Source organism: Burkholderia sp. PvR073 (assembly GCF_054055695.1).
This window is the reverse complement of record NZ_JBSRXO010000023.1, coordinates 1-48,323: the sequence shown is the minus strand read 5'-3', so window position 1 is coordinate 48,323 and position 48,323 is coordinate 1. Positions and strand designations below refer to the sequence as shown.

The following is a 48,323-nucleotide window of genomic DNA, read 5'->3' as shown; positions in this document are numbered from 1 at the left end:
ACAGGCGGGGGGGGGCGCGCGGGGCGGGGGCGGCGGCGGGGGGGGGGGCGGGGGGGGGGGGCGGGGGGGGCGGGGGGGGGGCGGGGGGGGGGGGGGGGGGGGGGCGCCCCCCCCCCCCCCCCCCCCGCCGCCGATGGCCCGGCTGCGGCGCTGGCCGTCACGCGCGTTGCGATGCTCGTGCAGCTGCGCGGCCCGAACCTGAAGATCGACGAACGGATCGGCCAGCATCTCGGCGAGCGCGGTTACGCGGTGCGACTGATCGACGAGAGCGCGACGCCCGACGCGGCGCGCGATGCCGACCTCGTCGTGATCTCGTCGACGGTGTCGTCGAAGAACGTGCGGCCCGGCTGGCGCACGCTCGACAAGCCGCTCGTCACGTGGGAGAACGACCTGCTCGACGATCTCGCGATGACGGGCAAGCGCCACGACGTCGACTTCGGCGAAACGGGCAAGGAACGCTATCTGTGGCTCGTCAACGCGCCGCATTCGATCTCGGCCGGATTGCCGGCCGGCGTGGCCGACGTGTATGGCAAGCAGGCGCCGATGAGCTGGGGCAGGCCGGGGCTTGGCGCGATCACGATCGCGACCGTGTACGGGCAGCCGGACAAGGCCGCGATTTTCGCGTACGAGAAGGGGGCGACGATGGACTACGAAGCGCTCGCGCCGGCGCGCCGCGTGATGTTCTTCCTCGCCAACGACACGTTCGCGAACCTGTCGCCGGCCGGGCTCGCGCTGTTCGACGCGGCGCTCGACTGGGCGGCGGGGCGGCGCTGATGCAACGCGGCGCGCCGGCATGTGCCGGGCGGGGCGCGCGCAGCGTCGGCGGCGATCGGCATTGAGTGCGAAAATTCGCCCTTCGGCCGGCGCGCGCCGCGCCGCTCACCAGGGAACCCGCATGGACAGTCACATCGCTCCGGTGGCGCTGCAGAAAGCCTACCGTCTCCTCAACCACGGCCCGACCGTGCTCGTGTCGGCTCGCCACGACGGTGTCGACAACGTGATGGCCGCCGCGTGGGCCTGCGCGCTCGATTTCCTGCCGCCGAAGCTGACGGTCGTGCTCGACAAGTCCGCGAAGACGCGCGAGCTCGTCGAGCGCAGCGGCACGTTCGTGATCCAGGTGCCGACGGCCGCGCAACTGCAGCTCACGCATGCGGTCGGCAGCCACAGTCTCGCCGAGCGGCCCGACAAGCTGCGCGACGCGGGCGTCACGCTGTTCGACGTTCAAGGCCACGACCTGCCGTTCGTCGCCGGCTGCTCCGGCTGGCTCGCGTGCAAGCTGATTCCCGAGCCGCACAACCAGCAGACCTACGACCTGTTCATCGGCGAGGTGGTCGGTGCGTGGTCCGACACGCGCGTGTTCCGCGACGGTCACTGGTATTTCGAATCGGCCGATCCGGCGCTGCGCAGCCTGCATTACATCGCGGGCGGCAACTTCTATGCGATCGGCGAATCGCTGCACGTCGATCCGGGCCAGCCGGACCCGCAGTAAGCCGCCGGCAGGTGGTCGGCCGCAGTTCCTGGCGCGCGCCTCACGCGCGCTTTTTCAACGCCGCCAGCATCGCGTCGGCGAACGCCTGCGTGACGCGCGGCAGCGTGCGCCCGCGCTTCACGACGAGCGCGATCGGCCGCACGAACGCGGGATCGTCGATCGGTTTCGCGACGAGGTCGGGCTCGGCGCGCACCTCGCGCGCGGTCGCCGGCAGGATCGTCACGCCGAGCCCGCCGCGCACCATCGCGACGGCCGTCATCATGTAGGTCGGTTCGCACGCGATGTCGGGCGTGCAGCCGGCCGCGTCCAGTGCGGCATCGACCACGCCGCGCACGCTCGTGCCCCGCGCGGTCAGCACGAGCGGCACGGCGGCGACGTCGGCGGTGCGCACGCGCCGCTTGCGCGCGAGCGGATGATCCTTCGGGCACACGGCGACGAGCCGGTCGGCGCCCACGTACAGCACCTCCAGCGACGCATCGAACGCATCGCCGCCCGTCAGGCCGAGATCGGCTTCCTCGTTGCGCACCAGCGCGGTGACGAGGCTCGCGACACCGTCACGAATCTCGAAGCCCGCACGCGGCACGTCGTGCCGGAACGACTGGATCAACTCCGGCAGCAGGCTCGATGCGAAGGTCGGCAGGCACGCGAGCCGCACCGTGCCGCTCGCGCCTTCGCCGAGCGCACGCGCATCGCGCAGCACGCGCTCCATGTCGTCGAGCGAGCGCTGCAGCAGCGGCAGCAGTTCGCGCCCGGTCTGCGTGAGCGCGACGCTCCGGCTGTTGCGGTCGAACAGCCGCGCGCCGACGATTTCCTCGAGCCGCCGGATCTGCACGGTCAGCGCCGGCTGCGACAGGTGCAGCCGCGCGGCCGCACGCGTGAAGTTGCCGGCGTGGGCGACGGTGACGAACGCGCGAATGTCGCGAAGATTCAGATCCATAACGATTCGTGATTGCTGCGATCAAATCATTTCAATTGTGCTATCGCTGCGCCGACCTTACGCTCGTCTCCAACAAAAGACAAGGTAGGAGACACGGATGCTGCCGTTACTCGGGCTTGGCACGATCGTCGTGCTGCTGGCCGCGATTCTGTCGAAGCGGATGTCGCCGCTCGTCGCGCTGATCCTCGTGCCGATCGCGGCGTCGCTGATCGGCGGCTTCGGGCTGCATACGAGCAAATTCGTGATCGACGGGCTGAAGGGCCTCGCGCCCGTGGTCGGGATGTTCGTCTTCGCGATCCTCTATTTCGGGACGATCACCGACGCCGGCACGCTCGATCCGATCATCGACCGCATCCTGCGCGCGGTCGGCACGCGGCCCACGCGCATCGTGATGGGCACGACGCTGCTCGCGCTGCTGATCCATCTCGACGGCTCGGGCGCCGTCTGCTTTCTCGTGACGATTCCCGCGGTGCTGCCGCTGTACGACCGCCTGAAGATGGACCGGCGCGTGCTGGCCGCGGCCGTGTCGATGGCCGCGGGGATCAACTTCCTGCCGTGGACGGGGCCGATGATCCGCGCGTCGGCGTCGCTGCACCTGCCGGTGTCGGCGCTGTTCAATCCGCTGATTCCGGTGCAGGCGATCGGGCTCGTGTTCGTGTTCGGCGTCGCGTACTGGCTCGGGCGGCGCGAGGAGAAGCGGCTTGGCCTGTCGCGCGACGATGCGTCGATTCCGCTGCCGACACGCGAGCTGACGCCCGACGAGCAGGCGCTGCGCCGGCCGCACCTGTTCTGGTTCAACCTGGTGCTGACGCTCGTCGTGCTCGGCACGATGGTCGTGATGGGCGAGAAGATTCCACCCGCGATCATGTTCATGGTCGGGCTGTGCGTCGCGCTGATGGTGAACTACCCGAACGTCGACATGCAGAGGAAGCGCATCGACGCGCACGCGCGCGCGGCGCTGATGATGGCCGGCATCCTGCTCGCGGCCGGGGTGTTTACCGGGATCATGCAGGGCAGCGGAATGCTGAAGGCGATGGCGCAGGCGGCGGTCGGCTTCGTGCCGCCGTCGATGGCCGGCCACATTCCGGTCGCGCTCGGCCTCGCATCGATGCCGCTCAGCATGCTGTTCGATCCCGATTCGTTCTACTTCGGCGTGCTGCCGGTGATCGCGGAGGTGGCCGGCCAGTTCGGCGTGCCGGCCGTGCATGTCGGGCAGGCCGCGTTGCTCGGCCAGATGACGACCGGCTTCCCGGTCAGCCCGCTGACGCCCGCGACGTTCCTCGTCGTCGGCCTGTGCGGGATCGAGTTGGCCGAGCACCAGAAGTTCACGTTCCCGCTGCTGTTCGGCGCCTCGATCGTGATGACGATCGCGTGCGTCGTGCTGGGCGTTTTTTGATTGTTCCCGGCGCGCGCGCCGGATGACGGTACCGACATGACAGCAAAGCCACCACACGAACGGCGCGTGCGCATCGGCGCGGGCGCCGGCTACTCGGGCGACCGGATCGAGCCGGCGGTCGAACTGGCCGAACACGGGCAGCTCGACTATCTCGTCTTCGAATGCCTGGCCGAGCGCACGATCGCGATCGCGCAGCAGGCGCGGCGCAAGGATCCGTCGCTCGGCTACGATCCGCTGCTCGACGCGCGCATGCAGGCCGTGCTGCCGGTGGCCGCGCACAAGCGCGTGCGGATCGTGTCGAACATGGGCGCGGCCAACCCGCGCGCGGCCGCGCGGCGCACCGCGCAGATCGCGCAGTCGCTCGGCCTCGCGGGGCTGAAGGTCGCGGCGGTCGAAGGCGACGACGTGCTCGACGTCGTGCTGCGCGGCGCGTTCCGGTTCGAGGAGTCGGGCGACGAAGTCGCCGCGTATCGCGAGCGCATCGTATCCGCGAACGCGTATCTCGGCGCCGCGCCGATCGTCGATGCGCTCGCGGCCGGCGCGGACGTCGTGCTGACCGGGCGCGTCGCCGATCCGTCGCTGTTCGCCGCGCCGCTGATCCATGCGTTCGGCTGGCGGATGGACGACTGGGACACGCTGGGGGCCGCGACGGTCGTCGGCCATTTGCTCGAATGCGCGGGGCAGGTGACGGGCGGCTATTTCGCCGACCCCGGCTACAAGGACGTGCCGGATCTCGCGCGGCTCGGATTCCCGATCGGCGAGGTCGCGGCCGACGGCTCGGTCGTGATCACCAAGGTGCCGCACGCCGGCGGCCGCGTGAGCGCGGCGACCTGCAAGGAACAGCTGCTGTACGAGATCCACGATCCGGCGCGCTACCTGCAGCCTGACGTCATCGCGGATTTCACGCGCGTGGCTGTCGCGGAGGAGGCGCCGGACCGCGTGCGGGTGACGGGCGGGCGCGGCACCGCGCGCCCCGAGACCCTGAAGGTGTCGGTCGCGTATGTCGACGGCCATATCGGCGAAGGGCAGATCTCGTACGGCGGCCCAGGGGCGCTGGCGCGCGCGCGGCTCGCGCTCGACATCGTCCGCGAGCGGCTCGCGCTGACCGGCGTGGCCGCGACCGAGTTGCGCTTCGATCTGATCGGCGTCGATGCGCTGTACGGCGACGCGACGCCCGCCGTGCGCGGCGAGCCGGCCGAAGTCCGCGTGCGGGTGGCCGGCCGCGCGGCGAGTGCTGCCGAGGCCGCGCGGATCGGCAACGAAGTCGAGACGCTTTATACGAACGGGCCGGCCGGCGGCGGCGGCGCGTTCAAGTCGACGCGCGAGGTGATCGCGGTGCAGTCGGTGCTGCTGCCGCGCGCGGCCGTGACGCCGTCGTTTTCATTCGTGGAGGCCTGATGCAACTGCGTGAACTCGCGCATGCGCGCACCGGCGACAAGGGCAATACGCTGAACGTGTCGGTCATCTGCCGCGATCCGCGTCACTACGAACACCTGCGTGCGCATCTCGATGCGCGGGCGGTGAAGACGTGGCTCGCGGGCATCGTGCACGGCGACGTCGTGCGCTACGAGCTGCCGGCGCTGGCCGCGTTCAACTTCGTGCTGCGCGATGCGCTCGGCGGCGGCGTCACGCGCTCGCTCGCGCTCGACGCGCACGGCAAGTCAGTCAGTTCGGCACTGCTGGCGATCGAGGTGCCGGAGCCGGTGTGACGATGTGACGGTGTGCGCCGCCGACGGGGCGTGCACTCATGGTCACCGTTCACGGTGACGGAATCGGCCGTTCGCGGCGCCCATCCGCGTGCTCGACGCGTTCGCCCGCGAAGCGCAGGCGCCGATAGGCGCGAGTGTCGTGGGCCGAGCCGGCGCATCCCGGATTTTTTTGCATGGTCTGACCAGTCTAACCTCAAGTTGCGTCGCGGCCGGTCGTTAAACCCGTTTGCGTACTCATTGACTGTTCGATAACAACGCGCAACCGGAGATCGCCGTCACCATGCTGTCATCAATTCGCGCCCGGATCGTGGCGACCTGCGTCGCCATCGTCGTCACGGCGCTCGCCGTCACCGGCGGCCTCGTGTACCAGGTCGTCAAGCGACACAACGACGAAACCATCGACCGGAACCTGCAGTCGGTCCTGGCCGGCCACGCGCTGGCGCTCGACGAGTGGGTCGCCAGCCGCGCGCAGCAGACCCAGGCGCTGGCGGATACGCTGGCGATCGGCGAAGGCGATCCGCTGCCGGCACTGACGCTGCTCGGCAAGTCGGGCGGGTTCCAGGTGCTGACGCTCGGCCTGCCGGACCGCACGGCCTTCTCGAACATCCCGCTCGCGCCCGGTTACGATCCGACCGCGCGCCCGTGGTACAAGCAGGCGGTCGAGGCCGGCCGGCTCGTCGTCACCGCGCTGTATCAGGACGCGTCGACCGGCAAGCCGGCTTTTGCATTCGCGGTGCCGATCATGCGCGGCGGCGCGCTGAAGGGCGTGCTGGCGGCGAGTCTCTACATGGAACGCGCGAGCGCGATCGTCGCGTCGATGCACCCGACGCCGGCGAGTTTCGCGTTTCTCGTCGACCGCGGCGGGCGCCTCATCGCGGGCGCGAAAACCGACCTGATCATGAAACCGGCCGTGCAGCTGTCACCGGAACTGACGACCGAGCGTCTCACGAGCCTGCAGAGCGCGAGCGAGCCGGTGGCGATCGCGGTGGACGGCGTGACCAAGCTGCTGCGCGCGCGACCGATCGCCGGCACCGACTGGTCGCTCGTGATGGCGCTCGACCGGTCGGACGTGACGGCCGGCATGCGGGCCGTCGCGACGACGACGCTGGTGGCCATCGTCATCGTGGCCTGTATCGCGGCCGCGCTCGTCGGTGCGCTGACGAATGCGGCATTCAAGCGCGTGCTGCTGGTGCGCGATGCGCTGACCGACGTCGCCAGCGGCAGCGGCGACCTGACGAAGCGGCTGCGGGCGGACGGCAACGACGAGGCTGCGCAGATCGCGCGCGCGTTCAACCTGTTTGCGGAAAAGATTTCGGCGATCCTGCTGCAGATCCGCGGGTTCAGCGAGTCCGTGAGCGTGGCGAGCGCGGAGATCGCGCAGGGCAACCAGGACCTGTCGGGTCGCACCGAGCATGCGGCGTCGAGCCTCCAGGAAACCGCGGCAGCGCTCGAGGAGATTGCCGGCACGGCGCGTAACTCGGCCGATGCGGCGACCCAGGTGAACCGGCTCGCGGAGTCGGCGTCGGGCGTCGCGATGCGCGGCGGCGAGGTGGTGAGCCAGGTGGTCGCGACGATGGGCGAGATCACGGCGGCCTCGAACGAAATCTCGAACATCATCGGCGTGATCGACGGCATCGCGTTCCAGACCAACATCCTCGCATTGAATGCGGCCGTCGAGGCGGCGCGCGCGAACGAGCACGGGCGAGGCTTCGCGGTCGTCGCGGGCGAGGTGCGCACGCTCGCGCAACGCAGCGCGCAGGCCGCCAAGGAAATCAAGCAGCTGATCCAGGCGTCCGTCGACAAGATCGAGGGCGGGTCGGGGCTCGTGCACACGGCGGGCGCCACGATGGACGAGATCGTCGAGGGCGTGCGCGGCATCACGAGCGTGATCGCGGAAATGACGGTTGCTGCGAACGAGCAGAGCACCGGCCTCGCGCAGGTGAACCAGGCGGTGTCGCAGCTCGATCACTCGACGCAGCAGAACGCGGCGCTCGTCGAGGAGTCCGCCGCGGCCGCGGCGCTGTTGCGCGAGCAGGCGGCGCAGCTCGCGCAAATGGTCGGCGAATTCAAGCTGGCGAAGCCGCAAACGGCCGATACCGCGCCGGTGTGACGCGGCGCGCGCCGGGCCAGTAGTGCTGCGCGCTTGCGATGCCGCGCCGTGCGTGTACGCTACGGCCTCGCGGGCATCGCCCGCGCGTGCGGCAGGGGCCGCGCGCATCGACCGGATCCTGGAATGAAGAACGAGATCGTCACGCCGGCCGGCGTGAAGGGCGCGGTCATGCGCCGTGGCCGGTTCGCGGCGACGCTCGCCGCACTGTCCGCCCTCGCGGCGTTCACCGCGCTCGTCGCAACATCGCCGGCCCATGCCGCCGAGCCGGCGCATCCCGAGCGTCAGCTGCAAAAGTTCATCCACGACACCTACGGCAAGTGGCGCACCGATCGCAAGGGCTGGCAGTCGGACGCGGGTGATTTCATTTACGCGTCGTGCGGATCGCTGCGCGTCGCGACGGCCGACGGCCCGCGCACGCTGCTCGCGATGTGCGGCGAGACCGAGGACGCCGTGCAGAACGGGATGCCGGGGATGGATTCCGATGCGACGCCGGGCACCATCGACCTGTACGTGCTTCGGCCTTCGCAGGACGGGACGACGCTCGAACCGGCGCTGAAGAAGACAGGCATCGCGTCCGGCGGACGCGGCGAGCCGGGCACGGTGAGCATCCAGCGGCTCGGGCCGCACCTGTTCGGTTTCGTCCTCGGCAACAGCGACTCGCGGCAAGGCTATACGCAAAGCATGCGCTCGATCTGGCTGCCGTACGGCGACGCGCTGGTGCCGGCGGCGGCGCGCATCGACGAAGCGCTCGACAATGCGGAATCGACCGAATGCGCGAACGATCCGGCGCGCTGCGAGGAACGCCGTTTCGCGATCGCGCCGGACACGAGCGTCAACGATAGCGTCTATCCGCTGATCGTGACCGAGACCGGCACGCGCGGCAATCGCGCGATTCACGCGCGCCATACGGTGAAGTTCGACGCGGCGCGCGGCCGCTACATCGTGCCGAAGGCCGTGCGCGACGGGTATTGAGCGGTCCGTGTGCGGAACCGCGGATCCGGGCGGCGTCGCGCCGCCCGCCCGTCACACGTACACGTAGCGCACGAGGTGGAAGAACACCGGCGCCGCGAAGCAGATCGAGTCGACGCGATCGAGCATCCCGCCGTGGCCCGCGATCATCGAGCCCCAGTCCTTGGTGCCGAGCGAGCGCTTCACGGCCGACAGCACGAGGCCGCCGACGAAGCCCGCGATCACGATCGCGAGCGAGATCCCGGACGCCGCGCCGAAGCTGAACGGCGTCACGCGATACAGCGACGCGCCGCACAGCGTGGCGAGCAGGCCGCCGCCGATGAAGCCTTCGACCGTCTTCGACGGCGACAGGCGCGGCGCGATCTTGCGTCGCCCGCACAGCTTGCCGACCACGTACTGCAGCACGTCGCTGATCTGCACGACGAACAGGAAGAAGAACAGCAGCAGCGCGTTCTGCCCCGTGTAGCGCGGAATGTCGAGGATCAGCACGGCCGGCGCATGGCTCAGCCCGTACACGCAGACCATCAGCGCCCAGTTGATCTTCGCGTTGCGGCTCAGGAATTCGCGCGTGTCCTGCGTGAGCGCCGACACCAGCGACATCGCGAAGAACAGGTGCACCGGCACGAAGATCGAGTACATCCCGTACCAGTTGATTGCGAGCAGCAGGTACTGCACCGGAATCGCGATGAAGAACGCGATGAAGAGCGTCGTATGGTCGCTAGCGGTGGTCGGCGTGAGCGTGATGAATTCGCGCAGCGTCAGGTACGACAGCAGCGCGAACACCAGATACGTGACGTTGTTGCCGAGGCTAATCGCGATGACCATGATCGCGATCATCGCCCACCACGCACGGATGCGCTGGTTCAGGTTGACGACGGTCGCGCTGGCGCCGCCGCTGCGCGCGCCGAGGATCGCGCCGATCACCGTCGCGAGCAGCAGCACGCCGGTGACGCCCGCGACCAGTTCCCAGAAGAGAGTTCGCATGAAGAGGTCCGGAAAAGGGAGAGGAGGGCGCCGCGATCAGCCGGCCGGCCGCTGCGGCGGCGCGAGCGCGACGATCGCGTCGCGCATGCGGGTGAGGAAGGTTGGCTTGTCTTCACTGGCGCCGAGCGCGTCGTTCGCACCGAAGTGCACCTTGCAGATCAGCGGCACGGGCCAGATCGCGCCCTTCGGCATGATGCGCTGCAGGTTCTCGAGATAGACCGGCACGAGCGCGACGTCCGGAAATTCCGTCGCGAGATGGAACAGGCCGCTCTTGAATGGCTGCGGCAAGACGTCGGCGCCGCGCGTGCCTTCCGGGAAGATGATGATCGAGTGGCCTTGCCGCAGCGCGTCGCGCACCGGATCCAGAGGATTGCCGCTGTTTTCGCGATGACGGTCGATCAGCACGACGTTCAGCAGCTTCTGCGCGATATGGCGCTTCAGGTCGCTGCTGTCCCAGTAGTCGCGCGCGGCGACCGGCCGCACGACCGCGCGCACGTCGCGCGGCAGCGCGGCGAGGATCGCGAGCGTGTCGATGTGGCTCGTGTGGTTCGAGAAGTAGATCTTCTGCGTCGGCGACGGCGGTGCCTGATGCCAGACCGGATACGCGCCGGCGACGAGCCGGACGATCGACAGCAGGAAATCGCGCTGCCAGACGTTCAGGATGTTCATCGGCGCTGCGCCTCCTGCCTGCACGCCCGCGCGGCCGCGCATGCGCGGCAGGCGGAATCCCGGAATGTCGGCGCGGCAGGATGCGCACCGGACGGCCATTGTTTAAGTTTTTTCACATTCGTGGCTGCCTGTCGCAGGGCCGCGATAATCGGACGATGCGCCGGCGGACGTCGCGGCGCGGTCGCCGGTCGGCGGCGTGATAATCGGCTGTTGCACGAGCGCCCGTTTGCAGTTCGAATGGATCTTGCTGCGATCGGGCCAGCGGATTATCGCGAGTTTCCGTCAAAAACGCCAGATTGCCCGGTGCGGCGCCGGCGGCGTGCTGCTTGACGCGTCCGGGCTGCTCGGCGACGATGACGACCACCTGTCGAAAGCCGTCGATGCCGACGGTTGCGCCGCCCGGGGCATGGCGGCTGGAAACGTGTCCGAATGAGCAGAACCAATAAAACGATGAGCCTCTACGCACTCAAACCGAAATTCCAGAACCGTCTGCGTCCGTTCGCGGATTCGCTTGCCGAACGCGGCGTCACCGCCAACCAGGTCACGTTGTTCGCGGCCGGCGGCTCGATCGTCGTCGGCGCGCTCGCGGGGCTCGGCGTGTTCGCCCGCGTGCTGTTCCTGCTGATCCCGATCTGGCTGTTCGCGCGGATGGCGCTCAACGCGATCGACGGCATGCTCGCCCGCGAACACGGGCAGAAGAGCACGCTCGGCGCGTACCTGAACGAGCTCGGCGACGTCGTGTCCGATGTCGCGCTCGTGCTGCCGTTCCTCGCGATTCCCGCGTTTGCTCCGGCAGACGTCTGGCTGTTCGCGCTGACGGCGGTCATCGTCGAATGCGCGGGGCTGATCGGCCCGCTCGCCGGTGCGACGCGCCGCTACGACGGCCCGTTCGGCAAAAGCGACCGCGCGCTCGCGCTCGGCGCGTTCGCGCTGTGGATCGGCTTCGGCCTGCCGGTCGGCAGCGTCGCCGCGTGGCTGTGGCGCGTGCTGATCGTGCTGTCGATCGTGACGGTGGTGCGGCGCGTGCAGGCCGGGGTCGCCGAAGCGGGCGGCTGACGGCCAGGGATGGGCCGGCGCCTGAGGGCGGCGCCGCATGATTCGAACAACGAAACGAGAGAAACGCATGAGCGCACGCACGGCCCGCGAGGCTGACTTCATCACGCACGACGGCGAAACGCTGTTCTATCGACACTGGTCCGCGACGGGCCCGCGCTGCCGCGGCGCGATCGTGCTGCTGCATCGCGGCCACGAACATTCGGCGCGCGTCGCGCACCTCGTCGACGAGCTCGACCTGCCGGACTTCGCGTTCTTCGCATGGGATGCGCGCGGCCACGGCCGCTCACCCGGCGCGCGCGGCTACAGCCCGAGCGCGGCCGCGTCGGTGCGCGACCTGCAGATCTTCGTCGAGCATATCCGCGACACGCACGGCATCGCGATCGAGGACATCGCCGTGGTCGGGCAGAGCGTCGGCGCGGTGCTCGCGGCCACCTGGGTACACGATTACGCGCCGCCGATCCGCTGCCTCGTGGTCGCGTCGCCGGCGTTCCACATCAAGCTCTACGTGCCGTTCGCGCGGCCGGGGCTGCGGCTGATGCACAAGCTGCGCGGGCTGTTCTACGTGAACAGCTACGTGAAACCGAAATTCCTCACGCACGACCCCGAACGGATCGCGAGCTATGCGGCCGATCCCCTGATCACGCGGCCGATCGCCGTCAACATGCTGCTCGACCTGCACGACACCGCGAAGCGGATCGTCGCCGATGCGGCCGCGATCACCGTGCCGACGCAGCTGCTGATCTCGGGCGCCGACTGGGTCGTCCATCGCGGCCCGCAGGACCGCTTCTTCGAGCGGCTCGGCGCCGTGCGCAAGGAGCGCATCGTGCTGCCCGGCTTCTATCACGACACGCTCGGCGAGCGCGACCGCGCGCAGGCGCTCGCGCCGCTGCGCACGTTCGTGCTGCGCGAGTTCGATACGCCGAGCCCGCGCGTGTCGCTGGCCGACGCCGACCGGCGCGGCGCGTTCCACGACGAATACGCGGCGCTCGGCCGGCCGCCCGCGAACCCGTTCGCCCGCGCGTACTGGGCGATCACGCGGGCGGGGCTGAAGGCCGGCGGCGCGCTGTCGGACGGCATCGCGCTCGGGTTGCGGCTCGGCTTCGATTCGGGCTCGACGCTCGACTACGTGTATCGCAACAGCGCGCAGGGCCGGCTCGGCGTGGGCGCGCTGATCGACCGCACCTATCTCGATTCGCCGGGCTGGGTCGGCATCCGTCAGCGCAAGGTGCATCTGCAGGAGCTGATCGGCGCGGCGATCGGCCGGCTGCGCGGCCACGGCGAACCCGTGCGGATCGTCGACATCGCGGCCGGGCACGGACGCTATGTGCTCGACGCGATCGCGACGGCCGCCGAACGCGACGGCGCGGCGCCCGACGACATCACGCTGCGCGACTACAGCCCGCCGAACGTCGAAGCCGGACGCGTGCTGATCGCGCAGCGCGGCCTCGAGCCGATTGCGCGCTTCGAGCGCGGCGACGCGTTCGACGAGGCGTCGCTCGCGACGCTCGAGCCGCGCCCGACGCTCGCGATCGTGTCGGGGCTGTATGAACTGTTCGGCGAGAACGCGCTGATCGAGCGCTCGCTGCGCGGGCTTGCGCAGGCGGTGCCGCCCGGCGGCTATCTCGTCTATACAGGGCAGCCGTGGCATCCGCAGCTCGAATTCATCGCGCGTGCGCTGAACAATCACCGCGGCGACGCGACCTGGGTGATGCGCCGCCGCTCGCAGGCCGAGATGGACGAGCTCGTCGCGCGCGCCGGTTTCCGCAAGCTCGACCAGCGCATCGACGAGATGGGCATCTTCACGGTGAGCCTCGCGCAGCGGGTCGACGCGTCGTGAGCGCGCTCGGCGGCGGCGCGGGCGGCGGTCTGGCCGAGCCGGCGGCCGGCGCGCGCGATGCGTCGTTCGCGCTGCGCGTCGGCTGGCTCGCGGCGATGGGCGCGGTGTTCTTCTCCACCTACGGCTTCGCGAACTGGCTCGCCGCGCGCCGCGCCGAGGTGCCGACCTTCGCGTTCGGCTGGGAGCACGGGATTCCGTTCGTGCCGTGGACCATCGTGCCGTACTGGTCGATCGACCTGCTGTACGCGCTGTCGTTCTTCTTCTGGACCCGCCGCGACGATCTGCTCGATCACGTGAAGCGGCTGTTGACCGTGCAGTTGATCTCGGTCGCATGCTTCATTGCATGGCCGCTGCGCTTCGGCTTCGAGCGGCCCGATGCGGGCGGCGTGGCCGGCGCGCTGTTCACGCTGCTGATGGGGTTCGACAAGCCGTTCAACCAGGCGCCGTCGCTGCACATCGGCCTGCTCGTCGTGTTGTGGGCCGTCTATGCGAAGCATCTGCGCGGCACGGCCGCGCGCATCGTGCTGCACACGTGGTTCGCGGCGATCGGCGTGTCGGTGCTGACGACTTACCAGCATCACTCGATCGACGTGCCGACCGGTGCGGCTGTCGGCTGTCTCGCGCTGTTCCTGTTTCCGTTGCGTGACGCCGCGGGGCGGTTGCCGGGTGCGGCCGCTTCCCCGTCCACCGCCGGCCGCGCGCTGGCGCGCCGCTACGCGCTCGGCGCGGCGCTGGTCGCGCTCGCGGCGCTTTACTGCGTGTCGCGTGCGCCGGGCCTGGCGCTGGCGGCCGGGTGGGGGGCGCTGGCGCTCGCGTGCGTCGCGCGGATCTATTGGCGCGGCGCGCCCGGCGCGTTCCAGAAGGACGACGCGGGCCGCTTGCCGATGTCTGTGCGCTGGCTGCTCGCGCCGACGATCGCCGGGGCGTTCGTCAATTCGCGGTGGTGGACGTTCCGGCAGCCGGCGCCGGTGCGGATCGACGAGCGCGTGTCGATCGGCCGCACGCCGACCACGCGCGAGGTGCGGCGCCACGGCTTCACGGCGCTCGTCGACCTGACGGCCGAGATGCCGCGCTGGGCCGCGGCCGACGCGTCTCTCGCGTATGCGGCGGTGCCGCAACTCGACCTCGTCGCGCCCACGCCCGCGCAGCTCGCGGCGGCCGTCGCGGCACTCGAACGCCTGCATGCCGAAGGGCGCGACGTGCTGGTCTGCTGCGCGCTCGGCTACGGGCGCAGCGTGTTGTGCGCGGCCGCGTGGCTCGCCGCGCGGCGGGGGCTCGGCGATGCGCGCGACGCGCTCGCGGCGGTACGGGCGGTGCGGCCGCGCGCGGTATGGTCGGACGACGGCGTGGCCGTGCTGCAGGACTGGATCGACCGCCGCCGCGTGACGGGAGGGTCATGATGCGCGACCCATCTGCTCCGTTCCGGATCGCTGCCGCGCGCGGTGCGCTCGATGCGGGCGCGTGGGCGATCGCGGCCGCGTTGGCCGCGGCCGGTGCCGGCTGGTGGATCGCGTCGGGCTGGGCGCCGGCGACGATCACGCGCGTGCTGTTGGCCGTGGTCAGCACCGGGTCGGGGATTGCCGCGCTGTGGTACGCGGTGCGCATCGAGATCGACCGGCGGCTGTTCGCCGCGCTGGCGCGGGCGGCGTCGTGCGATGCGTCGGTCGACGACGGGCTCGCCGCGCTCGATCGCGCGCTTGCCGAGCTCGGCTGGATCGATGCAGGGAAGGCCGGACGCGCGCTCGACGAGCGCGTGCGCGGCGCGGTCGGGCTGTGCCGTGCCGCCGTGCTGGTCGCGATCGTGCAGTGGATCCTGGTCGGGCTGGCGATCGCGGTGCCGCAGGTCGGTTAGCCGTGCGTGCGCGGCGGCGGGTGCTACCGAGCGATAGCCATGTATGGACGAGGGTGCGAGTCAGGTAGCGATTGCCGAATCAAAACTAAAATACGAAATATCGGCAATATTTACCCGTCAATGGCTGCATTGAACCGGACGATATTCAAAGACTGTCGGCTAATCGAATTTATTGTGAAAGGTATTTATAATATCGACTCGGCAGAAATCCCGCCTTAATACAATCAAGGGCATGCTGCATGGGCCATACCGCACTTTATAAGACGTTGCGTCTGGGCGACGCGCAATACAATCGGCTTGTCAAACTGGATACGCCACTCGGCGTCGACTGGTTACTGCCTCTGTACGTTAAAGGAACGGCCAGATTAGGACGCGATTATGAATTCGTGATCGACGTCGTGTCGCCGCGCGGTGGCCAGATCGAACTCAAAGCGCTGCTCGCCAAGCCGGTGACGCTCTGGATTCAGCAGGTCGACGGTACGTACATGCCGATTCACGGTTACGTTCACCGCTTCAGCCGGCTGGGATCCGACGGGCCCCTCACGTACTACAAGCTGGCCTTTTCCTCGTGGCTTTACTTCCTGTGCCTGCGTCGCGACATGCGCGACTGGCAGGAGCAGAACGGCGAACAGATTCTCACCGACGTATTCAACGAGCATGCGCAGGCACGCGGAGCGTTCCGCTTCGACCTGCATGGTGCGTTACCGTCGTATTCGAATCGCGTGCAATGGGAATACGATCTGAATTTCGTCCACCGGAGCATGGAAGAGGTGGGTGTATTTCCCTACTTCGAACAAGCGGACGACGGCCGATCCCACACGATGGTCGTGACGGACGACGCCTATTTCGTTCCGGCGCTCAGGCAACCGGTCGTCGAGTTCGGCCGCATGGAAATTGGCGGCGAGCTGGACGGATTCGCTCAATGGAAGGAGCAGCTTCAGATCGAGAGTGCGCAACTGACGTCGCGCTCGTTCGACTACAAGCGGCCCGATCTTCCCCGGCAAGTTCAAGGCGTGACCGACGTCCACGGCAATTTGCCGACGGACGGCGAGGTCTACGACTATCCGGGTGCCTATATGTGGTCCGATCGGGAGCAGGGCGAACGCCTCGCGCGGATTCGCCTCGAAGAGAAGATGTCGCGAATGAAACGCTTTCACGGTGTGGGCGGCTTGCGCTGCGCGATGCCCGGAAGGCGTTTCGAACTTCGCGGTCACCCGGTTCATGATGCGGGCAACCAAGCTGATCGAGAGTTCGTGCTGCTTGGAGTCGACTGGTTGATATGCAACAACGTGCCGGGTCTCGATGGTGTGGAGGCCTTTCCCGACGGGCTGGCTGCCGAGGTTTCCGAGGCGAAGGCCGGAGCGACCGTGCGTCATGCAGACGGCAGCGAAGGCTTCTTTCAGGTGAAGGTCGAGGCACAGCCGCGCAACGTTCCGTTTCGCAGTCCGTTCGAGCACAAGAAGCCGGTCATGCAGTTGCAGAACGCGATCGTTGCCGGGCCGGGTGGTGAAGAGGTGTACACCGACTCGCTGAATCGCGTGAAGGTGTGGTTTCACTGGAACCGCCGCAATGACCAGGACGAACGCGCGTCATGTTGGGTGCGGCCGACTTTTCTCGATGCCGGTGCGAACCGCGGCGGCATCCAGCCACTGCGCAAGGGCGATGAAGTCGTCGTCGGTTTCATGGAAGGCGATTGCGACCGACCCGTCATCATAGCGAGGATGTACGGGGGCGCGACCCAACCGGTGTGGCACTCGAACGGACTGCTGTCGGGCTACCGGTCGCGCGAGTATGGCGGGACGGGCTACAACCAGCTCGTCATGGACGACTCCACGCAGCAGAATCGCGTTCACCTCTATTCCAGCAGCTATCAGTCGCATCTGCATCTCGGCTACCTGATCCAGCATACGGACAATGCACGCGGCGCATTCCTCGGCAATGGCTTCGATCTCAAATCGGACGCGTATGGCGCCATTCGTGCGGGGCAGGGGCTGTTCGTTTCGACGCATTCGGCAACGGCTCAGCAGCCTCTGAACGTGACTGCCGCGACCGAGCAATTGGCGAGTGCGGAGAGCGTGGTGGAACTGACGTCCCAGGCGAGTGCGGCAAATCAGGCCGAGAGCCTGGACGAGGGGCACGACGCACTGAAGCGATTCACCGATGCGACGCAGTACAACGTGGCGGGTGGCGCAGGCAGCGGCGGGCGAACGGGAGGTGGCGGCACGGGTAGCGCAAACGGGTTCTCGACGCCGATCATGCTGATCGCGAGCCCCGCGGGCGTGGGCGTGTCGACGCAGGACTCGGCGCAGCTCACGGCGAACCAGCAAGTCAATATCGTCAGCGGCAGAAGTACCCACGTCGCAGCCGGGAAATCGCTGATCGCGAGTGTGATGGAAAAGATCAGCCTGTTTGCTCAGAACGCGGGGATCAAGCTCTTCGCCTCCAAGGGGAAGGTCGAGATTCAGGCGCAGAGCGATGAGATGAAGCTTGCGGCGCTCAACGACGTGACGATCACGAGTTCGAGCGGGCGTGTCGTGATCTCCGCGGAAAAGGAGATCTGGATCGGTGCCGGCGGCTCCTATATCAAGATCGCGCCCGACCTGATCGAGAACGGAACGAGCGGCCAGATCCTCGAGAAATGTGCATCGTGGGACAAGCCCGGCGCATCATCGATGCGCCTGCCGTCGCCGATTGCGAGCGTACAGAAAGGTTGCGCTTGGAAGACGGCGTCGGCGGCGGCCGACAGTGCGTCGAGCGTCGTGCTGGAGTAATCGTGATGAATACTCCGAACAATCGTGTCGCGGATCGTCCAGGCAGCCTGGATGCATCGAGCGAGAGCGCAGTGATCGATGCAACCGCCAGTGTGCTGCACGCCTATTTCGACAAGCATCCTGAAATGCGATGTCTTCTGGTTGTCGATCCGTCGCAGCGTGACTTGCCGTCCGACGACGGATCGGCATTCAGCGATCTGAAGCGCATGATCGTGACGATCGCGCACGACGGATTTCCGGCTGAACAGCAGCCTTACCTCGTTGAACTGGATTTGCTGTCGCCGGCAGGCGCCATGCTGCTGAAGGAAAGCGTGCGGCTCGCATTCGAAGACCGGCGTCCCGCATCGATGGCGCAGGGCCTCGGACAGCGGATCGGCGGATGGTTGGCGAGTACTGCTTCCGCTGACGAAGTCGCCGGACACTGGTCGACGCAAGTGTTGCAGTACGACGAGCGCGGACGACTGTGTGCGCTGCGCTTTTACGATACGCGCGCGTTGGGTTTGATCTGGCCGCTATTGACCGAGCAACAGCAGCAGGCGCTACTCGGGCCGGTGACTGTCTGGCATGCGCTCGACGTGTGCGCGAAACCGCGAGCGTATGGCCGTGGCGTTGGATCGAGCCGGGCGTGTTCGCTCACGGCGGCGCAATGGCCGGAGGTGCATCGCCACGGCCTCGTCAACCGCGCGCTCGCATTGCACGCGTTGGCGGCAGGCCATCAGCCGACGCCTGCGGAAGTGGAGGCGGCCGTTGCCGCTGCGGCGCGGGCGGAGCAACACGGGCTGCAGGATCGGGACGACCTGATCGCGTTCATCGGACACGCACTTGACTGGCATCCGCAGTTCGACCGGCATCCCGAGATTGAGAAGGTGTTGAAGGAATTTTCGCCCGACGATTTTTATACTGCGGCGATCGGCCACCTTCAGCCTGACGACATCGATGAAATTCGACAAGGGGCGTGGTACGGAGAGGCGGCATCTCTATCCAACCCGCAACGCCGACCGAGCCCCGACACGAGATACGAATAAAAGAAATGGCGACCACTGAACGAGAATGCGCGAATTGCCAGAAGACCGGGCTGCCGATCCTGCCTGTCCGCTATACCGTTTTGCCGAATAAGGTTCCGGCAAAACTGCCGGACGGCATTGGCGGGAAAGGCATCACTGACGTTCCGCTGACGACGCACCGTTACGGGCTGCGCACCCTCCGCGATGGATGGGTGTACCTGTATTACGTCCAGAGTGCCCGAGGCCCCAAGCGGTGGGAGGTGTACAAGGTGACGGCAGACGGGCGCCTGTGGAAACAATCGCGTCCGCTGCCTGACGAACCGTCCACGCATCCTGCGTGCGCCCAGTGCGCGATTGCGGTGCCGATGGACTTGATCGCGATCGAGCGTCCGGAAAAATGCACGGACCGTGTCTACATCGCATTTTCCGAGCACGCATGGGTCGAGGATACGTTCAAGCGATACGAGCAAAATCCGGCATTGCTCGAACAGCGCATGCAATGGATCGAGCCGTCCAAATGGATCAACGGCGGCAACGACCCGAAGAAGCATGCGGTCGTTGCAACCCGCCAGCGTATCGATGATGTCGTCGAGTACATGCCTGCTCTGGACCCCAAACTGCTCGTTCCGCAGGACCAGCGGTTGACCGACGAGACCGGCGCTTATGACCCGAAGCTGATGGGACGGGAGTCGACCCGCTACCCGCTGCATATTCGACAGGCGTCGCCATTGTCGACGAGCGAAGCGCTGGTCAAGCTGATGAACACGATCGGCTCGACCGGGAAGGGGCAATCTCATCCGCCCATGATGCTCGCGTTGTGGGACGGCATCGGCAACGTTCACGAACTGAACGATTTTCGTAACGATGCAGGCAGCATGTTGTCGCTGTACGTGAAAGAGCAGGGCCGGCAAATCGACGCGATGCTCTCGATCGATGCGGCCGAGGTTGCCGTGCGCAACGGTGCGGTTGCGTTCAAGAGCCGCATGCGCTCCGCACTGCGGGCCGGTTGGGAAGGCATGCTGAACAACCCCGGCGCGATGGACGGCATTCCAAGCTATGCCGTCGTCTCGCCCGAGCAGCAGGCGGCATCGGACCGGCGGATCGAGCAAGCGGGCGTGATCAGCCCCGAAGAAGCGAAGACGATCGGCGATGCCGAGTGGCCCAAGTACGAGGGCAAACTGAATCTGCGCAAGCTCGGCGCCTTCCGGCCATGGTTCGCGTCCGTTCAGGATGCGGTCAAGGCAATTCAGGCGCGCCGTACACCCGACGTGAAGGCATGGCTGAAGGCGCCCACGTTCATCGCCGCGCTGCACGACTATCACGAAGAAAACGCGGACGACGGACGGGCGTTCGAGAAAGTCGTGATCGAGGCGATCAACGGATTGCCGTCGGAGGATCGTGGTGCGGCCGTGGTCGAGGAACTGGTCAACAACATGGATCCGACTTTGCCGACCAGTCTCGTGTGGCGTGCGTTCGCCTACAACCAGAAGCAACCGAAGGCCGAGATCAAGCAGTTGCTGGCCCAGGCGATTGCGAACAAGACGACCAAGACCGACACGGTCAGCGACATCGCCGACAAGGTCAGCAAGGTTCTGGAGCAGGTGAAGAACTTCGTCGATTTCCGGGACAAGATGCAGGAGGTACATGAGCATCAGAGTCCGATATCGGTGTCGGAAAAGTATTTGAAAAGCCTTCAGGGCGATGCACTCGTCATCACGATGGGCAATGCACTGTTCAAATGGACGGGGCTTGGCGTTCTCGGCGATTGCGCCGGTACGTTCATGATTCGCGGTGCGCTGATGTTGCGCATCGGCATCAGCAAGGCGGACACGATCGATCTCGTTAGGCAGGCGATCAAGGTCGAACCTGAGTTGCGTATGAGGTTGCAGCAGGGATATCGGACGTTGCGCAGTCAGGGCGTCGCGGCGAAAGACGCGTTCGTCAGGACGATTCAGTCGCTCGCCGAACACGAAGGCGGACAACTCTATCGGGCGAAATGGAATGCGGTCAAGTTGACGCAGGAAGGCAAGGCGGTCAATCTCGGTGTGCGGATCGGCGGCACGCTGGCCGTGATCGAGTTGCTGAGCTTCGGTTGCGCGCTTGCGAAGGCGGACAAGAAGGGCGAAGACTATGCGATGTTGGTGGCGGGGGGATTCTCGTCGATGTCCGCTTGCCTGCAGGCTTCGACGAAGCTGATGACGGGATTGTCGAAGGACGCGGCGCGGACGTTGAGCAATCTGAAGGCGATTACCGGGTATTTTGGCGGGGCGTCTTCGATGATTGGGATGGTGCTGGATCTTGGTAAATTGTATGAAAGCGCCCAACAAAGGAAATACTCGTCGATGTCCATGTATTTTATTAAGGGGACGCTGGGATTTGGTGTGACGGCTGCAAACTTCCTTACCGCATTAACATCGTCGGCTCCATTGATTGTTCGGATTACGGGAGGGCGCGGTGCCGTATTTATTGGGAAAGTGGGTGCCGGCATCGCGGGGGCTACCGCTCGTTCGGGTGCAATGGCCGCGGGTAGGGCGGTAGGCTTGGAGGCGGCTAATGAAATTGGTATGAAAGCAATTGGAACGGTAGCCGGGGAAGCTGGAATTATCGTCACAGAACGGGCAGGACTTTTGGTGGTCGGCCGCGTAGTGCTGTTCCTCGCGGGGTGGGAGGTAGCCGTGGCTTTGGTGGTGTTGCAGCTTTTGATTTCATATTTTTCGGATAACGGATTACAAACGTGGTTCGAGAAGTGTGTGTTCGGTAAAGGGCAGGATAGTCCGCCATGGGCAACGGACAAGCAACATGATGAATTCGAGAAAGCCCTTGCTGATATGGGTTTGAAGTCCGATCGCTAAACTCTATGAATATGGATAAAAGCAAAATGCCTTCTACGGTTCTATTGCGTGGGCGTATTGAGAATCTTCGAAAAACCAGAGGAAATCACGATTTCGTTTTTGGAGATGCGGACCGTGCCAAGATGGGTGCAACGGCAATTGCGGCCGGCTTGGTTGGCTTGGGCGGGGTTGCGGTCGGTTTGGGTGGTATGGCAATGGATACTACTGAGGAGGCGGATTTTCTCGAATTCGATCTCGAAGGGAAATCTGTTAAAGCATGGGTTTGGTGGTCAATATTTTCAGCAGGTGACGAGGTCGAGGTTGTCGCTGAACGTTGGGATAATTCGTGGCAAGCTTTTGGAATCCGTAGAATCTCGGACAAAATTGTTGCCCTTCATCCGCATTGTAGTCGGGGGCGTTATGCGCACTATCGAGCGTCGTTCAAATGGGGAGGCATATTTCTCGCGTCGGCACTGGCCGTGGCATATTTTATAATTGCTTGTTTTGCGATCTTCAAAGGTGGAGCTCCAATCGATAGTTTGCTTATAGGGTGCGCACTGGGGAGCCTGGGAACTGCTGCAATTTTCTCGCTGATCACTTATCGTGTTTCGCGAAAAATGATGGGTTTTGTTCGGTTAGCCGAGGGAATCTTCGAGGGCTTCGGCTGGAAGAATGTTAAAAACATCGATCTCCCGGCCATCACGAAGAAGAATAAGCAACCAGGCGAGCCGGGCGCATTGGGGGTGCTGTATTTCCGCTACTAACTTCATATCACGACCGCAGTCTCAGTTGCTGCGCGGGCGCCTCTGCAACCTTCGCAAGACTCGCTGCAGTCAAGACTTCTTCTTTAGCGATGCGGACCGCGCCAAGATGGGCGCGACCGCGATTGCTGCTGGCGTGGCCGGCCTAGGCACTGTTGCAGTCGGGTTGAGTGGTATGGCGATGGACACTACTGAGGAAGCAGATTTGCTTGAATTTGATCTTAATGGTGATTCGATCAGGGCCTGGGTGTGGTGGTCGATATTTTCGGAAGGTGATGAAGTAGAGGTTGTTGCAGAGCGTTTCGGTGGTACGTGGCAGGCGTTTGGTATACGGCGACTCTCGGATAAAATCGTTGCACTTCATCCGCATTGTAGTAGAGGTCGCTTTGCACATTATCGTGCGTCGTTTAAGTGGGGCGGGATCTTTTTTGTGTCGGCAATGGCTGTACTATATTTTATATCGGCATGTTTTTTGATATTGAGGGGTGGAATGCCGGTTGAAAATCTTCTTATATCGATTTCGCTGGGAACTCTGGTGTCGGCGCTGGGTTATGGGTTCATTACTTATCGCGTTGCCCGTAAGATGATGGGCTTCGTTCGCCTGGCCGAAGGAATCTTTGAAGGATTCTGCTGGAAGGACGTCAAAAATATCGATCTCCCGGCCATCACGAAGAAGGATAAGAAACCCGGCGACCCTGCCGCACTGGGCATCCTGTATTTCCGCTACTGACAAGCACCCGGATCACGTTACGAGCAAGGAATCGAATTCATGATGAACCTCATCCGTGTCGGCGACGACACCGACCACGGCGGCAAGGTAATCACAGGTTCGTCGAAGATGCGCTTCGACGGCCGATTCGTGGCGCGCAAGGGCGACGAAGTGACGTGTCCGCAGCATCCCGAGATCAAACCGAACCTGATCGTTGAGGGCGACGAATCGATGACTGACGATGGCATCCCGATTGCCCGGCACGGCCATCGCGCGACTTGTGGATGTTGTTTGATTTCGAGCCTCGTCTGATCGGCATAGGTGACCGGCGAACGTTCCACGAGACGTGTCGCACCGCGAGGTCAGACGAGCGGCGTCGCTCCCGGTCGCGGCGCACAGCGGCGAATTTCCCTGCCGTTGTTGGCGGACATGACGACAAGCTGCACGAAGTTGGTTGCCGACATATGTGCAGTGAAAAAACGCTCCATCACACCGACGAACGCATTCAGACTCGTTGCGGCGAACGCCTGTTCGTCCACGGTCAGCGTCACCTCCAGGCCGCGTACAAAGCTCGGCATCGGCTCTCCCGACAGCCAGAGTTGCTTGACGCGATGACCCAGGTTCGTCAATCCATCGATCAGGCTCGCGTGCCTGCCCGACTGCAGCGCAAATTGGCGGAGCAGACGTTTCAATTCCGCAAGCCCCGAGCGGGTCAGTTCGATCGAATGCGGCGCGAGTTGTGCGATGAGTCGCCATACGGCGTCGCCTTCTTGCGATAGATGGGCAACCGCGGTGGGCGCGTCGAGCATGTCGATGCGCGACACGATTGCGCCTTGTTCGTTGACGAGATCACCATTCGGCGCACTCGCCCGTATCGTCCGGGGGAGATCGCCGTTCGTGCATGTCATGTTCGCGGTGATCTGCTCGATCCCGGTGTCGGACGCAGGGCGACCATCGAGTCCCACCAGACTGATCGCAGCCTCAACTTTTCCCGAAGAAGACGTCGCCGCGCGTTGGGCGGAAACCCAGTAGGGGCCGGTCGGGCTGCCGACACCGCCATGCATGAGCGACGTGAACGGCGGAATGACAGCCGCCCTCGACACGCCAGTCGTGGCGCGTACCGTGTCGACCGACCAGATCGCAACTTGCGCCGCATCGGTGTTCTGCGACTGCACCGGATACGTGCCGGTCAGCGAGTCTCGTTTGAGCGGCACCGACGTTAGCCGGAACAGATTGATGATCGGGGTGCAGAAGAGCTTCAGGTTTTCTGCCGACAAGGCGCCCAGCCGCTGGGCTTCCCGCGAGTCCGGATGTACGCCGCGGATGGCGAGGTGCAGCGTCAGTTTGTGATCCGGGCCTGTTGCATCGGTCAGCGCACCGAGATCGACGTCAACGAAATCGAACTTCTTCGAGTATGCGAAGTATTCGCCGAGCAATCGCAGGGCCGGCGCTCCGTCGTCCTCCTCGATCAGCCGCTCGGTGTCGTCATAGCCTACCGGTGCAAGCGGCGAAGCGTGCAATGCGGTCCAGCGCTGTTGCGTGTCTTCGACGAACGCTGCCGCGGTCCGCATTGTCATCGAATCGAGGATCGTGGCGACGACTTCGTCAGCACCGTGGATATGGACACGCAGCGGACTCGGGATGGACGCGATACGAAAATCAGGCCGCGTAACCGCGAAAGTGATCGAGAGGAGACCGGATGTGCTCGGTGGCAATACCGCATAAGACGGAACGCTGGTTGCCGGCCCGTACCGCGCGTGCTCGATGCGTATGGGCGCAAGCGTAACGTCGTAGACGGTACGGAAGCGGCAGTCCTCCGCTTTGCTCGAGAGTTCGGTGTTGCGGCGAATCGACGACGGTTCGGTCAGCTTGTCGAACACGTCGCCGATGTCGAACCGGGCAATCGTACATGCCGGGACCGGTCGCAGGTATTGCGGGCACAGCATGCCTGCCAGCGACGTGGTGAATTCGGGATACTCGTCACTGAGCCGAGTGCCGATATTCGCGGCAAGAAGAGCGAATGACTGCAGCATTCGCTCGATATGCGGATCTTCAGAGCGGTCTCCGTTGATCCCGAGACGGACGGCAATTTTGGGATAGCGCGCCGAGAAGGAGGCAATTGATGCGCGCAGCAGGCCAAGCTCTCGTTCGTAGTGCGGAAGCAGATGATCCATTGCGTGAAGTGGCGAACCGATCGAGCGACAAAGGCAAGTACTCCCTGCCTGCTCGGTTGCGCCGAATGATGTCGGGCGTGTCGGTGCTTGGGATCGCAATGATAACCATAAAATTACATATTGCTGTCATCGCATGTCAATTTGCTTTCTGTTCCGTCGGATGCCGAGACGGGCGACGCGACATTCCGCCTTCGCATCACACGTGCGCCGCCCGCCGCGTCCGCGTGCGCTTCACCTCGTACATCTCCTGGTCCGCATGCTCGATCAGCGCGTTCATGTCGGTGCCGTCGTCGGGCAGCATCGCGATGCCGACGCTGACGCCGAGCCGCAGCGGATGCCCGTCGAATTCGAACGGCTCGCCGACCTGCCGCGCGAGCCGTGCGCGTTGCGCGTCGACGTCGTCGCGGCCGCCGACGTTCGGCAGGATCACCGCGAACTCGTCGCCGCCCACCCGCGCAACCGTATCCGAGCGCCGCACGGCGCCGAGCATGCGCGTGGCGATCTCGCGCAGCGCGGCGTCGCCCGCGCGGTGGCCAAGGCCGTCGTTGATCGGCTTGAGCCCGTCCATGTCGATGTTGAGGATGCCGAGCCGGCCGTTCGCGCGCAGCGCCGTGTGCATCGACTGGCGCAGGCGGTCGTAGAACAGCGCGCGGTTCGGCAGGCCGGTGAGCGCGTCGTGCGTCGCGCGCAGGTACAGCTCGTTGGCCTCGTTGCGCGCCGCGTGGAACATCGCGGCGGCGATCAGGTCGGCCATCAGCCGCAGCGTGCCGGCGTCTTCGGCCGAAAAACCGTCGACGTCCGGCGACATCACCTTCAGCACGCCGACCGTCGTGTCCGCATGGGTGAGCGGCATGACCAGCATCGAGCGCAGCCCCACCCGGCGGCACGCGTCACGATCGACGCGCGGGTCGGTTTCCGAATCCGTGCAGCGCAGCAATTCACCGCGCGTCACACACAGGCCGGACAGGCTGCCCGTGCGGCGCAGCCGCAGCCCCAGCATCCCGGCGGCGGAGCCCGACGCGGCGCGGTACACCATGTCGTCGCCTTCGGCGAATTCGACCGCCGCGCCGCCCGCGCCCGTGAGTTGCGGCACCTGCTCGGTCACGTAAGCCATCACGCTGCCGAGATCGAGGCCGAGTTTCGCGATCTCGGTCTGCGCGGCAATGATGCGCAGCAGCGTGTCGGGGGACGGGGTGGCGGTGTCGACAATTTGATCCAAGTCAGTTTTCCATAAAGAAAGCGCGGCGCTCTGTGCGAGCTTGCGGTAGCATACGCGCCGCCCGTGCGGCAGCGCATTCCGGGCGGCCCGCAAGGGGTCGCAACCGGCATCCGGCCGGTAGTCGGGTCTTCGACCACCGGTCCGGCAGCGCCGGCAGTATGCCGGTCGGTCCGGCAGGCAGCAACGGCGTAACTCTTGCCATTCAATCGCGGCGCGCAGCATTTCCGACCGAATTGAGTTGTTTTTCGCGTCGTCAGCGCGAATCACGGTGAGTTTCGCCCTTATTTTGAGATAGTGTGACGAATGTGCGAGCGCCGGTGCCAGGCGCGCGCCGCCGTCTGACGAATCGGCAGCAAAAGCGTTCGTCGCGTCGTTCCGATAATTGCATTCAGGCAGACTTTGAGGGGAAGCAGTGGGGATGTGCACTCGCGGGCATAGCTGCTGTGCGCGCGTCGGTCGCGACGCGCTTGATAACAACCGGATGATCACGACGATGCGGAGCCGCGCATGAAGCCGGCCGTTTCGCTGTTCGTCCTGTCGGTGGCCACGTTCGGCGCGCTCCATGCGGCCGCGCTGTCGGCCGCACCGATGCCGGCGGTGCCTGCCGCCGCTTCGGCGTCCGCCGGCAGTCCGGCCGTGCCGCCGCCCGCCAGCGGCGCGGCCATGCCGAGCGCCGCCAGCGCGGCGTCCGCCGGCCTGCCGACGACGACCGTGCACCTGCCGTTCGCGTCGCTCGGCGCATTCGATCCGGTGCGCCTGCGCGGCGCCGACGACGCGCGCACGATCAACGCGGGCGTGCGGCTCGACCGCGTGGTCACCGGCGCGCGGCTGCGTCTGACCTATGCGTATTCGCCGTCGCTCGTGTTCCCGATGTCGCACCTGAAGGTGTCGATGAACGGCGAGGTGATCGCGACCGTCCCGTTCGACGCGACGCGCGCGGGCCGCACGGTCACGCAGGACATCCCGATCGATCCGCGCTACTTCTCCGATTTCAACCAGATCGGCCTGCGCCTGATCGCGCATTACACGCTCGATCACTGCGAGGACCCGTCGAACTCGGCGCTGTGGGCCGACGTGAGCCCGACGAGCGAGCTGATCCTCGACGAATCGCCGCTGCGCCTGCCGAACGACCTCGCGCTGCTGCCCGCGCCGTTCTTCGACCGGCGCGACAACGGGCTGCTGCTGCTGCCGTTCGTGCTGCCGGCGTCGCCCGATTCGGCGACGCTGCGCAGCGCCGGCGTGCTCGCGTCGTGGTTCGGCGCGCAGGCCGACTACCGGCAGGCACGCTTCCCGGTCGCGGCGACGCTGCCGGCCGACGACCAGGCGGTGGTGGTCGGCACGGCCGCGACCCTGCCTGTCGGCCTCGCGCTGCCGTCGGTCACCGGCCCGCTGCTCGCGGTGGCCGACAACCCGGCCGCGCCGGGCCGCAAGCTGCTGGTCGTGACGGGCCGCACGGCGGCCGAAGTCGACGACGCGGTCGCGGCGCTCGTGCTCGGCCGTGCGGCGCTGTCGGGCCCGGCGGCAACCGTCGCGCACGTCGATCTCGGCGCGCCCCGCAAACCGTACGACGCGCCGCGCTGGCTGCCGGTGAACCGGCCGATCGCGTTCCGCGAGCTCGTGTCGGACCCGCGCGAACTCGAAGTGCGCGGCACGTCGCCCGACGCGATCCGCCTGAACCTGCGCGTGCCGGCCGATCTCCATTCGTGGAACGGCTCGGGCGTGCCGATCACGCTGCGTTACCGCTATACGGCGCCGACCGTGCAGGACGACTCGACGCTCGCCGTCGAGATCAACGAACAGCTCGTGAAGTCGTACCGGCTCGGGCCGGCCCATGCGGAAGACGCGCGCGGGCGCATGCAGCTGCCGCTGCTGGCGGTGCCGGAAGGGCGCGTGACGAGCGATGTCGACATCCCGGCGTTTCGCGTCGGCAGCGGCAATCAGCTGCAGTTCCGCTTCACGCTCGATTCGCAGAAGACGGGGCTCTGCTCGAGCACCGCGACCGAGCCGCAGCGCGCGGCGATCGATCCCGATTCGACGATCGACTTCTCGCACTTCGTCCACTACGCGCAATTGCCGAACCTCGCGTTCTTCGCGAACAGCGGCTTCCCGTTCACGCGCTTCGCCGACCTGTCGCAGACGGCCGTCGTGGTCCCCGACCGGCCGTCGCCGCAGGAGCTCGAAGCCTACCTGACGATGCTCGGCCACATGGGCCAGTGGACCGGCTTCCCGGCGCTGCGCGTGGAGGTTGCGCGGCCCGGCGACGTCGCCGCGCTGGCGGGCCGCAAGGACCTGCTCGTGATCGACGGCTCGCCCGCGTCGGCGCTGCTGTCGCGCTGGCGCGCGGCGCTCCCGCTGACGATCGACCAGCAGGGCGGCACGGGCGCGACGCGCGTTGCCTTCTCGGTGAAGGAACGCTGGCGCAACGGCATCGGCATGGCCGACGGCGGCGCGCATATCGAGCAGACGGGCTCGCTCGCCGCGCTCGCCGGCTTCGAGCTGCCGGGCAGCCACGGCCGCAGCGTCGTCGCGCTGACGGCGACCGACCAGACGCGCCTGGCCGATCTGCTCGACGTATTCGAGAAGCCGGGCCTCGTGTCGCAACTGCAGGGCGACCTCGCGCTGGTGCGGCCGGGTCAGGTCGACAGCCTGCGCGTCGGCGAGCCGTACGTGGTCGGCTTCGTGCCGTGGTATGCGCGCGTCTGGACGCATGCGGCGCGGCACCCGGTCGTGCTCGGCGTGGTCGGCGTCGCCGCGGGGCTGCTGCTCGCGCTCGGCGTGTTCAGCGTGCTGCAGAGAATCGCCGCGCGTCGACGGGGGATGTAACGGATGGCGTGGGCATTCGCAAGGCGACGGGCAACGCGGCCGGCGCGTCGCGTCGGCACGACGCTCGTGCTGGCCGTCGCGGCGGCGTGTGCGGCGACCGGCGCCGCCGGGCGCGCGCAGGCGGCGCAAAGCGGCGCGGCCGATGTGCAATGCGGCGCGGCGTGGCCGCGCTGGGACGCGTTCAAGCGCGATTTCGTGTCGGCCGACGGCCGGGTGATCGACGTCGGCTCGGCCGATTCGCGCACGGTATCGGAGGGGCAGGCGTATGGACTGTTCTTCGCGCTGGTTGCGAACGACCGGCGCACGTTCGACACGATCCTCGCATGGACCGAGAACAACCTCGCGCAGGGCGACCTGAGCGCCCGTCTGCCGGCGTGGCTGTGGGGCCGCGCGCCGGACGGCGCCTGGCGCGTGCTCGACGCGAACGCGGCGTCGGACGCCGACCTGTGGATCGCATACACGCTCGTCGAAGCCGGCCGGCTGTGGCGCGAGCGCAGCTACACGGCGCGCGGCGCGCTGCTCGCGAAGCGTGTGCTGGACGACGAGACGGCCAGCGTGCCGGGCCTCGGCCTCACGCTGCTGCCCGGGCCGACCGGCTTCAAGCTGGCCAACGGTCAATGGCGCGTGAACCCGAGCTATTCGCCGCCGCAGGTGATCCGCGGGCTCGCCGCGCGCCTGCCCGACGATCGGCGCTGGGCCGCGCTCGCGGCCAGCACCGGCCGCGTGCTGCTCGACACCGCGCCGAAGGGCTTTTCGCCGGACTGGGCGCTGTATCGCGCGGGCGCCGGCTTCGGGCCCGATCCGCAAACCCGCGCGGAAAGCGCGTACAACGCGATCCGCGTGTACCTGTGGGCCGGCATGCTCGATCGCGCCGATCCGCTCGCCGCGCCGCTGCTCGCGCGGTTTGCGCCTTTTGTCGACTACATTGCCGCGCATGGCGCGCCGCCGGAGAAGGTCGACACGACGACCGGCGTCGCGGGGCCGAACGACGGCAACGGCGGCTTCTCCGCGGCGGCCGTGCCGTTCCTCGACGCGCGCGGCCAGCAAGCGCTCGCCGACGCGCAGGTCGCGCGTGTCGATACGCTCGCGCGCCAGTCGGCGCCCGGCTACTACACGAGCGTGCTGACGCTGTTCGGCCTCGGCTGGCGCGACGGCCGCTACCGGTTCGGCGCGGACGGGTCGCTCGACGCGCGCTGGGAGGGTCGTCCATGCGCGGCCCGATGAAGCGCTCCGCACCGCGCGTCGCGGGGTTCGCATGGCTCGCGTCGTCGGTCTGCGCGGCGGCGCCGGCCGCGGCGGCTGGCGCCGTCGCCGTCGCCACGCCGCCGAAAACCGTCGCGCCGAAGGCCGCGCCGGCGCCGGCCACGGCCGATCGGTCCGACGCGCAGCGCCAGCTCTCGACCGCCCGCATGTGGGGCGCGAAGCATCGCGACGACCTCGCGCGCGACGCGCTGCGCAAGGGGCTCCTGATCGCGCCGGACGATCCCGAACTGCTCGCCGAGCAGATGCGCGTGCTGTTGCGGCTCGGCGACGCGCAAGGCGCGCAGGCCGTGCTGGCGCGCCTGCAGGCGCGTGCGCCCGCGGCACCCGGCACGCGGCGTGCGGCCGACGAATACCGCGTCGCGACGAGCGGGCGCGGCGAGATGGCGCAGATCCGCCTGCTCGCGCGCAGCGGCCGCGCCGACGAAGCGGCCCGGCGGATCGTCGCGCTGTTTCCGAACGGCGCGCCGTCCGGCGCGCTCGGCGCCGAGTACTACCAGATCGTCTCGAATGCGCCGGGCGGACGCGAACCGGCGATCGCCGCGCTGCGCCGCGCGGTCGCGGCCGACCCGCAGGACGTGAGCGCGGCGCTGGCGCTCGCGCGGCTGCTGAACCAGCGCGACGACACGCGCGCGGAAGCGAACCGGATCGCGTGGTCGCTCGCGAAGCGGGCCGACACCGACCATACGGACGCGATGGCCCTGTGGCGCCGCGTGCTGCAGTCCGCCGGCGCCGATCCCGCGTATCTCGACGCGTTGCATGCGTATTTGGCGCTCGTGCCGGACGACACCGAATTCCGCGATCGCGTCGCCACCCTCGACCGGCAGCGCGACGCGCAACGCCGGCTCGAACGCGATCCCGACTACATCGCGCAGCAGCGCGGCCTGCAGGCGCTCGCGCGCGGCGACCTGGCCGGCGCCGATCCGCTGCTCGCGCGCGCCGCGCAGGCGCGCGCCGACGACGCCGATGCGCTCGGCGGCCTCGGCCTGCTGCGCTTGCGCGAAGGCCGGCATGACGAAGCGCGTGCGCTGTTCATGCGCGCCGCGGCGCTGTCGACCGACCAGCGCGGCAAGTGGCAGGGCCTTGCGCGTACCGCGCAGTTCTGGGGGCTGCTCGCGCAGGGCCGCGCGGCGGCTTCGGCCGGGCGGCCGCAGGATGCCGAGCGCGCGGCGCGCGCCGCGCTCGCGATGCAGCCCGCTAGCCCGGACGCGAAGCTGCAGCTTGTCGATGCACTGCTCGCGCAGCGCGACTGGGCGCGCGCGGAGCCGTTGCTGCGCGAACTGCTGGCCGCACGTTCGCCGACGCTGTCGGCGGTGCGCGGCACCGCGATGCTGTATGAGAACACTGGCCGCGCGGATCGCATTGGCCCGCTGCTCGACGCGCTGCAGGGTCGCGTGACGGGCCGCGACGATCGCCGCGCGCTCGACGGGCTGCGCGCCGACCTGCTTGCGAGCCAGGCGCGCGCGCTCGCCGACAAGGGCGAACGCGGGCCGGCCGCGCAACGCTACGAAGCCGCGGTGCGTGCGGCACCCGATGCGCCGTGGACGCGTTTCGCGCTCGCGCGGCTGTATCGCGACATGGGGCTGCGGCAGCTCGGTCGCACGGTAATGGACGAAGGGCTCGCGCAAAGCGACACGCCCGAGATGCGCTATGCGACCGCGCTGTATCGCAACTCGCTCGACGACATCGCCGGCGCGCAGGCCGCGCTCGCGGGCGTCGACGACGCGCACCGCTCGGACGGCATGCGTGCGCTCGCGCGCAAGCTCGACGCGGAAAGTGCGCTGGCCGACGCGCGCGGCGCGCTCGGCCGCGGCGATCGCGCCGCGTTCACCGCGTCGCTCGCGCATGCGCAGGCGAGCGCGCCGGACGATCCCGACATGCTCGCGGCGATCGGCGCGCAGTGGATCGACGCGGGCGAACCCGAGCGCGGCCTCGCGCCGTTGCGCGACTGGATCGCCGCGCATCCTCACGAGGCCGACACCGACGTCCGCCTGCGCTACGGCGACCTGCTCGGCAGCGCCGGGCGCGACGACGCGCTCGCCGCGTGGCTCGACGCACTGCGCCGCGAGCCGGCGCTGACGGCGGCACAGACCGCGCGCATCGAGGATCAGTCGCTGCGGCTCGTGCTGCGGCAGACGGACGACGCGATCGCACGGCAGGACTATGCGCGTGCCCGCACGCTGCTCGGTCGGGCGAGCGACGCCGGCCGCGCGGACAAGCGCTACGCACTGGAGCTGGCCGACCTCGAACGTGCGCAGGGGCACTACGACGCGGCGCGCGACGCGCTCGCGCCGGTCGTCGCGAGCACGCCGGACGATGCCGATACGCAGCTCGCGCTCGCGCGGATCGACGAGGACAGCGGTCATCGCGCGGCGGCGCTCGCGCGCGTGCAGGCCGTGCTCGCACGCACGCCGGACGACGACGTCGATACGCGGCTGTCGGTCGTGCGCCGCCTGAACGCGCTGCGCCGCCCGGACGAAGCCGCGCAGGTGACCGGCCCGCTGCAGGCCGCGTATCCGGCGCGCGCCGACGTGACGGTGGCAGCCGGGCGCGTGGCCGAGGCACAGGGCCGCTACGACGATGCCGCGTCGCTGTACCGGCTGTCGCTGTCGCAGGAACGCACGAGCGGCGTGAGCCCCGGCCGCGACGGCCGCACGCCCGCGCAGGCCGCGTTCGCGGATCTCGAGCAGCGGCGTGACCCGGAGATCGAGACCGGCTGGCTGCCCGCGTACAAGTCGGGCGACGAAGGGGTGTCCTCGTACCGCGCGCAACAGGTGCCGATCTACCTGCAGGTGCCGGTGCGCTACGACGGGCATGCGTTCCTGCAGCTCGACACCGTGCATCTGGACGCAGGCACGCTCGATACGAGCGACCCGAACGCGTATTCGCTGAAGACCTTCGGGACCTACGCCGCGCTCAACACGCCGATCGGGCTGCCTGCGCCGTTCGCACCGAATCCGTCGGCCGCCGAGTTGATCGCGCATCCGCGCGGCGACCTGCACCAGCCGATGACGGGCGTCGCGCTCGGCGCCGGCTATCGCACGGACGCGTGGCGCGTCGATCTCGGCACGTCGCCGCTCGGTTTCCCGGTGCATTACCTGGTCGGCGGCGTGCGCTACCGCTTCGACGCGGGCCCGGCGAGCTTCACCGTGAACGCGTCGCGCCGGCCGGAAACGAGCAGCGTGCTGTCGTATGCGGGGATGCGCGACCCGTGGACCGGTGCGGTATGGGGCGGCGTGCGCCGCGACGGCGTGAACCTGCGTGCGGCGGTCGACGTCGGCCGCGTGAACCTGTTCGCGGAACTCGGCGCGGGCGTGCTATCCGGCCGCAACGTCGAGCGCAACGCGGAAGTCACGCTGCGCTCGGGCTTCACGGTGCCGGTGTACGAACGCGCGACGATGAAGGTGAGCACGGGGCTCGTCGGCAATGCGTGGCATTACGCGCAGAACCTGCGCTACTACACGTACGGGCAGGGCGGTTACTACAGCCCGCAGCGCTACCTGTCGCTCGGCGTGCCGATCGAGTGGGCGGGTCGGCGCGACGCGCTGTCGTGGGACCTGACCGTCACGGCCGGGATCTCGAACAGCTATGAAAAGGATTCGCTGTTCTACCCGACCTTCGCGGGCCAGCGCGCCGCGCAGGAGGCGGCCGGGCTGGTCTACACGGGCAGTTCGACGCGCGGCGTGTCGTTTTCTTACGGCGTGAACGGCATCGTCGAGTATCGCGTGAATCCGCACCTGAGCGTCGGCGCGCAACTGCATGTCGACCGGTCGCACGACTATGCGCCGAGTTCGGCGCTCGTGTACCTGCGCTATGCGTTCGACGCACGCGCGGAGCGCAGCTGGCGCGTCACGCCGACGCCGGTGCGGCTTTATTCGGATTACTAGGGTCTGCTTGCATATGGAACGCGTGAATACCGAAATCGACGCAACCCGTCCCGCGCTCGGCGCCGCCGGCCTGCTGGACCGCCTGCGCGCGCTGCTGCGCACGGGTCCGGCCGGCGGCCGCGCCGCCCCGCTGAGCCGGCTCGCGATCGACGGGCTGCCCGATGCGTGGACGCAACTGGAAGCAGGCGGCCTGTACGCCGTCTATGCCGCCACCGGCACGCCGGCGTGCGACGCGCTGGTGTGGGAAAGCGCGCGGCAGTCGCGCACGCGCGACGTGACGGTCGTGCTGTCACGCGACGCGGCGCGCGTGGCCGCGCAGATGCAGGCGCACGGTTTCGCGGGCGCCGCGCAGCCGGCCGGCTGGCCGCGCAACCTGAACGTGCTGGCGATGCCGCCCGCACCCGCGTCTGCGTCCGCGGCGGCCGACGGCGACGCCGCGATCGAACCGGGCGCGCCGCGCCAAGCGGCGCCCGCTCCGTTCGCACGGCTCGCGGGCGGCTTGCGCGCGATGAAGCGCTACGGCTTTCGCACGCGCTCGCTGTATTTCATCGAAGGCGCGCAACGCTGGTTCAGCTGGGACGATCCGGTCGCGCTCGCGGAAGAGGCGCACGCGCTCGCCGACTGGTGCCGCACGCACCGGATCGCGCTGGTGCTGCTGGTCGATCCCGAGATCGCGCGCACCGGCGCCGCTCCGGACACCGACGATCCGCCGCTCGTGCGCGACGCGAATCGCGCGCCGCGCAGCGGCTTTCACGGCGTGTGCTCGGGCGTCGCGCAGTTGCAGCGCACGCACGGCGAGCTGCTGTGGGTCGTCGATTTCTGGCGCGCGGGCGACACGCTCGCGGCCGGCGAAGTGCGGCCGCTGCGCTTCGCGCCGGGCGGCCGGCTCGCGGCGATCGTCGACGGCGGCGCCGTCCAGCCGTCGCGCGGGATGAAGCTCGCGACCGACGAGGATCGCGTCGTCGTCAGCCGTGCGGTGCTCGACGACGCGGGCCGCGTGCCCGCCGGCTGGGAAATCGTCGACGACAACGCCGCGGTCGTCGCTGCCTGTGCGCACGCGCAGGCCGCGACCGCGGTGCTCGCGTTCCGCTCGCATCCGCAGCTCGAGGCGTTGTGCGCGGCCGTGCACGCGCTGCGCCGGCAATGCGGCGGCGCGCTGAAGATCGCCGTCGTCGAACGCGGCGAGGTGCTGCGCCAGCAGTTCGAGATGCTCGTGCTGAGCGTCGGCGCGAACCGCGTCGTCGCACGCGACCTGCCGCTGTCGCGGATGCAGGCCGCGGTGAACGCGCTGCACGGGCAGCTCTATGCGCGGCCCGTCGCGCCGGACTATCGCGCGGCGCTCGCGGCCGCGCTCGGCGATTCGGTGCTCGGCTACCTGCCGGTCGGTGCGTTCTGCCTGCGGATTCGCGCGGTGCTCGATCGCGGCGCCGTGCTCGCGCTGCCGCATACGCTCGCGAAGATCGCGCTGCTGCCCGGCGTGTCGCACGTCGACGCGCTGCGGCACTGCCGGCCGCGCCGCGCCGGCGACGTCGTGACGGCCGATGCCGGGCACCTGTACGTGTTCCTGTTCGCGTGCGAACCGGTCGATGCCGAGGACGCGCTCGCGCGGATCTTCGACGTGCCGGTCGATACGCTGTCCGATCGCGTCGTATGTCTCGGGGCAGGCAGCGTCGACACCGAGCTCGATGCGCTGAAGACCGAGAACCGGCGCGCGCCGATCGCCGACTACAGCGACCTGTTCGCGGCGGCGAAGCAACCGGGCGCGACGCGCGTGCCGGCCGAACGCGCGGACGAGGGCGCGGGCGCGGCGAATGCCGAACCGGGCGGCGCGCCCGATTCGAACCTCGACAACTCGCCGCGGCCCGTGCGCGACGAAGACCCCGTGCCGGCCGCCGCTGCGCCGGCCCCGTCTGCCGACATTCCCGCTGCGCGCGCGCGCGGCGCCATCCGCAGCGCGATGCCGCTGCGCAAGCCGGAGGGCGCATGATCGCCGAACTCGTCATCGGATTCATCGTCGGCATCGCGATTGCGGTGCCGGTGTGGATCGTCGCGCAGCACCTCGGCATCGGCCGCGGTTTTCATGCGCCGCGAGGGCTGAACCGGCGCGACGCGGTGCCGTGCGAACTCGTGCCGATCGCGCTGCGCGGACGCCTGCTGCCCGACGCCGACCGCGCCGACGAGGCCGCGCGATGAAGACGATCGCCATCACGTCGACGACCGGCGGCGCGGGCCGCACGACGCTCGCCGGCGCGCTCGCGGTGCTGCTCGCGCGCCGCGGCCGGCCGGTCGTCGCAGTCGAGTTCGACGCGCAGAACCTGATGGGCGCGACGCTCGGGCTCGACACGCTGGCCGAACACGGGCTCGCGCACAGCCTGCTCGCGGATCCTGCTGACGCCGCGCCGTGGCACGCGCATACGTGGCGTAATGCCGACGGCGTGCTGTTCGTGCCGTACGGACAGGTCGACGCGGCAGACGCCGCTGCCTGCGATGCGCGGCTCGCGGCCGAGCCGGACTGGCTCTCGCGCGCGCTCGACGAGATCGCGCTGCCGGCCGAGGGCGTCGTGCTGGTCGACACGGCCCGCTATCCGTCGCCGCAGGCCGAGCAGGCGATTCGCCGCGCCGACCTCACGCTCGTCGTCGTGTCGCCCGAACCGGCCGCGTGCGCGACCGTCGCCGCCCGCCTGGACGCGCTGCGTGCCGGCGGCGGCGACCTGCAGATCGTCGTGAACCGGCTGAACCCCGCGCGCGACATGCAGCGCGATGCGCTCGCGATGCTGCGCGCCGTCGCGGGGCCGATGTCGATGCTCGAGCAGCGCATTCACGTCGACGCGGCCGTGCCCGAAACGCTCGCGCGCGGCAGCTGGATCTTCGACGATGCGCCGTATTCGCAGGCGTCGCACGACCTGAACGGCGTCGCGAACTGGGTCGATGCGTGGCTCACGGCGGCCGCGGCCGGCCGTGCGGGAGCGTCGCGATGAAAGCCGCGTTCGCGTCGCGCTGGCGCGCCACGGTCCGACGCGCGACCGACTGGTGCGCGCGCGGAATCGGGCTGCCGGCCGAGCGCACGCTGCTCGACTGGCTCGTGCGGCTGTTCTTCCATGCGCCGCCGCCCGGCCGGCCCGACCCCATGCGCCGCCGGGCGCGCATGGCGTTCCTTTGGCTCGCGCGCGAGTGGGGCGTGCTGCAGCCGCTGAGCCCGCGTGAATGGCTGTGGCGCGCGATCGTGCGCGCGCCGCGCGCGGCCGGCGAGCAGCCCGCGCGCGATCCGCTCGCGTGGTTCGACACGTTCGTCGTGCCGGTCTACGTCGCGGTGCGCGCGCTCGGCGCATGCATCAGCGCACAGCTCGAGCGTTTGCCGTGGGCGCGCTGGGGCGGCTGGCTCGACGCGCGCGCACACGGCGTCGGCCGGCGCCGCTGGCTCGCGCCGCTGCTGCTGATCGCGGGCGCGCTGATGTGGGCCGCGGCCGGGATGTCGCCGCTGATGCCCGGCGCGCAGTTCGCGTTCTTCGCGATCGTCGCGGTGCTGGCGCTCGCGCTGCGCCGCCTGCCGGGCCATCTGCCGACCCTCGCGCTCGCGTCGCTCGCGCTGCTCGCCACGCTCCGCTACGTGTGGTGGCGCACGACCCAGACGCTCGATTTCCGCAGCCCGATCGAGGCGGTCGCCGGCTACCTGTTGTACGGCGCCGAAGCCTATACCTGGATGATCCTGCTGCTCGGCTTCGTGCAGACCGCGTGGCCGCTTGACCGGCCGATCGTGCCGCTGCCCGACGACCCGGACAGCTGGCCGAGCGTCGACATCTACATCCCGACCTACAACGAGCCGCTGTCGGTCGTGAAGCCGACCGTGTTCGCCGCGCAGAGCATCGACTGGCCGACCGGGAAGCTGCACGTGTACCTGCTCGACGACGGCAAGCGCCCCGAGTTCGCGGCGTTCGCGCGGGAGGCCGGCATCGGCTACCTGACGCGCGACGACAACCTTCACGCGAAGGCCGGCAACATCAACCGCGCGCTGCCGAAGACGCACGGCGAATACATCGCGATCTTCGACTGCGATCACGTGCCGACGCGCTCGTTCCTGCAGACCACGATGGGCGTGTTCCTGCGCGACCCGAAATGCGCGCTGGTGCAGACGCCGCATCATTTCTTCTCGCCCGATCCGTTCGAGCGCAACCTCGGCACGTTCCGCGAGATCCCGAACGAGGGCAACCTGTTCTACGGGCTCGTGCAGTCGGGCAACGACCTGTGGAACGCGACGTTCTTCTGCGGGTCGTGCGCGGTGCTCAAGCGCACCGCGCTGGAGGAGGTGGGCGGCGTCGCGGTCGAGACCGTGACCGAGGACGCGCACACCGCGCTCAAGCTGCATCGCCGCGGCTACACGTCGGCGTACCTGCCGACCGTGCAGGCGGCCGGCCTCGCGACCGAGAGCCTCGCGGGTCACGTGAAGCAGCGCACGCGCTGGGCGCGCGGGATGGCGCAGATCTTCCGCATCGACAACCCGTTCCTCGGGCGCGGGCTCGGCTTCATCCAGCGGATCTGCTACGGCAACGCGATGCTGCATTTCTTCTACGGGATCCCGCGGCTCGTGTTCCTGACGATTCCGCTCGCGTACCTGTTCTTCCACCTGTACTTCATCAACGCGTCGTCGATCGCGCTCGCGAGCTACGTGATCCCGTACCTGGTGCTCGCGAACGTCGCGAACTCGCGGATGCAGGGGCGCTATCGCCATTCGTTCTGGGCCGAGGTCTACGAATCGGTGCTCGCGTGGTACATCGCGCTGCCGACCACCGTCGCGTTCTTCAGCCCGAAGCACGGCAAGTTCAACGTGACCGACAAGGGCGGCAAGATCGACGAAGGTTACGTCGACTGGTCGACGTCGAAGCCGTACCTCGTGCTGTTCGCGCTGAACGTGCTCGCGATCGCGGCCGGGCTGTGGCGGCTCGTGGCCGATCAGGGCGACGAGGCGTCGACGATCCTGATCACGCTCGGCTGGACCGTCTACAACCTCGCGATGCTCGGCGCGGCGCTGGCCGTCGCGCGCGAGACCAAGCAGGTGCGCGTCACGCACCGGATCGCGATGCGCGTGCCGGCGACGCTGCTGCTCGCCGACGGCTCGACGGCCGCGTGTTTCACGAGCGACTACTCGACCGGCGGCCTCGGCCTCGAAGCGGTGCCGGGGCTGCCGCTCGCGATCGGCGACACGCTGACGGTGTGCGTGACGCGCGGCGACCGGCCGTTCCCGTTCCCGGTACGCGTGAGCCGCGTGACGCCGACCCACGTCGGCGTGAGCTTCGAGGCGCTGACGCTCGAGCAGGAGCGCCAGCTCGTGCAGTGCACGTTCGGCCGCGCGGACGCGTGGCTCGACTGGCATGCGGGCACGCGCACGGACACGCCGCTGCGCGGGTTGAAGGAAGTGCTGCGCGTGGGCCTGGACGGTTACGTACGGATGTGGAAGGGTGTGGCGCGCGGCGTGCAGTCGATGCTGGCACCGAAGCTCGATCGGGCGCGCGACTGACGCGGCGCCCATCACGGAGTGGTTTAGATGACGTTCTGGAATCTGTATTTCATCCTGAAGTTCGCGCTGTTCGCGACCGGCCACCTGCAGCCGATGTGGCTCGCGAACCTCGCGTTCGCGCTGGCGCTCGCGGCGAGCGCGCCGATCCGGCAGCGCGGATGGCGCATCGTGCGGCTGCTCGTCGCGATCGCGATCGCGGTGCCGCTGCTCGCGCGCGAACTGCATGCGCCGCCGCTCGCGCGCCTCGCCGAAGCCGCGCGCGAGGTCAGCACGTTCCGCCTCGAATACTGGATGGAGCTGTTGCCGCGCCTGTTGCCGCCGGTGCTGGTGTTGACGGTAGTGGGCGCGCTGATCGTCTATTTCATCGTCAACCGCTGGGTGCGCGTCGCGACCTTCGTGCTCGCCGTGCTGATCGTGATGCCGCTGTGGCAGGCCGGCAGCGGGCTGATGGCGCGCGTCGTCGCGCCGCTGCCGCAGCAGGCCAGCGCGACGGGCGGGCGCTCCGACCAGCCCGAGGATCACAACGCGGCACTCGCGACGTTCCGCACGCAGGAGTCGCAGCGGCAGGTCGCGTTCGGCCATCTCCCGAGCGATCCGTCCGCGCAGTTCGACGTGATCGTGCTGCACATCTGCTCGCTGTCGTGGGACGATCTCGATGCGGCGAAGGTGCGTAATCACCCGATGCTGAGTCACTTCGACTACCTGTTCAACAACTTCAGCACGGCCGCGAGCTACAGCGGCCCGGCCGCGATCCGCGTGCTGCGCGCGAGCTGCGGGCAGGAAGCGCACGCGGACCTGTACAAGGGCGCGCCGCAGCAGTGCTACCTGTTCTCGCAGCTCGCGTCCGCCGGCTACACGGTGCAGTCGCTGCTGAACCACGACGGCCACTTCGACAACTTCCTGCAGGTCATTCACGACAACATCGGCGTGCCCGACGCGCCGATGATCCCGAACGCGGCCGCGCCGGTCGCGATGCATGCGTTCGACGGCACGGCGATCAAGGACGACTACGGCACGCTCGCGAACTGGTACGCACAGCGCGCGTCGGTGCCGGGCCCGGTCGCGCTGTACTACAACACGATCAGCCTGCACGACGGCAACCGCGTGGTGGGCAGCCCGCTCGCCAGCATCGATTCGTATCCGCAGCGCGCCAACAAGCTGATGAGCGACTTCGACCGGCTCGCCGATCTGATCGCGCAGTCGGGCCGGCGCGCGGTGATCGTGTTCGTGCCCGAGCACGGCGCCGCGCTGCGCGGCGACAAGAACCAGGTGGCCGGCCTGCGCGAGATTCCGACGCCGCGCATCGTTCACGGGCCGGTCGGCGTGCGGCTCGTCGGCTTCGCCGGCAATCACGGCCAGACGACCGTGATCGACCAGCCGACGAGCTTCCTCGCGCTCGCACAGCTGCTGTCGAACCTCGTGTCGAACAGCCCGTTCAAGCCTGGCGCGACGCTCGCACAATATGCGGCCGACCTGCCGCGCACGCGGATGGTTGGCGAGAACGAAGGCACGGTGACGATGCAGACGAGCGCGGGTTACGCGGTCAAGACTCCGGATGGCGTATGGATCGACGAACAGTAATCAATATCGGCGAAGGTGACGACGATCGCCTGTCGCAGCCGAACGACGTGCTCGGCCTCGCGCGGCACCTGCCCGCGCTGGACCCGGCCCGTTATGTCGACGAGCAGGCGCGGCGCGCATTCGTCGAATCGCTCGACCGCTGGCCGACGCTCGCGAAGCTGATGGGATTGAAGCGGTGAGCGCACGGCGGCCGGCGTGAATGCCGGCCGCCGTGTGTGGATGGACCGACCGATGCCGGCTTACTGCGCCTTGCGCGCCGGCTGGCGCGTCCACTCGTTTTCCTCGCCTGGCACCTTGCCGAAGGTCTGCTCGGCCCACGCGTTGCGGGCCGCCTCGATCTTCGCGCGCGCGCTCGACACGAAATTCCATTCGATGAACCGCTCGCCCGGCAGGTGCGCCCCGCCGAGCAGCATTACGCGCGCGCCGTTCGCGCTCGCGAGCGCCACGGTCGCGCCCGGTTCCAGCACGGCCATCGTCGCGGGGGCGAGCGGCGTGCCGTCGATCGTGAGGTCGCCGTCGACGAGATACACGCCGCGCTCGTCGTGTTCCGCGTCGAGCGCAAGCTGCCCGTTCGACGCGAATTCCGCATACGCATAGAGCGTCGGCGAGAACACGGCGACCGGCGACGTGAACCCGAACGCGGTGCCCGCGATCACGCGCACGCTCGCGCCGTCGCGCGTGAACGACGGCAGCGTGTCGGCCGCGTGATGCGCGAACGCGGGCGCCGTGTCCTCGTGCTCGACCGGCAGCGCGACCCAGGTCTGGATTCCATGCACGGGCTGCTCGAGCGGCCGATCCTCGTCGGGCGAACGCTCCGAGTGGACGATACCGCGCCCGGCCGTCATCCAGTTCACGTCGCCGGGCACGATCTTCTGCCTGAAACCGAGGCTGTCGTGATGCATCAGCGTGCCATCGAACAGGTAGGTGACGGTCGCGAGGCCGATGTGCGGATGTGGCAGCACGTCGATGCCGCTGCCGGCCGGCAGCACGGCCGGCCCCATTTCATCGAAGAAGATGAACGGGCCGACGAGGCGTGCGGCGCGCGCGGGCAGCACGCGGCGCACGACGAGGTTGCCGATGTCGCTCTCGCGCGGCGTGAGTACGGTCTTGATCGATGCGGACATGGTGAGACTCTCGTGTTCGGTGGGTCAGGCAATCGCCGTGTCGATCGCGATCGGATGCGTGAGGATCTTGTGCACCGGGCATGCGTTCGCGATCTGCAGCAGGCGCTCGCGCTGCTCGTCGGACAGGTCGCCGTCGAGCGTGATGCGGCGCACGATCGTGCTGCCCGCGCTGCCCGATTCGTGCGCGAGCTTCACGTGCACTTCGGCGAGCGGCCAGCCCTTGCGTTGCGCGTACATCTTCAACGTGATCGCGGTGCATGCGCCGAGGCTCGACAGCAGCAGCGCGACGGGCGTCGGCGCGGCGTCGCCGCCGCCGAGCGCTGCCGGCTCGTCGGCGCGCCATTGATGAACGCCGTCGGTGAAATGGACCAGGTAATCGACCGAGCCGATGCTCGCTTCGACGGACAGTTCGCTCATTGAAATTCCAGGTGGGGAAAGGGGAGGCGGGCCGGCAGCCGGCCCGGTATTACGGTTCGAGCAGACGCTGCAGCCGCAGTTCCTCGAAATCCAGCTCCGATTCTATGCGGTGCAGCACCGCGTCGTCGACCCGCCCGTCGCGGTGCAGGTCGAGCAGCGCGTCGCGCGACACGCCGACCAGCTCGAGCTCGACGCGCAGCATCCGCGCGCGCACGCCCGCCGGTTCCGCGCCGTCGCGATGCGCGCTTTCGTTGAACGCGACGCGGCTGCGATATTCGGTCAGCAGCCGGTCGAGCGATGCGCGTTCGAGGTCCGAGCCGCGCTGCTCGCGTGCGTCGAGCTCGGCGAGCGCCGCGCCGAACGTATGCGCGCGCACCGCGTGCTCGGACATCGTGCGTCGCGCGGCCGGGCGCAGCTTCAGCACGCGGATCAGCGGCGCGAGCGTGCCGCCCTGCACGACCAGCGTCGCGATGATCAGCAGGAACGTGCTGAACAGGATCAGGTCGCGGCCGGGGAAATCGCTCGGCAGCGCGATCGCGGCCGCGAGGCTCACGACGCCGCGCATGCCGGACCAGCCGAGCACGACGGCCTCGCGCCACGACCACGGCGGATGGCCCGCGCGTCGTGCGCGCAGACGGCCCGGCAACCACATCGCGACGAACACCCACACGACGCGCGCGGCGATCGCGGCGGCCGTCGCCGGCAACGCGACGCGCAGGCCGGCCATCAGCACCGCGCCTTCGTGGTTCACGCCCGCGAGGATCGCGTGCAGCGCGAGGCCGATCAGGATGAACACGAGCGCGTCGAGCACGAACACGATCGCTTCCCAGGTCGCCTTCGCCTTGATCCGCAGGTCGGCGTCGAACACGCGATGCTGGCGCACGCCGAGCACGAGGCCGCAGGTCACGACCGACAGCACGCCGGAGCCGTGCACGGCTTCCGCGATCCCGTAGCTGCCCCACGCCATCGCGAAGGTCACGACGATCCCGAGCATCGGCTCGCGCAGGCGCGGCAGCACCCAGCACATCGCATGGCCGCACGCGAGGCCGACCGCGATGCCGATCAGCGTGAGCGAGAAGAACAGGCCGGTGGCGCTCGCGGTGGTGATCGTGACGGCGAGCGCGGCCGACACGGCCATCTGATACAGCAGCAGGCCCGACGCATCGTTGACGAGGCTTTCGCCTTCGAGCACCGCGACGAGCCGCACGGGCAGCGGGTGACGCTGCAGGATCGCCTTCGCGGCGACCGCATCGGGCGGCGACACGATCGCGCCGAGCGTGAAGCACGCGGCCCACGGCAATGCCGGATTGGCCGCATGCACGGCGAGCGCGACCGCCACCGTCGTGAACACCACCGCGCCGAGCGCGAGCGATGCGATCGACGCGAGCTCTTGCCGGAATTCCTTCCACGCAGTGTAGAAGCCGCTCGACATCAGGAGCGGCGGCAGCACGGCCGCGAGCAGCAGCGCCGGGTCCATGTCGGGCACGCGCTTGCCGGCAACGGCCACGACGCAGCCGCCGAGCAGCAGCACGACGGCCGGTGGAATCGAGATTCGTTCGGCGAGCCATGTGAGCGCGCCCGCGCCGCAGATCAACAGCAGCAGGTAATGGAACAGCTCGACGTTGCTCATGCGCGGTGCGTGCGGAAAGCGGGCATCAGGACGGCGTGCGTTCGTTCGTGCTGCCGCCCGGCAGCGGGCCGAACATGTGCTGGCCGCACTTCGCGTCGCGCCATGCGGCGTTCAGCCGATGGCCGGCGAGCATGCGCCGCGCGACGGGCAGGATCTGCTCGCCGGCCAGCATGCCGAGCAGGCCGGTGAGCGCGATGATCGGCGGCGCGGGCGAGTTCACGCCGATCGCGCCGTAGATGACGCCGGCGAGGATGCCGGCGAGCAGCGAGAAGACATACGGTTTCACGGTGGAGCGTCCGGTGATGGCCGAGCGGCGCCGCAACGGCGCCGTCAAAGTTTTGAAAGCGTAGCGGGTTTGCGTGAAGAAAAAAAGAGCGAGGGGCCTCGAACGCACGTCGTTTCCGGAATCGCATCGATTCCGTTTCTTGGGTGGTCACGCCGAGCGTTTGCCGATTAAATACGTCGCGCCGGGTCACGATCTGGCGTGATGTATTTCTGGCTCCTCCCGTTCTCACGGCCGAGGCAGGCCTCCCTTTTTTTCGTTCACAGGACTCCATGCGCCATGAGCAACCCGAAACTTGAAGTTCTCACCCCCCAGAACAGCCAGCTGATCTTCATCGACCAGCAGCCGCAGATGGCGTTCGGCGTGCAGTCGATCGATCGCCAGGTGCTGAAGAACAACGTCGTGGGCCTGGCGAAGGCCGCGAAGGTATTCAACATCCCGACCACGATCACGACGGTCGAAAGCGACAGCTTCTCGGGGCATACCTATCCCGAACTGCTCGACGTGTTCCCGAACCAGAAGACGCTCGAACGCACGTCGATGAACTCGTGGGACGACCAGAAGGTGCGTGATGCACTGGCCGCGAACGGCCGCAAGAAGGTGGTCGTGTCGGGCCTGTGGACCGAAGTCTGCAACACGACGTTCGCGCTGTGCGCGATGCTCGAAGGCGACTACGAGATCTACATGGTCGCCGACGCATCGGGCGGCACGTCGCAGGCCGCGCACGACTTCGCGATGCAGCGCATGGTGCAGGCCGGCGTGGTGCCCGTTACGTGGCAGCAGGTTCTGCTCGAATGGCAACGTGACTGGGCGCGCCGCGACAGCTACGACGCGGTGATGGCAATCGCGAAGGAGCATTCGGGCGCGTACGGGATGGGCGTCGACTACGCATACACGATGGTCCACAAGGCGCCGCAACGCACCGCGACGCCGCACGAGTCGATTCCGGCCGTTCCGGCGAAGTAACGGGCAACCGGCCGCGTTCGCCGCGGCCGATGCGATCGACGCATCCGGCGGCCAGGGCGGCCAGGGCGGCCTCAGCGTTCGCAGGCCGCCGCTCGCTCAGGCCACGGGCAACGCCCATGGCGCGTGCGCGAAGTGGTCGGCGAGGAAATCGAGCAGCACCGTCACGCGCGCGGCGCGCAGCATGCCGGGCGGCGTGACGAGGTTGACGTTGACGTCGGCGATTTTCCACTCGGGCATCACTTCCTCGAGCTCGCCGCGCTGCAGCGCGTCCCACGCGAGGAACTCGGGCTGCAGCGCGAGGCCGTGACCGGCGAGGAGCGCGGGGGCGATCACGTCGGCATTGTTGGTGCGGATGCGTCCGTGCACGGACACGCCGAAATCCTCGCCCGAAGCCGCATTGCGAAAGCGCCAGTGCTCGGGCGTCGGCAGGTTCGTGTAGGTGAGGCACACGTGCCGTTCGATGTCGCGAGGATGCGTGGGACGGCCATGCCGGTCGAGATACGCGGGCGATGCGACGAGTGGACGGCGCACCGCGCACAGGCGGCGCGAGCGCAGCGACGAATCGCTCAGCTCGGCGATACGAATCGCGACGTCGAACCCGCCGGACACGATGTCGACGATGTGGTCGGTCAGCACGAGGTCGATGTCGACGCGCGGATAGCGCTCGAGAAACGCGGGCAGCAGCGGCGACAGATGGCGCAGCCCGAACGACATCGGCGCGTTCACGCGCACGAGACCGTGCGGTTCGAGCGCTTGCGCGGAAGCTTCGCTCTCGATCAGTTCCGCATCGGCGAGCAGGCGGATCGCGCGGTCGCGCAGCAGCTCGCCGGTCGGTGTGAGCGACAGTTTGCGCGACGTGCGGTACAGCAGCATCGCGCCGAGGCGCTTTTCGAGGCGCGCGATGGCCTTCGACACGGTCGGTTGCGAGATGCCGAGCAGTTCCGCGGCTTTCGCGAACGAACCGGTCTCCGCGACGCGCGCAAAGATGGCCCAGGCTTCGAGATCAGGAAGGTGTTGCATGGCCGGACAGGGTGACAGGGAAGCGAAGTGGAAGCGAAGGCAGCGAAGCATGCGGCCAACGCGATGCGGGTCATTCTAATCCGGTCGGGAGAAAAATCGTTATGGAATCTTATCTATCGTCGTTGGCGGCTGGCATGCTGATCGGCGTCGTGTACAGCGTGATCAAGGTGCGCTCGCCGGCGCCGCCGCTGATCGCACTGATCGGCCTTGCCGGCATGCTGGTCGGCGTACAGGCCATCGGGCCCGTGCGTCACTGGCTCGGCTTCTGACTGTTTCGAGGACATGTTAATGAGCGCAACCGATACCCAACCGGATCTGATCCTGCACAACGGGCGCATCACGACGCTCGATCGTGCGAACCCCGTCGCCGCCGCGGTGGCGATCAAGGACGGCCGCTTCGTCGCGGTCGGCAGCAACGCGGACGTCATGCCGCTCGCGGGCCGTGCGACGAAGGTCGTCGACCTCGACGGCCGCGCCGTGCTGCCGGGCCTGACCGACAACCATACGCACGTGATTCGCGGCGGCCTGAACTACAACATGGAGCTGCGCTGGGACGGCGTGCGCTCGCTCGCCGTCGCGATGGAGATGCTCCGGCAGCAGGTCGCGATCACGCCCGCGCCGCAATGGGTGCGCGTGGTCGGCGGCTTTACCGAACATCAGTTTGCCGAGAAGCGCCTGCCGACGATCGAGGAGCTCAACGCGGCCGCGCCCGATACGCCGGTGTTCATCCTGCACCTGTACGATCGCGCGCTGCTGAACGCGGCCGCGCTGCGCGTCGTCGGTTATACGAAGGACACGCCGGAGCCGCCGGGTGGCACGATCCTGCGCGATGCCGCGGGCAACCCGACCGGCCTGCTGCTCGCGAACCCGAACGCGACGATCCTCTACGCGACGCTCGCGAAGGGCCCGAAGCTGCCGTTCGAGTACCAGTACAACTCGACGCGCCACTTCATGCGCGAGCTGAACCGGCTCGGCGTGACGGGCGTGATCGACGCGGGCGGCGGCTCGCAGAACTACCCCGACGATTACGAAGTGATCCGCCAGCTGCACGACGCGGGCGAGATGACCATCCGCATCGCGTACAACCTGTTCACGCAGAAGCCGAACGCGGAGAAGGAAGACTTCGTGAACTGGACGAAGAGCGTCAAGTATCACGACGGCACCGACTACTTCCGCCACAACGGCGCGGGCGAGATGCTGGTGTTTTCCGCGGCCGACTTCGAGGACTTCCGCGTCGCGCGTCCGGATCTGCCCGCGCAGATGGAGGACGATCTCGAAGGCGTCGTGCGCGTGCTCGCGCAGAACCGCTGGCCGTGGCGCATGCATGCGACCTACGAAGAAAC

At 68.0% G+C, this 48,323-nt stretch carries 40 protein-coding genes; 30 read left to right on the top strand and 10 right to left on the bottom strand.

From position 1 onward, the window contains the following. The coding region (locus ACVK00_RS33905; RefSeq protein ID WP_456826989.1) for a hypothetical protein at nt 1–774 on the top strand (774 nt) is incomplete at its 5' end. A 121-nt stretch (nt 775–895) separates the two neighbouring features. Further along, nucleotides 896–1,489 carry a flavin reductase family protein gene (locus tag ACVK00_RS33900; RefSeq protein WP_284898079.1) on the top strand — a complete coding sequence of 198 codons (594 nt, stop codon included), beginning with the start codon at nt 896–898 and terminating at the stop codon, nt 1,487–1,489. A gap of 40 nt (nt 1,490–1,529) precedes the next feature. Here ACVK00_RS33900 and ACVK00_RS33895 read toward each other — a convergent pair whose 3' ends face one another. Next, nucleotides 1,530–2,426: a LysR family transcriptional regulator gene (locus ACVK00_RS33895; protein WP_011656565.1), complete on the bottom strand. Its 897-nt coding sequence runs from the start codon at nt 2,424–2,426 to the stop codon at nt 1,530–1,532. Nucleotides 2,427–2,523: 97 nt separating this feature from the next. Here ACVK00_RS33895 and ACVK00_RS33890 point away from each other — a divergent pair, with 97 nt between their 5' ends. The 5 genes from ACVK00_RS33890 to ACVK00_RS33870 all read left to right on the top strand — a co-directional run bounded on the left by ACVK00_RS33890 (nt 2,524) and on the right by ACVK00_RS33870 (nt 8,613). Continuing rightward, nucleotides 2,524–3,822, top strand: coding sequence for a CitMHS family transporter (locus ACVK00_RS33890; protein ID WP_284898083.1), 1,299 nt, complete (start codon nt 2,524–2,526; stop codon nt 3,820–3,822). 36 nt (nt 3,823–3,858) lie between these two features. After that, on the top strand, nt 3,859–5,220 hold the full coding sequence (locus tag ACVK00_RS33885) for an acyclic terpene utilization AtuA family protein (protein WP_284898085.1): 1,362 nt from the start codon (nt 3,859–3,861) through the stop codon (nt 5,218–5,220). Then, nucleotides 5,220–5,531, top strand: a complete 312-nt coding sequence (locus ACVK00_RS33880) for an AtuA-related protein (protein WP_012363621.1) — start codon at nt 5,220–5,222, stop codon at nt 5,529–5,531. Before ACVK00_RS33885 ends, ACVK00_RS33880 begins: the two co-directional genes overlap by 1 nt. 280 nt (nt 5,532–5,811) lie before the next feature. After that, nucleotides 5,812–7,641, top strand: coding sequence for a methyl-accepting chemotaxis protein (locus ACVK00_RS33875; RefSeq protein ID WP_284898088.1), 1,830 nt, complete (start codon nt 5,812–5,814; stop codon nt 7,639–7,641). A 123-nt stretch (nt 7,642–7,764) separates the two neighbouring features. After that, on the top strand, nt 7,765–8,613 hold the full coding sequence (locus ACVK00_RS33870; RefSeq protein ID WP_284898089.1) for a topoisomerase IV: 849 nt from the start codon (nt 7,765–7,767) through the stop codon (nt 8,611–8,613). A 51-nt stretch (nt 8,614–8,664) separates the two neighbouring features. On the opposite strand, the gene ACVK00_RS33865 is transcribed toward ACVK00_RS33870, so the two are convergent. Then, nucleotides 8,665–9,594, bottom strand: coding sequence for a phosphatidate cytidylyltransferase (locus ACVK00_RS33865; protein ID WP_284898091.1), 930 nt, complete (start codon nt 9,592–9,594; stop codon nt 8,665–8,667). A gap of 36 nt (nt 9,595–9,630) precedes the next feature. Further along, nucleotides 9,631–10,263 (bottom strand): lysophospholipid acyltransferase family protein, encoded by a 633-nt coding sequence (locus ACVK00_RS33860; protein WP_228907326.1) that lies wholly within the window; start codon nt 10,261–10,263, stop codon nt 9,631–9,633. A 226-nt stretch (nt 10,264–10,489) separates the two neighbouring features. On the opposite strand from ACVK00_RS33860, the gene ACVK00_RS33855 reads away from it, so the two are divergent. From ACVK00_RS33855 to ACVK00_RS33805, 11 genes are all read left to right on the top strand, one after another. Then, nucleotides 10,490–10,696: a hypothetical protein gene (locus ACVK00_RS33855; RefSeq protein ID WP_228907327.1), complete on the top strand. Its 207-nt coding sequence runs from the start codon at nt 10,490–10,492 to the stop codon at nt 10,694–10,696. Nucleotides 10,697–10,713: 17 nt separating this feature from the next. Continuing rightward, nucleotides 10,714–11,319, top strand: coding sequence for a CDP-alcohol phosphatidyltransferase family protein (locus tag ACVK00_RS33850; RefSeq protein WP_228907616.1), 606 nt, complete (start codon nt 10,714–10,716; stop codon nt 11,317–11,319). Between the two features lie 67 nt (nt 11,320–11,386). Then, nucleotides 11,387–13,156 (top strand): bifunctional alpha/beta hydrolase/class I SAM-dependent methyltransferase, encoded by a 1,770-nt coding sequence (locus ACVK00_RS33845; RefSeq protein WP_284898094.1) that lies wholly within the window; start codon nt 11,387–11,389, stop codon nt 13,154–13,156. Further along, nucleotides 13,153–14,556: a phosphatase PAP2/dual specificity phosphatase family protein gene (locus ACVK00_RS33840; protein WP_284898096.1), complete on the top strand. Its 1,404-nt coding sequence runs from the start codon at nt 13,153–13,155 to the stop codon at nt 14,554–14,556. The genes ACVK00_RS33845 and ACVK00_RS33840 overlap by 4 nt, the downstream gene beginning before the upstream one ends. Beyond that, nucleotides 14,556–15,008 carry a hypothetical protein gene (locus tag ACVK00_RS33835; protein ID WP_284898151.1) on the top strand — a complete coding sequence of 151 codons (453 nt, stop codon included), beginning with the start codon at nt 14,556–14,558 and terminating at the stop codon, nt 15,006–15,008. The genes ACVK00_RS33840 and ACVK00_RS33835 overlap by 1 nt, the downstream gene beginning before the upstream one ends. Before the next feature lie 239 nt (nt 15,009–15,247). Further along, nucleotides 15,248–17,779: a type VI secretion system Vgr family protein gene (locus ACVK00_RS33830; protein ID WP_284898099.1), complete on the top strand. Its 2,532-nt coding sequence runs from the start codon at nt 15,248–15,250 to the stop codon at nt 17,777–17,779. A 5-nt stretch (nt 17,780–17,784) separates the two neighbouring features. Next, nucleotides 17,785–18,804, top strand: coding sequence for a DUF4123 domain-containing protein (locus ACVK00_RS33825; RefSeq protein ID WP_284898101.1), 1,020 nt, complete (start codon nt 17,785–17,787; stop codon nt 18,802–18,804). Between the two features lie 5 nt (nt 18,805–18,809). After that, on the top strand, nt 18,810–21,635 hold the full coding sequence (locus ACVK00_RS33820) for a T6SS effector BTH_I2691 family protein (protein WP_284898103.1): 2,826 nt from the start codon (nt 18,810–18,812) through the stop codon (nt 21,633–21,635). Nucleotides 21,636–21,640: 5 nt separating this feature from the next. Then, a complete protein-coding gene (locus ACVK00_RS33815; RefSeq protein ID WP_284898106.1) occupies nt 21,641–22,378 on the top strand; it encodes a putative type VI secretion system effector in 738 nt (245 codons plus the stop codon). A gap of 25 nt (nt 22,379–22,403) precedes the next feature. After that, nucleotides 22,404–23,105, top strand: a complete 702-nt coding sequence (locus ACVK00_RS33810) for a putative type VI secretion system effector (protein WP_435521222.1) — start codon at nt 22,404–22,406, stop codon at nt 23,103–23,105. Between the two features lie 39 nt (nt 23,106–23,144). Next, nucleotides 23,145–23,396, top strand: a complete 252-nt coding sequence (locus tag ACVK00_RS33805) for a PAAR domain-containing protein (protein WP_138847887.1) — start codon at nt 23,145–23,147, stop codon at nt 23,394–23,396. A gap of 50 nt (nt 23,397–23,446) precedes the next feature. Here the strand turns inward: ACVK00_RS33805 and tssF are convergent, their stop codons facing one another. Both tssF and ACVK00_RS33795 read right to left on the bottom strand, forming a co-directional pair. Beyond that, nucleotides 23,447–25,258, bottom strand: a complete 1,812-nt coding sequence (tssF, locus tag ACVK00_RS33800; RefSeq protein ID WP_354122954.1) for a type VI secretion system baseplate subunit TssF — start codon at nt 25,256–25,258, stop codon at nt 23,447–23,449. Nucleotides 25,259–25,454: 196 nt separating this feature from the next. Next, nucleotides 25,455–27,041: a sensor domain-containing diguanylate cyclase gene (locus tag ACVK00_RS33795; protein WP_284898111.1), complete on the bottom strand. Its 1,587-nt coding sequence runs from the start codon at nt 27,039–27,041 to the stop codon at nt 25,455–25,457. Here ACVK00_RS33795 and bcsB point away from each other — a divergent pair. From bcsB to ACVK00_RS33750, 9 genes are read left to right on the top strand one after another with little or no spacing between them, the layout of a single operon-like run. Further along, a complete protein-coding gene (gene bcsB / locus ACVK00_RS33790; protein ID WP_228907338.1) occupies nt 26,985–29,300 on the top strand; it encodes a cellulose biosynthesis cyclic di-GMP-binding regulatory protein BcsB in 2,316 nt (771 codons plus the stop codon). The two genes, ACVK00_RS33795 and bcsB, sit on opposite strands and share 57 nt — an antisense overlap. 3 nt (nt 29,301–29,303) lie before the next feature. Beyond that, nucleotides 29,304–30,524 carry a cellulose synthase complex periplasmic endoglucanase BcsZ gene (bcsZ, locus tag ACVK00_RS33785; RefSeq protein WP_284898114.1) on the top strand — a complete coding sequence of 407 codons (1,221 nt, stop codon included), beginning with the start codon at nt 29,304–29,306 and terminating at the stop codon, nt 30,522–30,524. Further along, nucleotides 30,509–34,447 carry a cellulose synthase subunit BcsC-related outer membrane protein gene (locus ACVK00_RS33780; protein ID WP_354122955.1) on the top strand — a complete coding sequence of 1,313 codons (3,939 nt, stop codon included), beginning with the start codon at nt 30,509–30,511 and terminating at the stop codon, nt 34,445–34,447. The genes bcsZ and ACVK00_RS33780 overlap by 16 nt, the downstream gene beginning before the upstream one ends. A gap of 22 nt (nt 34,448–34,469) precedes the next feature. Next, complete coding sequence (gene bcsE, locus ACVK00_RS33775; protein WP_354122956.1) at nt 34,470–36,434, top strand: cellulose biosynthesis protein BcsE; 1,965 nt, start codon at nt 34,470–34,472, stop codon at nt 36,432–36,434. Next, on the top strand, nt 36,431–36,640 hold the full coding sequence (locus ACVK00_RS33770; protein ID WP_228907342.1) for a hypothetical protein: 210 nt from the start codon (nt 36,431–36,433) through the stop codon (nt 36,638–36,640). The genes bcsE and ACVK00_RS33770 overlap by 4 nt, the downstream gene beginning before the upstream one ends. Then, complete coding sequence (gene bcsQ / locus ACVK00_RS33765) at nt 36,637–37,425, top strand: cellulose biosynthesis protein BcsQ (RefSeq protein ID WP_284898120.1); 789 nt, start codon at nt 36,637–36,639, stop codon at nt 37,423–37,425. The genes ACVK00_RS33770 and bcsQ overlap by 4 nt, the downstream gene beginning before the upstream one ends. After that, entirely contained in the window at nt 37,422–39,959 is a 2,538-nt protein-coding gene (gene bcsA, locus ACVK00_RS33760) for a UDP-forming cellulose synthase catalytic subunit (RefSeq protein ID WP_284898122.1), read from the top strand. The genes bcsQ and bcsA overlap by 4 nt, the downstream gene beginning before the upstream one ends. 27 nt (nt 39,960–39,986) lie before the next feature. Further along, a complete protein-coding gene (bcsG, locus tag ACVK00_RS33755) occupies nt 39,987–41,540 on the top strand; it encodes a cellulose biosynthesis protein BcsG (protein WP_284898123.1) in 1,554 nt (517 codons plus the stop codon). Further along, nucleotides 41,522–41,719, top strand: a complete 198-nt coding sequence (locus ACVK00_RS33750; protein ID WP_175668454.1) for a hypothetical protein — start codon at nt 41,522–41,524, stop codon at nt 41,717–41,719. Before bcsG ends, ACVK00_RS33750 begins: the two co-directional genes overlap by 19 nt. Nucleotides 41,720–41,779: 60 nt before the next feature. Here ACVK00_RS33750 and ACVK00_RS33745 read toward each other — a convergent pair whose 3' ends face one another. Genes ACVK00_RS33745 through ACVK00_RS33730 form a run of 4 tightly spaced genes read right to left on the bottom strand, consistent with a single transcriptional unit; the run spans nt 41,780 to nt 44,997 of the window. Continuing rightward, nucleotides 41,780–42,664 (bottom strand): pirin family protein, encoded by an 885-nt coding sequence (locus ACVK00_RS33745; protein WP_284898125.1) that lies wholly within the window; start codon nt 42,662–42,664, stop codon nt 41,780–41,782. 24 nt (nt 42,665–42,688) lie between these two features. Continuing rightward, complete coding sequence (locus ACVK00_RS33740; protein WP_006755536.1) at nt 42,689–43,081, bottom strand: OsmC family protein; 393 nt, start codon at nt 43,079–43,081, stop codon at nt 42,689–42,691. A 49-nt stretch (nt 43,082–43,130) separates the two neighbouring features. Then, entirely contained in the window at nt 43,131–44,711 is a 1,581-nt protein-coding gene (locus ACVK00_RS33735; protein ID WP_284898128.1) for a cation:proton antiporter, read from the bottom strand. 25 nt (nt 44,712–44,736) lie between these two features. Next, complete coding sequence (locus tag ACVK00_RS33730) at nt 44,737–44,997, bottom strand: XapX domain-containing protein (protein WP_006755534.1); 261 nt, start codon at nt 44,995–44,997, stop codon at nt 44,737–44,739. A 276-nt stretch (nt 44,998–45,273) separates the two neighbouring features. On the opposite strand from ACVK00_RS33730, the gene ACVK00_RS33725 reads away from it, so the two are divergent. Further along, nucleotides 45,274–45,960 (top strand): hydrolase, encoded by a 687-nt coding sequence (locus tag ACVK00_RS33725; RefSeq protein ID WP_105787325.1) that lies wholly within the window; start codon nt 45,274–45,276, stop codon nt 45,958–45,960. Between the two features lie 96 nt (nt 45,961–46,056). Here the strand turns inward: ACVK00_RS33725 and ACVK00_RS33720 are convergent, their stop codons facing one another. Then, the gene (locus ACVK00_RS33720; protein WP_284898133.1) at nt 46,057–46,980 is read right to left on the bottom strand and encodes a LysR family transcriptional regulator; all 924 of its coding nucleotides are present in this window, start codon (nt 46,978–46,980) and stop codon (nt 46,057–46,059) included. A gap of 101 nt (nt 46,981–47,081) precedes the next feature. Here ACVK00_RS33720 and ACVK00_RS33715 point away from each other — a divergent pair, with 101 nt between their 5' ends. Both ACVK00_RS33715 and ACVK00_RS33710 read left to right on the top strand, forming a co-directional pair. After that, a complete protein-coding gene (locus tag ACVK00_RS33715) occupies nt 47,082–47,249 on the top strand; it encodes a DUF1427 family protein (protein ID WP_284898136.1) in 168 nt (55 codons plus the stop codon). Between the two features lie 19 nt (nt 47,250–47,268). Continuing rightward, a partial coding sequence (locus ACVK00_RS33710) for an amidohydrolase family protein (RefSeq protein ID WP_456826988.1) occupies nt 47,269–48,323 on the top strand: 1,055 nt, incomplete at its 3' end.

Coding starts and splice junctions, on each gene's coding strand:
- bcsA (WP_284898122.1), top strand. CDS start 37,422: ATGAAAGCCGCGTTCGCGTCGCGCTGGCGCGCCACGGTCCGACGCGCG.
- ACVK00_RS33830 (WP_284898099.1), top strand. CDS start 15,248: ATGGGCCATACCGCACTTTATAAGACGTTGCGTCTGGGCGACGCGCAA.
- ACVK00_RS33885 (WP_284898085.1), top strand. CDS start 3,859: ATGACAGCAAAGCCACCACACGAACGGCGCGTGCGCATCGGCGCGGGC.
- ACVK00_RS33890 (WP_284898083.1), top strand. CDS start 2,524: ATGCTGCCGTTACTCGGGCTTGGCACGATCGTCGTGCTGCTGGCCGCG.
- ACVK00_RS33795 (WP_284898111.1), bottom strand. CDS start 27,041: ATGGAGCGCGCCGAACGTGGCCACCGACAGGACGAACAGCGAAACGGC.
- ACVK00_RS33805 (WP_138847887.1), top strand. CDS start 23,145: ATGATGAACCTCATCCGTGTCGGCGACGACACCGACCACGGCGGCAAG.
- ACVK00_RS33745 (WP_284898125.1), bottom strand. CDS start 42,664: ATGTCCGCATCGATCAAGACCGTACTCACGCCGCGCGAGAGCGACATC.
- bcsZ (WP_284898114.1), top strand. CDS start 29,304: ATGGCGTGGGCATTCGCAAGGCGACGGGCAACGCGGCCGGCGCGTCGC.
- ACVK00_RS33895 (WP_011656565.1), bottom strand. CDS start 2,426: ATGGATCTGAATCTTCGCGACATTCGCGCGTTCGTCACCGTCGCCCAC.
- ACVK00_RS33815 (WP_284898106.1), top strand. CDS start 21,641: ATGAATATGGATAAAAGCAAAATGCCTTCTACGGTTCTATTGCGTGGG.
- ACVK00_RS33875 (WP_284898088.1), top strand. CDS start 5,812: ATGCTGTCATCAATTCGCGCCCGGATCGTGGCGACCTGCGTCGCCATC.
- ACVK00_RS33725 (WP_105787325.1), top strand. CDS start 45,274: ATGAGCAACCCGAAACTTGAAGTTCTCACCCCCCAGAACAGCCAGCTG.
- ACVK00_RS33740 (WP_006755536.1), bottom strand. CDS start 43,081: ATGAGCGAACTGTCCGTCGAAGCGAGCATCGGCTCGGTCGATTACCTG.
- ACVK00_RS33780 (WP_354122955.1), top strand. CDS start 30,509: ATGCGCGGCCCGATGAAGCGCTCCGCACCGCGCGTCGCGGGGTTCGCA.
- ACVK00_RS33850 (WP_228907616.1), top strand. CDS start 10,714: ATGAGCCTCTACGCACTCAAACCGAAATTCCAGAACCGTCTGCGTCCG.
- ACVK00_RS33715 (WP_284898136.1), top strand. CDS start 47,082: ATGGAATCTTATCTATCGTCGTTGGCGGCTGGCATGCTGATCGGCGTC.
- ACVK00_RS33735 (WP_284898128.1), bottom strand. CDS start 44,711: ATGAGCAACGTCGAGCTGTTCCATTACCTGCTGCTGTTGATCTGCGGC.
- tssF (WP_354122954.1), bottom strand. CDS start 25,258: ATGGATCATCTGCTTCCGCACTACGAACGAGAGCTTGGCCTGCTGCGC.
- bcsQ (WP_284898120.1), top strand. CDS start 36,637: ATGAAGACGATCGCCATCACGTCGACGACCGGCGGCGCGGGCCGCACG.
- ACVK00_RS33865 (WP_284898091.1), bottom strand. CDS start 9,594: ATGCGAACTCTCTTCTGGGAACTGGTCGCGGGCGTCACCGGCGTGCTG.
- bcsB (WP_228907338.1), top strand. CDS start 26,985: ATGAAGCCGGCCGTTTCGCTGTTCGTCCTGTCGGTGGCCACGTTCGGC.
- ACVK00_RS33820 (WP_284898103.1), top strand. CDS start 18,810: ATGGCGACCACTGAACGAGAATGCGCGAATTGCCAGAAGACCGGGCTG.
- ACVK00_RS33880 (WP_012363621.1), top strand. CDS start 5,220: ATGCAACTGCGTGAACTCGCGCATGCGCGCACCGGCGACAAGGGCAAT.
- ACVK00_RS33750 (WP_175668454.1), top strand. CDS start 41,522: ATGGATCGACGAACAGTAATCAATATCGGCGAAGGTGACGACGATCGC.
- ACVK00_RS33860 (WP_228907326.1), bottom strand. CDS start 10,263: ATGAACATCCTGAACGTCTGGCAGCGCGATTTCCTGCTGTCGATCGTC.
- ACVK00_RS33900 (WP_284898079.1), top strand. CDS start 896: ATGGACAGTCACATCGCTCCGGTGGCGCTGCAGAAAGCCTACCGTCTC.
- ACVK00_RS33720 (WP_284898133.1), bottom strand. CDS start 46,980: ATGCAACACCTTCCTGATCTCGAAGCCTGGGCCATCTTTGCGCGCGTC.
- ACVK00_RS33870 (WP_284898089.1), top strand. CDS start 7,765: ATGAAGAACGAGATCGTCACGCCGGCCGGCGTGAAGGGCGCGGTCATG.
- ACVK00_RS33825 (WP_284898101.1), top strand. CDS start 17,785: ATGAATACTCCGAACAATCGTGTCGCGGATCGTCCAGGCAGCCTGGAT.
- bcsG (WP_284898123.1), top strand. CDS start 39,987: ATGACGTTCTGGAATCTGTATTTCATCCTGAAGTTCGCGCTGTTCGCG.
- ACVK00_RS33835 (WP_284898151.1), top strand. CDS start 14,556: ATGCGCGACCCATCTGCTCCGTTCCGGATCGCTGCCGCGCGCGGTGCG.
- ACVK00_RS33845 (WP_284898094.1), top strand. CDS start 11,387: ATGAGCGCACGCACGGCCCGCGAGGCTGACTTCATCACGCACGACGGC.
- ACVK00_RS33770 (WP_228907342.1), top strand. CDS start 36,431: ATGATCGCCGAACTCGTCATCGGATTCATCGTCGGCATCGCGATTGCG.